This is a genomic window from Sporosarcina obsidiansis (assembly GCF_009651005.1).
GTDB classification, from domain to species: Bacteria; Bacillota; Bacilli; order Bacillales_A; family Planococcaceae; genus Sporosarcina; species Sporosarcina obsidiansis.
In genome coordinates this window covers 57,672-115,342 of sequence record NZ_WHVW01000007.1, presented here as the reverse complement: position 1 = coordinate 115,342, position 57,671 = coordinate 57,672, and the positions used below count along the sequence as shown (strand labels likewise).

Sequence of the window (57,671 nt, the reverse complement as noted above, 5' to 3'; positions counted from 1 at the left end):
AGACGGAATGCGTCATTCATGGAATTGGTGATGCTTCCAAGATGGCTCTATTGCGAAACTCTCCTGAAAAAGAACAGCGGATTCTTGTGGATCGGCAGGCTAAAGGAGAAGCATTCGGCTTTTATTTTAATCGGAATGGTGAAATTGTTCATCGGATCCGTACGGTAGGCATACAAATCGAGCAATTGCAAAATGTTCCACTAATATTTGCGGTTGCAGGTGGAGAGAGTAAGGCGGAGGCATTGCTGTCCTATTTAGCGAGCGCGCCAGAACAAACCATTTTGATGACAGATGAAGGGGCGGCCAAAAAAATGCTGTCACTGATGTGAATTACGGCTATGCAACGCTCAGTAAATGAGCAAAAATATAAAAACTACTTTTTGGAGGCGATTTATTATGACAGTGAAATTAGCGATTAATGGATTTGGACGAATTGGACGAGTGGTATTGCGTGAAACGTTGAAAACAGATGACGTGGAAGTAGTTGCGATCAACGACTTGACGGATGCAGCGATGCTTGCACATCTCTTAAAGTATGATTCAGTACATGGTATTTTAGATGCAGAAGTACAATCAGATGAATCTACATTACTTATTAACGACAAAAAAGTAAAAGTGTTTGCGGAAAAAGATCCAGCTAATCTTCCGTGGGGCGACCTTGGAGTAGATATTGTTATTGATTCGACTGGGGTATTCCGTGATACGGAAAAATTACAAAAACATATTGATGCAGGTGCCAAAAAAGTTATTTTATCTGCTCCGGCAAAAGGTGAAATGACGACACTTGTAATGGGTGTAAATGAAGATACTTATAATGCGGCAACTGACCATATTGTTTCCAATGCTTCATGTACAACAAACTGTTTAGCGCCTGTTGTGAAAGTGTTGAACGATGAATTCGGTATTAAACGTGGAATGATGACAACTGTTCACTCTTATACGAATGATCAGCGGATCTTGGATTTGCCACATGAAGACTACCGAAGAGCACGTGCAGCAGCAGAATCTATGATCCCCACATCAACTGGTGCAGCTTCAGCGGTAACGAAAGTCATTCCAGAACTAAAAGGTAAACTAGACGGAATGGCAGTACGTGTTCCAACGCCGAATGTATCACTCGTGGACTTTGTAGCAGAAGTGAATGCAGACGTCACAGCAGAACAAGTGAATGCTGCATTGAAACAAGCTTCGGAAAACGAATTAAAAGGTCTGCTGTACTTTAGCGAACTGCCACTTGTTTCTATTGATTATAATGGCAACACAGCTTCGTCTACAGTTGACGGACTATCCACAATGGTGCTAGATGGCAATTTGGTGAAAGTTATTTCTTGGTATGATAATGAATCTGGTTACTCTGCGCGCTGTATCGACTTGGCTCGCTATATGGAAAAACAAGGTCTTTAATTCGAGAAATAAGCGAATCTACTATAAATCATAGCCAATCTACTGGCGACCGATTATAATGAATAAATATGGGTGTGAGGAACGGAGAAACCCGTTCCTCTTTTTATATCTGAATTCAGCAGAATCCAGATAAAATGGCGAAGGAGGATGTAATCCATGAAATTAAAGAAAACGATTAAAGATATCGAGTTGAAAGGCCAGCGCGTCTTTTGCCGTGTGGATTTTAATGTACCAATGGAAGACGGTAAGGTGACGGATGATACACGAATTCGAGCTGCTTTACCGACGATTGAGTATATGACAGGTAAAGGAGCAAAAGTCATTTTAGCGAGCCACTTGGGACGCCCAAAAGGTGAAGTGAAAGAAGACATGAGACTGACGCCCGCTGGCGATAAGTTATCTGAACTTCTTGGCAAACCAGTACGGAAATTGGATACTTCTACAGGAACAGAAGTGGAACAAGCTATCGCAGAAATGAAGGATGGCGAGATCATCTTGTTAGAAAACGTTCGCTTTAATCCTGGTGAAGAGAAGAATGATGCAGACTTAGCAAAACAATTTGCTGATCTTGCGGATGTCTTTGTTAATGATGCATTTGGAACAGCTCACCGTGCACACGCGTCGACTGCTGGAATTGCGCAGTATATACCTGGCGTTCTAGGCTTCTTATTGGAAAAAGAATTGGATGTTCTCGGAAAAGCGTTGTCACAGCCAGAACGACCTTTCACTGCCATTATTGGTGGAGCAAAAGTGAAAGATAAAATCGGTGTGATTGATAACTTATTAGATAAAGTGGATAACTTACTCATTGGTGGAGGTCTATCGTATACGTTCACACGTGCGCAAGGTCATCAAACTGGCGATTCACTAGTAGAAGAAGATAAAGTGGAGCTGGCGAAATCATTCATTCAAAAAGCAAAAGAGAAAAATGTGAATTTGTATTTGCCGACTGACGCTGTCGTAGCGAATGCTTTTTCAGCAGATGCCGAGACGAAAACGGTATCGGTGGAAGAGATTACGGAAGGCTGGATGGGCCTAGATATTGGACCGGAAACAGCAGAGCGATACAAGCAAGTAATCGTAGACTCTAAATTCGTCATTTGGAACGGACCGATGGGTGTATTCGAAATGGAACCATTCGCAAATGGAACGAAAACGGTAGCGGATGCGATGGCTGAAACAAAAGCCTATACTGTGATCGGAGGAGGAGACTCTGCAGCTGCTGTTGAAAAGTTTGAAGTAGCGGAACAAATGGATCACGTATCGACAGGTGGCGGAGCTTCATTGGAATTCATGGAAGGTAAAGAATTGCCAGGAGTTGCCGTATTACAAGATAGAGAATAGGAGGAATTCTTTTGCGGAAACGAATTATTGCAGGTAACTGGAAAATGTATAAATTGACGGATCAAGCTGCAGACTTTGCGGAACAAATCAAAGGTCGCATTACGGGGTCCGATCAGGTGGAAGCGGTTATTTGTCCGCCCGCTCTCTATATTGCGGACTTGCTAAAGCGGTTTGAAACGAGTGCTGTCAAAGTAGGCGCACAAACGATGCATGATACAGACGAAGGTGCTTTTACGGGAGAAATAAGCCCGGCAATGCTAGCTGACATCGGTGTACAGTATGTGATTATCGGACACTCCGAACGTCGACAATACTTCAATGAAACAGATGAGACGGTCAACAAAAAAGTGTTGGCTGCATTCCAACATCAACTTATGCCTATGATTTGTGTGGGTGAAACATTGGAGCAACGAGAAGCAATGGAAACTGTTTCGATCGTCTCTGCACAAGTAGAAAAAGCATTCACTAATGTCACAGCCGAGCAAGCAGCACAATCCGTCATTGCCTATGAGCCAATTTGGGCAATTGGAACAGGAAAAACGGCCACGGCTGAAGATGCGAACGAGGTATGTGGAGCTATTCGTCATAAAATCGAAACGATTTATTCAAAAGAAGTGGCAGACGCGATTCGTATTCAATACGGTGGCAGTGTGAAGCCTGAAAACATCGCTGAATTATTAAGTAAAGAGCATATTGACGGTGCATTAGTGGGTGGAGCGAGCCTCGATCCAGAAGCGTTCTACAAATTAGTGGAGGCTGGAACACATGTCGAATAATCCAGTTGCACTCATTATCTTGGATGGCTTTGGTTTGCGCGATGAAAAATACGGTAATGCTGTCGCACATGCAAACATTCCAAACTTTGATCTACTGTGGAAAAACTTCCCCCATGCTACGTTAACAGCGTGTGGGGAAGCTGTTGGCTTGCCAGAAGGACAAATGGGAAACTCCGAAGTGGGTCATTTGAATATTGGAGCAGGACGCATCGTGTATCAAAGTTTGACCCGGATTGATAAGTCCATTCGAGATGGTGAGTTTTTCGAGAATGCTACTTTGCTAGAAACGATGAACCATGTAAAAACAAAGCAATCAGCACTTCATGTGATGGGACTACTATCTGATGGGGGCGTACATAGCCACTATGAGCATTTATTTGCACTATTGAAAATGGCCAAACAACAAGGCGTCGAACGAGTGTATTTGCATGCATTTCTTGATGGACGAGATGTGGGACCAACAACCGCAATTCCTTACATTAAACGGACAGAAGAAGAAATGAAGAAGATCGGTGTCGGTCAAATCGCGACAGTTTCGGGCAGATATTATGCAATGGACCGAGATAAGAGATGGGATCGTGTGCAGAAAACGTACGATGCGATGGTTTACGGTATCGGCAAACATGTAGAATGTGCAGAAGAAGGAGTTAGCGCTTCTTATATAGAAGAAGTACATGATGAATTTATTGAGCCATTTGTGGTACAACAAGAGGGGAAGCCAGTCGCTACAGTGGAGAATGGAGATGCGGTAATTTTCTTCAATTTCCGTCCTGACCGAGCGATCCAACTTTCACGCGCATTCACACAGCCAGGATTTGATGGGTTCGATACAGGTGTTAAGAAGTTTACGGACTTACATTTTGTCGGCTTCACTCATTATAATGAGGATGTAGTCGCGGATATTGTCTTTCACAATGTAAATTTGACAAAGACAGTCGGTGAAGTGTTGGCGGACCGTGGGAAACGTCAGTTACGGATTGCGGAAACGGAAAAGTATCCGCATGTAACGTTCTTTATGAGTGGGGGACGCGAAGAGGAATTTGAAGGGGAGACCCGGATTCTCATTAACTCACCTAAAGTGGCGACGTACGATTTGCAGCCCGAAATGAGCGCGTATGATGTGACGTCTGCATTAATTAAAGAAATCGAAGCAGAACGTCAAGATGCGATCATTTTAAATTTTGCTAATCCAGATATGGTCGGGCACAGCGGATTACTTGAGCCGACTGTCAAAGCAATTGAAACGGTGGACGAGTGTCTTGGACGAATTATCGATGCGCTCTTTGCCAAAGGCGGATCAGCCATTATTACGGCAGATCACGGCAACGCAGATGAAGTCATCACGATAGGTGGACAACCGATGACAGCTCACACGAAAAACCCAGTTCCAGTGATTATTACACAACCTGATCTAACGCTACGGACAGACGGTATTCTTGCAGACTTGGCACCGACTATGTTAAAAATGTTAGGAATTCCTCAACCGGTTGAAATGACCGGAAAACCATTATTTTAAGGAGAGATCATCATGCCAATCATTACACATATTCAAGCTAGAGAAGTTTTAGACTCACGAGGAAATCCAACTGTAGAAGTAGAAGTATTCACAGAAAGTGGTGCATTTGGGCGTGCGATCGTTCCATCCGGTGCTTCCACGGGTGAATATGAAGCAGTTGAACTACGTGATGGCGATCAAAATCGTTACAATGGAAAAGGTGTTTTGAAAGCTGTTGATCATGTGAATGAAGTGATCTCTGCAGAACTAGAAGAAAACTATTCGGTTCTAGATCAAGTCGTTATTGACAAAGCGTTGATCGAATTAGACGGTACATCAAATAAAGGAAAGCTAGGAGCGAATGCAATTCTAGGTGTTTCCATGGCGGTTGCTCACGCAGCTGCAGATTATTTAGATGTTCCACTGTATCAGTATTTGGGCGGATTTAATGCGAAACAATTACCAGTACCGATGATGAATATCTTAAACGGTGGAGAGCACGCGGATAATAACGTGGATATTCAAGAGTTTATGATCATGCCAGTAGGTGCAGAATCCTTCCGTCATGCATTACGTATGGGCACAGAAATTTTCCATAGCCTAAAATCTGTACTTCATGATAAAGGTTTGAACACAGCTGTTGGTGACGAAGGTGGATTTGCTCCGAATCTAGGATCAAATGAAGAAGCATTAACAACGATTCTTGAAGCCATTGAAAAAGCGGGCTACAAACCAGGTGAAGAAGTGTTGCTTGCAATGGACGTAGCTTCATCTGAATTCTACGATAAAGATCAAAAAAATTACTACTTAGCAGGTGAAGATGTTCGTAAAACATCTGAAGAAATGGTTGCTTGGTATGAAGAGCTTTGTGAAAAATATCCGATCGTTTCAATTGAAGACGGTCTAGATGAAAATGACTGGGCTGGCCACAAGCTATTAACAGAACGCATTGGTAAGAAAGTACAGCTTGTCGGAGACGATTTATTCGTAACAAATACAGATAAACTTTCTCGCGGAATTGAAGAAGGAATCGGTAATTCAATTCTAATCAAAGTAAACCAAATCGGTACATTGACAGAAACATTCGATGCGATTGAAATGGCGAAACGTGCAGGCTATACAGCTGTCATCTCTCACCGTTCTGGTGAATCAGAAGATGTTACCATCGCTGATATTGCAGTAGCTACGAACGCTGGACAAATCAAAACAGGTGCACCGTCTCGTACGGATCGTGTCGCAAAATACAACCAATTGCTTCGTATTGAAGATCAGTTGTTTGAAACGGCTCAATACTTAGGGAAAAACACGTTTTATAACTTGAACAAGTAATAGATGGAATCGATGTCATCTGGCATAATTAGCAACAAAAGGTTGTGCCGATGCAATAGCTTTGTTAAAATAGAAATGTTGTGACTTGCTATTTTGGAGGTGGAAAAACATGCATGCCGTTTTAACAGCATCGCTTGTAGTCGTAGCTATAGCATTAATTGTTGTCGTATTATTGCAATCCGGTAAAAGTGCAGGACTGTCAGGAGCCATCTCCGGAGGGGCAGAACAACTTTTCGGTAAACAAAAAGCACGTGGATTAGACTTAGTTCTTCAACGAACTACGATCGTCCTATCTGTCTTATTTTTTGTCTTAACAATTGCGATTATGAAACTATAAAAAAGCAAGCGCCTGACCTGAACGGTCAGGCGCTTTTCGTAGAAAGGATCGAGAGACAATGCGAATTGCCCAACCCAAACCGTTTTTCTTTGAACACGGCAAACGCGCTGTATTACTATTACATGGCTTTACAGGTACATCCGCAGATGTTCGGATGCTCGGCCGGTTCCTTGAAAAATATAATTATACGTCATTAGCTCCTCATTACAGAGGACACGGTGTACCACCAGAAGAATTGATCGAGACGACTCCAGATCAGTGGTGGGAAGATGTACTTTCTGCATACAACCAGCTGAAAGACGCAGGCTATGAGGAGATCGCGGTGGCGGGACTATCCCTTGGTGGTGTTTTTTCATTGAAACTGGCTGCTGAATTCCCGTTAAAGGGCGTCGTAACGATGTGTGCGCCTATGACGATGAAAACGACAGAAATCATGTATCAAGGTGTGTTGAAATACGCACGTGATTATAAAAAGTTTGCAGGTGAAAGTGACGTGCAGATCGAGCAAGAGATGGCCGACTTACAAACCAAGTCGATGCCGGGTCTGAGTGATTTGCGAGCGATGGTAGAAGGCGTTCGGCAGGAAGTCAATCAAATCTATACGCCACTCCTTGTCATTCAAGCAAGACACGATGAAATTATCGACCCGAATTCTGCTCAAATCATTTATGATGAAGCGGAATCTACGGACAAAGAGATACAGTGGTATGAAGAATCAGGACACGTCATCACACTTGGACCAGAAAAACAGCAACTTCACGAAAATGTACTGCAATTTCTGGAATCCCTTGATTGGCAAGAGTAAAAACAGGGGAAGATACAAATAGTAAGAAATAAAGGAGGAGATGTTTGTTTGGACGCATTTGAAAAAGAGTTACAAGACCGGATTTTGTCTTTATTAAAAGAAGAATCCTACAAGCCGCTCACTGTCCATGAAATTCAAGAGGAGCTTGGAATGGAACAGGCGGCAGAATTTAAAGAACTTGTCAAGATGCTCGTGCAACTTGAACAAAATGGAACCGTAGTTCGCTCACGTACAAACCGCTATGGTGTGCCGGAAAAAATGAATTTGGCCCGTGGGAAATTTATTGGACATGCCAAAGGATTTGGTTTCGTTGTACCAGAAGAAGTGGAAGGGGACGATGTTTTCATCCCGCCACATGAAGTGAATGGGGCCATGAATGGCGATATCGTACTCGTCCGAGTGTCAGGAAGTTCGCAAGGAGATCGCCGAGAAGGAACGATTACGAAAATCGTGGAACGGAAAACAACGAGTGTGGTCGGTACGTATCAAGCGCAAAATAGTTTTGGTTTTGTACTGCCGGATGATAAGAAGTTACCTATGGATATCTTCATCGAAAAAGGTCATTCGCTGGATGCCGTTGATGGTCAAAAAGTGATCGTGGAAATTACGAACTGGCCAAATGAATTAAAATCTGCAACGGGAATTATTAAACAAATTCTGGGTCATAAAAATGATCCGGGTGTAGATATTTTATCTATTATCCATAAGCATGGAATTGTTGTCGATTTTCCGCAAGAAGTGATGGACCATGCGATGCGTGTACCTACGACGGTTCAGGAAGAGGACTTTTTCAAGCGGAAAGACCTTCGCAATGACATGACGATTACGATCGATGGAGCTGATGCGAAAGATTTGGATGATGCGATATCACTTGTCAAAGAAGATGACGGGTCTTACCGTTTATTCGTTCATATTTCAGACGTCAGTTACTATGTAACGGAAAATTCTCCGATGGATGCAGAAGCGGCTGATCGCGGGACGAGTGTCTATTTAACAGACCGTGTGATCCCCATGCTTCCACACCGTTTATCCAATGGCATCTGCTCGCTGAATCCAGGTGAGGATCGCTTGACCCTAACGTGTGAAATGAAAGTGGATTTGAACGGTAAAGTGGTGGAACATGAGATTTATCCAAGTGTCATCAATTCGAATTATCGAATGACCTATACGGATGTGTACGAAATCGTTGACCATCAAGATGAAGAATTATCGAAGAAATATGAAGAGATCGTACCGATGCTACACGATATGGCGAAGCTAGCGGCTATTTTCCGTCAGAAACGACAAGATCGTGGTGCTATTGACTTTGATTTCAAAGAATCTAAAATTCTGGTGGATGAAGAAGGCTGGCCAACAGATGTCGTCATCGTTGAACGAACTGTTTCCGAACGCATGATTGAAGAATTCATGCTCGTTGCGAACGAAACGGTTGCAGAGCACTTCCATTGGCTACAAGTACCGTTCCTCTATCGGATTCACGAAGATCCGAAAGAAGAAAAGTTACAGCGCTTCTTTGAATTTTTGACGAACTTCGGAATTGTTGTCAAAGGAACAGGCAATCAAGTACACCCTCGCGCGTTACAAGAAATCGTAGAGTCGATTGAAGGCTTGCCAGAGCAATCGGTCATCTCCACTATGTTATTACGTTCAATGCAACAAGCGAAATATAATGAAGAGAGCTTAGGACACTTTGGCTTATCGACGGATTTCTATACGCATTTCACAGCCCCGATCCGAAGATACCCAGACTTAATCGTTCATCGCTTGATTCGAACGTATTTGTTTGATAAGGATTTATCTTCGCAAACGATTAGTCACTGGTCTGCACGTTTGCCTGAAATTGCGAAGCACACTTCTGAACGTGAACGTCGTGCGGTAGATGCAGAACGCGACACCAACGCGCTGAAAAAAGCACAGTTTATGGTGGATAAAGTTGGGGAAGAATTTGAAGGAGTCGTTTCATCTGTTACGAACTTCGGAATCTTCGTGGAGTTAGAGAATACCGTAGAAGGACTTGTCCATGTACAAAACATGAACGATGACTATTATCGATTTGATGATCGCCAAATGATGATGATCGGGGAACGGTCAGGTAAACAGTTCCGTATCGGTGACGAAGTGACAGTGCGTGTGATTTCAGTGAAGCCGGAAGAGCAAGCAGTCGACTTTGAAATTGTCGGTATGAAGCAAAATGTCCGAAGCTCCCGAAGAGATGCTCCTAAAGTGATCCAGTCGGGTAGAAGCAAAGGACAAGGACAGAAACAAGGTTCGGGCGGTAGCCGAGGTAAAAAAGATGGCGACAAACGCAACAAGAAGTACGAAAAGCCGAAAAAGAAATTTTATGAAGGCGTTGCGAAGAAATCGAAAAAGAAACCAAAGAGAAAATAAGGCTGGAGATCATTTGCTCCAGTCTTCATCTGGATTCAGCAGAAGACAATTGATGAATCCAGATGCAATCACACCGAGATGTGATTGATAAAAATAGGGAGGAATGAAGTATGGCTAAAGGTTCTGGTAAGGTACTTGCCATCAATAAAAAAGCGAATCATGATTACGCAATTGAAGAGACCATTGAAGCGGGAATTGTGCTAAAAGGTACGGAGATTAAGTCGATTCGAAAAGGAAAAGTACAGTTGCGCGATGCATTTGTGCTCATTCGGAATAACGAAGCATGGATTTCCAACATGCACATCAGCCCATACGAACAAGGAAATATCCACAACCATGATCCATTGCGTGCTCGTAAACTATTACTGCACAAAAAACAGATCAGTACATTGGTTGGGCAAATGAAACAAGATGGGTATTCGATCGTACCGCTGAAAATGTATGTGAAAGACGGTTTTGCGAAAGTGTTGATCGGTGTCGGTAAAGGGAAGAAGCTCTATGATAAGCGCCAAGACTTGAAGGAAAAAGAGCATAAGCGAGATATGCAGCGGGCATTCAAAGCCAAACAACAAGATTGATAAAAGCACAAAATTATTGTATACTATAAGTAGTTTCAAGTACGACCCGCCATTTGAAAGTGACAAATGGAAGTGGGTTCCGAACTTTCCTTCGGGGACGTTACGGATTCGACAGGGGTGGTCTGGGCTTGAGTTGCGCGTCGGAGGGATCGTCTCCGTCAGAAACGACAGTTAATAATAACTGGCAAAACAAACAACAACTTAGCATTCGCAGCGTAAGCTGACTGAATCTACCTTTCGTTTCCATCGCTCATGTGGAGGCGTCAGGTTCACTTATTAGTGAGCTACGCTGACATCTGCCTCCTGAGGCTGTCAGAAGAGATTCCCAGGATAGCGCACAGGACGCCCTGATTGATGGCATAATGCTTGCGCGAAACCAAGTAATCAATCTACACGCGTAGACGCTGAAGTAGCAGAGCCTTTGGACGTGGGTTCGACTCCCACCGTCTCCATAATATGGATTTCATTGAATTTCATTTGATTTCAATGAATCTCAAAACCCTTGGTATTCAAGGGTTTTTCGCTTTTTTAGAGATCCATTTACTTTCATCTAATTTCATTCAATTTCATCCTTAGTTGGTCAAAGGGATGGTCAATTTATGGTCACGATTTTAAGAAGTTGGTGAATAAATTAACCGTTTCTTTTTCAGCATGCGCACTTAGATGCGTGTAGATGTCCATTGTCGTTTTAATATCCGAATGTCCGAGTCGCTGTTGCACCTGTTTCATATTTGCCCCAGCTTCAATAAGCATTGACGTATGGGTATGCCGTAAACCGTGAGTTGTAAGTGGCGGAAGTTTATATTTATCAATTACATAATTGAGCCACTTGCGTGTTTTAGTAGGTTGCAAATAATTGTTTTCTTCATTCGGCATTACTAACTGCTTTTTCTTTTTAAAATTGCGACCTAAAGTTTTTTTAAGATCAATTTGCCACTCTTGTAACAAGTTAATCGTTTCATCATCTAAGCTAATCGTTCGGCTAACACCCGTTTTTGTTGATTTCTCGTACATTGTATTTTCTAATCCGCGTGCAATCGCCTTATTGATTGTCATTTCCTTTTTCTCGAAATCAATATCTTCCCAAGTAAGGGCTAATAATTCACCTTTACGCATCCCTGTGAAAGCCAAAATATGAATTGCAACGTATGCTTTACGATTAGTTTCCTCTTTCATAATAGAAAGGAGTTTATTCAGCTCTTCCTTCGTATAGAAATTGCGTTCCACTCTATTCACGCTCTTTTTAGGGGCACGCTTTTTGGGCATTTCTACTAATTTAAATGGATTTGAATGAATCAGATCACGTTTAACGGCGTAATCTAACACCTTCGAAGCATATGCTTTTACAGCACCAGCCTTCACTAATTTTTCATGAAGCTTATTAACAAATTTTTGACAAATGTCCACATTTAACTGTTCAATGCGGTAGTCACCAATTTCAGGAAGAATATGATGCTCGAAGTATTTTAATGTTTTATTGAGTGTGTTCTCTTCGATATTATTTTTATAGGTTTCTACCCAAGCCTCATACATTTCACGATATGTTTCATATGAACGCTTTTTGTACGTACCTTTACTTACTTCAAGTTTAATCCGAGCTAAAGCGATTTCCGCTTCTTTTTTTGTTTTAAAGTTTCTAATAGTTGTGGTTTTCTTCTTTCCAGTTAAAGGATCTATCCCGAGGTAAGGTTTAATATAGTAATATGTTTTTCTGTTTTTCTTATATGGGTAAATCGAAGCGTTTGATTTTCTTGGCATAGTTAGTATTCCTCCTATAATTACGGGGACAAATTACAAAGGGAATATAACCAGCGTTACTTAATTGAAGTAACACCTTTATTATAAAATTACGGGTTAGAGTTGTCTAAAAATTAGCGTAATTTTCCACCGTAAGTTATTTTTAGTTATGATAATGGGAATTTGATTTAGCAGGATGCTAATGAGAGAGTTGTTTTACAGCGAGGGTTAAAATGAATGTTCAAGAAGGAAGCGATCAATTTCGCTTTTCGATACACGTTTGACGCCATCAATTTCAGAGACTCTTAGTCCCATGAGGCGGAACTTTTTGAAGGTGTTGTAGGAGATATTGATATATTGGCATGCTTCTTCAATGGACATCCATTCTTTTGGTCCATCTTTCTTAGTGTTTATAATTTCCTCCAGTAATTCGGCGAGTGTATTCAAGACAATCGTTTGTGTGGTTGATTGAATATCTAATGCATTTAATTCCATTTAGATTGACCTCCTAATCAATTGGTTAATATGTTAATACTGTTACAAATGTAACTATATAGTGTGTTCCTCCTTTCGCGATATGTAAGTGGTTTCTTTAGCGGAAGGATTATTTAAACAAAATAAAAACTGTCTTATTTAAAGGTACATTCATACTTAGAACACACAATTAGCCTATAAATGGGCACACTTTACCCTTTACTTGCTAAAAAGCATTCTAAATAAAAACATGTACATTCAAATAAACCAGTTAAAAAAATCAAAAAATATTAAACAAAAATCTATATGTTAAATTGCTATATTCAATTTTTGACTCTAATTTACAAAATATTTTATCTGTTGTCAACAATAAAATTCGATTTTCTAAAAAAATATAAGAAGAACAGACGCATCCAGCTTCATTAAATTTAAGCCAATGCGGTTCACGGCGTTAAAAAAATATTACTTTGACGGAAATTGTAGTTATTAAAATCAGACTCGCTTCTAAAATATATAAAAACAAATTAAGGTGTACCATAGCGGTATATGTTAGGAGGGGTTAAGAAGTGAAAGCAGTAAAGGTATTTGATGAAGCATTTGCACAGAAGTTGAAGCGTTTGCGCCAGGCTCGGGGAATGACGTTGCAACAGTTGAGCTCGGCGACAGGGATTAGCCCATCGTATATTTCACGCTTGGAGCGCAGCGAGAAGCAGTGTCCGTCTTTCCCAATTTTAGTGGAACTCGCTCGTGCGTTAAAGGTAGATATATTGACGCTGGCAGAAGAGTTAGCTGAACAGGAAGGAGAAGTAGTAGATCTTTATTCGTTAATGTTCAAGTCGCCGTTGCGCGTTGCGGACAAGATTTTAACTGAGGAGGAAACGAGGCAGGTAATTAATTTAATTGAACGGATTGCGGAGTTAGACTGGAATGAACAAACAATGTGGCGCGAACTTTGCGAGATTGGGAATTTAATAAGTGCTTTCAAGGGAAGGCATGCTGTTGAGCCGAGGACGTAATTGTCCTCGGGCTTTTTTATAGCATAGAACAAGGTACGACATCGGAAGGACTTTTCAAAAAGTTCTTTGTTTGTATAATCATTGTTAAACCAAAAAAAATCTCGCGCATAAGAAAGGAATAATAATAGTTGAGTCGGGATAAAAAAAGTAGTTAAAATCTTATTGTATCAATAGTTAAGATAATCCCGAACTGAAAATATGCTACTATTTTTGCGAAAGGAGAAATCTATATGATTCATACATTTCAAATGAAATTTCCGCTTGTTGAGAAGGATATTGATGTTTTAGAAAATACAATCGATTATAGCTATAAGGCGGTTAATGAATATATACAAAAGAATTACGGAGAATATTTTAATAATGCTTTTACTGTACAAGTAAAGCGAAATAGTGGCAATAATTACTTGTCGTTAGTTGTAGATGCGGTTCTCCTGTTAAAAAAAGCAGACATACGAGAATCGGATTATTATGAAATAGAGTTACGTGTTAAGGAATTGCTTATGATTTTATTTTCACATACGACATTTTACAGCGAGCATATATTAACGCGTATTGATTATCGTTATGATCTGATTTTACCAAATAAACATATGCGCGAGTTATATTTCCATCTAATTACGAAACATGTCGAGCGTTATCGCTTTCAACAAAAATATAGTGGTATGAAAAATGAATCAGGGAAGTTTGAAAAGTATAAAACAACTATTTATCATAGCTCGCGCGCAATTGTAACGACTGCATATGACAAAGAAGCGGAAAGGGAAGCTAAAGAATGCGATATTCAAGATTACGAAAAAGACGTGGTACGTTTTGAAGTGAGATTGATGTATCAACATTTATACTATAAAGCAAGCGAGCGCTGTCCAAAACCGATCCCAATGAAATTGGCAAATTATTTTATTGAAAGTCGCTATTATGATTACCTCCGTCAATATTTAATTCCTATCTATCCCCAAGGAACTTACTATAAGTATTCAGAAGTTGAGCGTATGCTTCAGTGTACGTCGCTAAAATCCTCTGATAAGGCACTTTTAAAAGAATTCCTCCTTAAGACATCTTCGTACAGCTTAAGTACCCCTAAAAAGCATATAACTCCATATAAGTATAAAAAGGCTTTGCGCCTACTAAAAAGCTTGGGAATCAATCCCGTATGTATCCCAAAGAATTATCCAAAAGCGCCTAAACAATTTGAAAACCCATTAAATAATCTCTTCGCAAAATTTGAATAAAACATAATTGTCCACGATTTGAATGCTACAATCCAACTCCAATCTTGCATATGAAAGCTATGCCGACATGATGGCGAAACAAAATATGATATAAATTAGATTGCTGATTATATTAACGAATCTACACCTAATTAGATTAGAGTAACGATTATAATCACAATTCGATTAGAAATTTGCACATAAAGTTGCTGCGCTTCATTGAATTGATTTTGTTGCCTTTGTAACAATATGAAAAAACGAATAAAACATTTTACAAATGTATCTATTTTGTTATATGATGTATTTAACTTTAAAGTTAAATGATGTATTTAACGAAATGGAGGTGTGTTTTTTGCAATTAGGAGATATAGCAGATATACGTGCAGGCATGGTCATTACGCGCAAAAAGGCGATGAATAAGAACGAAGTAAGAGCGACATACAATATGTTTACACTGAAAAATATTGATGCATTAAATGAACCGTTCGAGCAATTTCAAAGTAATGATGTACTAAGTCCGCAACACTTTACAGAAGAAGGAGATATACTGTTCCGTTTAAACTATCCATTTTCTGCGGTGTATATTGATAAAACCAAATCAGGATTGTTAATACCTTCTACATTTGCAGTAATCAAGGTTCAGGTTGATTTCTTTTTACCTGAATTTGTTGCGTGGTATTTAAATACGACTTTTGTAAAGAAAGAGCTGGAAAAAGGACAGTCGGGAACGAAAATTCCAAGTACGAATAAAGCGACATTAAGTTCGATTTTAATTGAGCAAATCGATATTGAAAAGCAACGGAATATGGTGCAATTGTACAAGCTTCATTTACAAGAAAAACAGCTACTAAAAAAGTTAATAGAAGAGAAAGAAAAGTTGTTCCAAGCACAGACAACTAAAGTGCTTCAAGGGATCTAACAGGAGGAAATCACATGACAGAGAAAGTTTCGCAAGATCAAATTAACAGTATATTATGGCAGGCCGCGGACACGTTCCGCGGAAAAATCGACTCAAGTATTTATAAAGACTACATTTTAACAATGATGTTCATTAAATATTTGAGCGATTCATACAAAGAGCATTTACAAGAATATACAGAACGATATAACGGTGACGAACAACGTATTCAACGTGCCTTAACACGTGAGCGCTTTGTATTAGATGAAAAATCAACATTCGATTACCTGTACAGCAAACGTACTGACGCTGAAATAGGCGACATCATTAATAAATTATTAGCGCGTATTGAGGATGAAAATACAGGTAAGCTTCGTGGTGTATTCCGTAACATCGACTTCAATAATGAAGCAGTTTTAGGAAAAACGAAAGAGCGTAATGCGATGCTGCGCACATTATTAGAAGATATGAACAAATTAAACTTAAAGCCGTCAGTCATAGGTAATGAAGATATTATCGGCAACGCCTATCAATATATGATTGAGCAGTTCGCATCTGACGCTGGAAAGAAGGGCGGAGAGTTCTATACGCCAACGATGGCATCCGAATTATTAGCACGTTTAGTGAAGCCACAAGAAAATGACCGCATTTACGACCCAACATGTGGATCAGGTTCATTGTTGATCCGCGTTGCGAAACAAGTACCAAATAATAAAGTAGCAATTTACGGACAAGAGCGTAACGGTGCAACCCATTCTTTAGCATTAATGAATATGTATTTACACGGTATTGATGACGCTTCAATCGAATGGGGGGACACATTAGCAAACCCACTTCATTTAGAGGACGGCAAATTAATGAAGTTCCAAAAAATTGTTGCCAACCCGCCGTTCTCATTAGACAAATGGGCAATGGGCTTTGCAGGTGATAGCAACTCAGACAAGAAGTTTAAAATGGAAGCAAGCTTAGACCAACACCGTCGTTTTGAATGGGGCGTACCACCAACATCTAAAGGTGACTATGCATTTGTACAGCATATGCTTTATTCATTAGCTGAAAATGGTACGATGGCGACAATTTTACCGCACGGCGTTTTATTCCGTGGTGCAAGTGAAGGTAAAATTCGTAAAGAAATCATTGAAATGAATTTACTCGATGCAGTAATCGGTTTGCCAGAAGGATTGTTCTACGGGACAAGCATTCCAGCGTGTGTTCTGGTGTTTAAGAAAAATCGCGGGCGTGAAGATGTACTGTTTATCGATGCATCAGGTGAGGGTAACTACGAAAAAGGTAAAAATCAGAACAAGCTACGCGAAGAGGACTTACAAAAAATCGTTGCTACATATGATAGCCGTGAAACGATTAATAAGTATTCATATAAAGCGACTAAAAAAGAAATCCAAGAAAATGACTATAATTTAAATATACCTCGTTATGTTGATACGTTTGAGGAAGAAGCACCAGTCGATATGGAGGCAGTGAAACAAAATATCGCGGACATTAAAAAGGAATTAGCCGTTGTCGAAGCTGAGATGGAGAAGTATTTGAAAGAGTTAGGGTTGTAACAGTAAGGAATGAGTGAAAGAGACTATTTTCTTGAAGGCAGGAAAATGGTCATCAAGTATAGTAGAGGTGAGAAGATGGATAATAACTCAAATTTTTTAATGTATCAAACTGAAAATGGTGAAACAAAAATCCAAGTGCGATTAGAAGGCGAAACTGTTTGGATGACACAAAAAGCGATGGCTGAGTTATTCCAAACGTCTACACAGAATATTACGTTTCATATAAAAAATGTTTACTCAGAAGGTGAATTATTAGAAGAGGCAACTTGTAAGAATTACTTACAAGTTCAAAATGAAGGTGCACGTGAAGTTAAAAGACAAGCAAAGCACTATAATCTTGAAATGATTATAGCCGTTGGTTACCGTGTACGTTCGCATCGCGGTACACAATTCCGTCAATGGGCGACAGAGCGTTTAAATGAGTTTATGGTTAAAGGCTTTACAATGGATGATGAACGTCTGAAAGAGATGCGTAACATTGGAGCAGATTATTTTGACGAATTACTTGAACGTATTCGCGACATTCGAGCATCAGAAAAACGTTTCTACCAAAAGATTACAGACATCTATGCTACATCGATTGACTACGATCCAAATTCAACGATTGCAAGAGAGTTCTTTGCAACAGTACAAAATAAATTACACTTTGCTATTCATGGACATACTGCCTCTGAATTAATCGTAGAGCGCGCGGACGCAACAAAGCCAAATATGGGACTAACAAGCTGGAAAGGTGATAAAGTCCGTAAAACAGATATAACCGTTGCGAAAAACTATTTAACTCAAGAGGAACTAATCGATTTAAATCGTATTGTGACGATGTATTTAGATTATGCTGAATCGCAGGCGAAAAAGAAGAAACCGATGTATATGAAGGACTGGGCACAAAAGCTGGATGCGTTTTTAGAATTCAATGAACATGATATTCTGACGAACTCAGGTAAAGTGAGAGCAAAGTTAGCAGAACAATTTGCTATTGAACAATATGAAATCTTTCATAAGCAAAGATTGGAAGAGCCAAAGAAGAATGATTTTGATAGGTTTATAGAGAATAAGGATTATGAAAAATAATAAATTAAATGTAGGTGAAGTGAGTGAAGGAAATATATCCAAGAGATTGGAAAGAGTATAAATTTGGTGACGTTTTCGATTTAGGAGGTAGTTTGTCTATATCGAGAGCAAATTTATGTGACGAAGGTATTTGTTATTTGCATTATGGTGATATTCATAAAACTCAAGAAAATTTTATGTCTGTTAATCGCGATTATGATACTTTACCAAAATATAATATCTCTTTAGAAGAAATATCTTCGAAGTACCTATTGAAAGATGGGGACATTGTTTTTGCTGATGCCTCGGAGGATTATGAGGGAATTGGGAAGGCTGTCGCTATTATTAATCCAGAAAACATTCCATTTATTAGCGGATTGCATACTATTGTTGCAAGAGATACTAACGATACTATTTCTTATAACTATAAAAGATATTTTTTGAGTGATTGGAATATTAGGAAGCAATTAATGATATTAGCTACTGGTACTTCTGTATATGGACTAAGTAAACCTAATCTCCAAAATTTAAAGATTGTACTTCCTGATAAAAAAGAACAGGAGAAAATCGGTTCTATCTTGTCAGTTTGGGATAAGACAATTGAATTGAAAAAACAGTTAATTAGACAGAAAAAAGAACACAAAAAGGGTTTAATGCAAAATTTACTTTCAGGGCGTGTTAGATTTCCAGGATATATAACTAAATGGAAGAAAGTGTATTTAGGGGATATTTGTAAGATTTCCACAGGTAATAAAGATACACAAAATAAAGTAGATGATGGAATATATCCATTTTTTGTTAGATCGCAGAATGTGGAAAGAATTAACACCTTTTCTTATGATGGAGAGGCTATCTTAACAGCAGGTGACGGTGTAGGTGTTGGGAAAGTATTTCACTATATTAATGGTAAATTTGATTTTCACCAACGGGTATATAAATTAAGCGATTTTAAAAATGTCGATGGTTACTTTTTATACTGTTATATTAGTCAAAACTTTATGAAGCAAATCAAAAAGTTTAATGCAAAAACGTCAGTAGATTCAGTTCGTAGAGAAATGCTTACTAAAATGTTAATTGATTTACCACCTATGGAAGAGCAAGAACAAATCGGTCGAATTATTAAGAATCAAGAAACCGAAATTCTTTTACTCGAAAAGGAATTAAGCTTATTAATCGATCAGAAAAAATCACTCATGCAACAACTCCTTACAGGAAAAATCAGAGTGAAGGTGTAACTCCCTCGCTCCTTTCCTTCATTTATAGATTGGAGGTGGCGATGTGTCCACTGGGCAACTTTATGATGAAATGACGATAAGTCAAAAACCTGCACTCGAGGTTTTACAACGTCTTGGATATACCTACATCCCGACTGAACAAGCGGAACAAATGCGCGGGAATCTTTATAACGTATTACTGCGCGATGTGCTGGAAGACCAGCTACGCAAAATAAATCGCTATGAATATAAAAATGATTATTACGCCTTCAGTGAAAACAATATTCAGCAAGCCATTCGCGATTTAGACGAGCCGTTAACGAATGGGCTTGTAAAGGCGAATGAAGCAATTTATGAAACAATTATGTTAGGAAGAAGCTATACCGAGTTTCTTCCAGATGGCTCAAAGAAATCATTTACTATACAGTTTATAGACTGGGACAATATCGAAAACAATGTCTTTCATGTCGTAAAAGAATTTTCTGTGGAGCGCGCGGACGGCAAACTTGTGCGTCCAGACATCGTCCTATTTGTAAACGGTATTCCTTTTGCAGTGATTGAATGTAAAAAAGCGTCGATTTCTATGAACCAAGGCATTAGCCAAATGATTCGTAACCAAAAAAATGAATATATCCCACAGTTGTTTAAGTTTGTTCAAATTGTGATGGCGACAAACAAAAATGAAACGCAGTACGCCACGTGCGCTACGCCGAAGAAATTCTGGTCTGTTTGGAAAGAGGAAGAACAACAGTGGTTAGAGCAGTTGTTGCAAAATGCTGTAACAGATCGCTTACCAACGACACAGGACAAAAATATTATTTCCTTGTTCCATCCAGAGCGGTTATTAGAGCTAACGGCATTCTTCACGCTATTTGACAAAGATGTTAAGAAGGTAACGAGATACCAACAATACTTTGCAATCAAACAAATATTGCAAACTATTGAACAGCGTGATGAAAAAGGTAACCGTCAATCAGGCGTTATCTGGCATACACAAGGGTCTGGGAAATCACTAACAATGGTTATGCTGGCACGTTACATTTTGACAGAGCTATCAGATGTGAATCCAAAGGTAGTTGTTGTAACCGATCGTGTAGAACTGGATAAGCAAATTCATAAAACATTTAACCATACGCGCTTAAAAGCAAGCCGTGCAAATTCAGGCAATCATTTAATTGCATTGTTAAATGACGGCAACACCGACATCGTCACAACTTTAGTGCATAAATTCGACACAGCTCAGGCGAAACAACAACTAAACGATTCACGTGACATATTCGTACTTGTAGATGAATCGCATCGTACACAGTATGGCGAGCTTCATAATAAAATGAAAAAGGTATTCCCGAATGCATCATATCTTGGCTTTACAGGTACGCCTTTAATGAAAAAAGAAAAGAGTACGATGATTAAGTTCGGTAAGCTTATTCATAAATATACAATTGCTGACGCGGTTAATGACAAAGCTATCGTTCCACTACTATATGAAGGAAAGATGGTCGATCAAACGGTTAACAAAACAGCTATTGATAACCGCCTAAATATGATTACGCGTCATTTAAATGATACTCAAAAAGAAGAAGTAATGAAAAAGTGGGCGCACTTTGAGCGTATTGCATCTTCAGATCAACGAATTAGCATGATCGCCTTTGACATAAACGAGTATTTCTATCGCAACTATAAAACACAAGGATCGCAGTTTAAGGCGATGCTTGCGACAAATAGCAAGATGGAAGCAATTCGTTATTTAAATTTCTTCGAGGAGTTTGGCGATTTGAATTGCGCTGTCGTTATTTCTCCGCCAGATCAACGTGAGGGGCATGATTCGATTGACGAAGACTCTCAAGATTTAATTCAGCGTTTTTGGAAGAAGATGATGGACCGCTACGGCACACCAGAAGCTTATGAAGACACAATTAAAGACGAATTCATAAACGGTGATGATGAAATTGATATATTAATTGTCGTAGATAAGCTGTTAACAGGTTTTGACGCGCCACGAGCATCATTGCTATACATCGACAAACCGATGAAGGAGCATACACTACTGCAAGCAATCGCCCGCGTTAATCGATTATATGAGGGCAAAGATTATGGTCTTATCATCGACTATCGGGGCTTACTTGAAAAGTTAGATGAAGCATTACAAATGTATTCAGGTGCTGGATTAGAAAACTTCGATCCAGAAGACATTCAAGGTGCGATTTATGACGTCATCACAATTATTGGTGACCTTCGTCAATATCATTCACAACTGTGGGACATCTTTGCACCGATTCGAAATAAATCGGACGTAGAAGAATATGAGGTACTGTTAGAAGATGAAGAACTACGCAATGACTTCTATAATATTTTGAGTAAATTCGCACGCAACCTTGCAATTGCTTTAGAATCTGAGCGTATATATAATGCTTTACAGGAAGAAGAGCTTTCTAAGTACAAGAAAGACTTAAAGTTCTTCCAAGAGCTACGCAAGGCTGTGAAATTACGCTATTCAGACTCGATTGATCACAAGGAATATGAAGCGAAAATGCAAAAGCTGATGGACCAATATATTTCAGCTGAAGATATTATTCGTATTACAAATCCAGTCGATATTTTGAATGAAAAAGGATTCAAGGAAGAGCTTGAACGTCTTGGCTCAAAGCGTGCAAAGGCTGACGCAATTCGTACACGTTTAACGAAAAGTGTCAGCGCTAAGTGGGATGAAAATCCTGCCTATTACAAGAAGTTCTCAGAACGCATTCAGGAAGTAATAGATCAGTATAAAGAAAAACGCATTTCGGAGGCGGATTATTTAAACTCAATGAATGAATTGTTAAATGAATTCCGTCAAGGCGAACCGAAAGAAGATTATCCAGCAATCATCAAAGATAACGGCCACGCACAAGCCTTTTACGGCGTGACAAAAGATCTCTTAACGATTAAGGATGAACAAGTATCATATGGTGATGAAGACTTTGCCAATTTAGCATTAAAGATGGATGCGATTATTAAACAACACCAAAAAGTAGATTGGCATAACAACACGCAAATACACAATCGTATTGCGCAGGACATTGATGATTTATTGTTTGATTTCTCGAATGAAAACAATGCAACATTAGACTTCGACACAATCGATAAAGTAATCGAACAAGTAAAAACAGTAGCCATCAAGCGTTATTAAGGTAGTGAGCAATATGGAAAAACACCAAATTCATTTCGGCAATCAGCCTATTGATTTTTGGATTGAAAGAAAAGACGTCAAAAACGTCAATTTAAACATTAAGCCTGACATGAGTATTAAAGTATCGGCTAATGAGAAAGTACCATTAAATTTTATATATGACTTTGTGAAAAGCAAAGGTTTATGGATTTTAAAAAACGTAAAGCAGTTTGAAGAAGTGCTCCCGCTTAAACAAAGCGAACGCGAGTATGTAAGTGGTGAGTCATTCAAATACTTAGGTAAACAATACCGCCTGCGCGTAGAGCAATCAGCAGATGAAGGCGTCAAATATTTCAGAGGTTTTATATATGTACACGTACAAAATCCATCAGACCGTTCTAAAAAGGCGAAACTTGTAGATGCATGGTACAATGAAAAGGCATACAAAGTATTTGAAGAATCGCTAAATAAGATGTTCGCATTAATGGGGAAGTACGGTGTTGGGAAACCCGAACTCGAAATCCGCGTCATGAAAGCTCGCTGGGGTTCCGCACAAATTAATAACAATACGATTCTCATTAATACGGAGCTTATTAAAGCGCCAAAATACTGCATTGATTATGTCATACTACACGAACTTATACACTTTAAGTACAACAACCATAGTGAAAACTTTTACAATATGTTATTTGCGCTAATGCCAGACTGGGAAAAGCGCAAAAAGATATTGGATGAAGAAATTGTGCGCGACTTATAACATCATGAACAGACATCCAGAATAAGTACGAAAGACAGTTTCTAAGGTTTATTAGAGCTGTCTTTTTTTATACAAAGATTATGCATTTGAAATCTAAATCTGGAGTTGGTCTAATGAAAAAAGTAATTCTTACTGGGAACGGTTTATCGATAGGTTTGAACGGCGCGTTTTCGTTACAAAATATCACACAAACTTTTTATAACAATCTGCCTATTGAACATAAAAAATTCATTGAACATCATATGGATAGAATTCAAAGAGGGCAATATATTCAATTGGATTTTGAAGAAGCTATTGCCAGCATTGAACAAATTCATGATTCGTTAAATAGTTATGTAGAGTTTTTAGAAAATACGGATGAAGGAAAAATATACCTTAAATCTGAAAACTTAAGTGTTGAAGAATTAAGAAGTCATTTAGATGTTATTAAACAGATTATCTTATCTTACTCTGCATCGATTGTAGAAATAATTGACGGCAATGTTCATTGGGAACAAATTGGAGAGAAACTATCAGGATTTATTGATTGGGTACTCACACAAGTTGGTGAAGAGCATCAGGTCGACTTTTTTACATTAAATTTTGACTTGCTGCTTGAAACTATTTTATTAAGGGTTGTCGGCACAGATAGAATTACAGATTTTCATGTGCGTAGAGGATATTTAGATAGCGCAGAAAAGTTTAATTTCAGTCCTCAAGAAAATTTAATTGATTTTGGTTGTAGAAAGGTTAGATTACATCATTTACATGGCTCATTATCATCGTTTAAGCGGTTAGAAGACGGTAGGGTATTTAAGTTAAAAACAGAAGACATTCGGTTAAAGGATTTTTACAGAAAGTTAGATACGTCTAAATATTTTCCTTCTATTATTACGGGGGGGTATAAAAGTGCGAAAATTCAGATGTCGCCATTTAACTACTATTATAATGAGTTTAAAGAGAAGATGATGGATCCAGATAATATTTGTGACGAACTATATATAATTGGATATAGCTTTAGGGACGAACATATTAATGAAGCGATTATTGAGAGATTAAAATTATCAAGAAGTACAGGTGCTAAGTGCCGTCCTTTAAATCGATTTGTAATAGTAGACTTTAAAGCTGATGAAGTAGACAGAATTGAATTTGTTAATTTTGTAAATAAGGTATTAAATTTGAAGTCTGATAGAACAAAATTAAGCATTGAAAAAGGTAACTTTCTGTTTGATGGCGCGGATTCAATTTCTCAAATTAACAGTGAAGTGGTTAAGTAAGAAGCGTGTATATTATAAAATTGTATTAAGGGGGAATTATAAATGAATAATATTTTATATTGTTCGGTGTGTGATCATGACTATGCGCATCTAATCGGAACAATTGAGGTTATTGATAATGATGAAAACCAAGCAGTTGAGTTTATGATTAATAGTAAGTATTCTATTGCAATAAAAACAAAGTATGAATACCGTTCACAAGGCAACATTCATCTTTTATTCAGATGCGAAGAAGGTCATTTTTTCATTAAAAGTTTTGATGGTCATAAAGGGAATATCTTTATGGATGAAAATACTTTAATGGATGAACTTACAAGCTATCTAAATGACGTTTATCAAAATGAGAAGGACCTATTCTTCACACTTAATTATGATCTATTAGGTAATATTGAGAAATTTCTTAAGACGCAGAAAATTTATTAAGAGTGAATAACTAAAGCTAAAGAATGCTCTAAAAATAACCGCCGTTACTCCAAAAGGAATAACAGCGGTTATTTGTATTTGTCACTAAAGTCTAAGAGTAGTTGAGCAATAATGTCTTGTATTTTCAAATGCGGGAATTCTTTTTCGCAAGTAAGGACAAATTGCTGATATAATTCCTCTGGCATACGGAACGTCTTAGTTGAAAGTTTAGAAGCGAATATTTTCTTATCAATTGTGAAGTCATCATTGACTTTGTGCTTCTCAATAATCTTTTTAAGGACGTCTATATTTTCAGTGAGAAATGCTGTTAAGTCGTCCGCAGAATTGTCAATCGGTGAAATAATATTTTCATCGCGCACAAATTTGTAGTATTGATTTTCGCGTTTGATATAAACGTAGTCACCCTCTTGCATAATTTTCGTAAAAGTAGAGTAGTTAACAGACATAAAATCTGCAACTTGGTGTAAATCATAGCCTTTATTTATTAATAAATCATTCACGAATTCAACGCGCTGTTTGCAATCAAGAGCAAGGAATTTGTCTTTATTCATATTTGCATCTCCTTTAAAATTTGATGCTATATTATAGACAAATGCCTTTAAAATATTCTATTTTATTATATAATATGCTTTAAAAAATATGGATTCATCGCATAAGTTACAGAAGTTGATTCAATAACAGGGTCTTTATTTTCTACTAAATTAAACTTAAGACAGTAGAATATCTCAAATGGTGAAGCGTATTTATATTTGGGTGTTGTATTTTTAATATAAAAATTCTTAAGGTTTACTAATCTTTTAATTATGTTTAAGTAGCCCATTTTATCAGGTACTTTATCTAAATGGCGAATAATAGATTTTAGCGAAATGGTATGCGTTAAGCCGTCGCTAACACCTTGAACATCAAGTAGGTACCCAATAATTATTCTATCCGTTTCATCAAAGAATTCTAAAAATAGATTTAAATCAAATGTGTCTTCGTTATAAGTGAAATTTTCTAAACGTATTTTTTCGTCGTAATTAACTAAACAGACATCTGTGTAAAAAAGTGCGATTATTTCATTGAAATTCCCCTGATCAAAATGGTCGATAACGTCGTCTGGTATCAAGTGAAGAGTTTTGTTCGAAGCTATAAAATTCAAACTTAGAAACTCTATATCGTTCTTAATAGCATCTATATAATTTTGAGAAGATAATGAATTTATGAACGGGTAGCGAATGAATAGCGAATTAATATCATTCTGCCAGTTATATAATTTGTCAATTTCTGCTGTTAATAATGTTCGGTAATCTTCCGTGCTATATAAATCGACAAGTATGTTTGAATTAATGCGCGGTAAATTAAAAATGGCTTTTGCTTTGCGGTTTATTTCATAATAAAAGCTATCTTTAGTATCACGTGTATCCTTTAACTCATTGCTTACCCAGAGTTCTTTTAGCTCCTGCCTATAATAGTTTTTCTTTAATTTCTGTACATCGATTACATTTGCATTAATTTCTATGCATGAATTAATTATATCGGAAACGATTGATTCAAAAGGTGGTAAAGTAAGGGCATCGGACTTATTTAAATAATATGGGTAGTATTCTTCGTTTAGCATACTTATAATTTTATAATAGACTAATCGTTTGTGTATCATGCTTATCCAATCCTTTGTATTTATTTCTATTATTATAATACAAGGAAGAAAATTAGTATTATTGAGATTTGTCCCCGTAAATTACCGTTTATGGTCAAAAGTATGGTCAAAATAGTTTGAATGGCTATAAACCCTTGATATAATAGCGTTTCTCGACAACGGGTTAAAGCCCCGCCGTCTCCATATGAGATTACAGGTGAAATAGCAGGAAGTAAGGGATATTGTTATGAGAGGAAACTCTTGTGTGATATTCCTTTTTTCAAAACCATTAAATTGAAATGATGTTTAAATAGTGACGGATAAAACATACTTACACATATACATAATCTGAAAGGGTGTGGTATGTGTGGATGACAAGGAGGAAAAAGAAATGGCGATGATAAAAGACAACCAAATGGATCATATAAAAACACTGTCAGAATCTATAAATGAAGTTGAGCAAATTAGAAAGGGAAAGTTACCCAAGCGTTCATATAAAGATATGATGAATCGAGTGAGAGAGAACTTAAAAGAAGGGGAATAATGGGATATAAAGTACTTGATGTCAAAGCGTTCGAAAAAGATCTTTTAAAAATTGCAAGGAAGCATCCTGTTGTAATTGATTTGGTCGAATCCCTTTTTGTTGAATTAGAAGAAGGAAAGTTCTATGGTGATCGAATTCCCGGGCTCAAAGGAAATGTCGTATATAAAACTAGATAGAGTAATCCAAATGCCAACAAAGGAAAGAGTGGCGGCTTTCGAGTGATATGGTATTTAGTCACTTCCGACTCAGAGATTTACCCTTTGACCATCTACTCCAAAAATGATCAAGAAGATATATGTATAAAGGAGATCAAACGGATTATTGATCGGATATTAGAAGATGATGAAATATATTTGTATGGAGACCTGGTACCTGAAACCGATAGTAACCATTTTCCAGAAGGAAGTGAGTTAGCTATGACGTTGGCAGATCAGTGGAGAGAAGAAGGATTGCAAAAGGGAATCGAAAAGGGAATCGAAAAAGGTATAAAAATCGGTAAAGAGGAAGCGCTGGCGGAAGTTGCGGCTAATCAATTAACCGAGAGATTTGGCAAATTACCGATGGATATTAAAGAAGCAATTATGAAGGCGGACTCGATTGCATTGGGGCTGTTGTTGTCTAATATTTTCCGTTATGAAGATGTCGAAGATGTTTGGAAATATATACGGTAAGGGTTTAGATAATATCCTGATACCTGTGCGTGATTGAATTCCGAATATTGGGTTGTGCCAGTTGTTAAAACTGGCTTATATTTTTTAGAATAGCAGTAGATGAACCTTCTGGCATTAATTTGTTGAAGGGTTTTTTTGTGTTTCTAGACTGAGTTACTTGAAAGTAGAGGTGAGTTCCTAGAATGAGGTACATCTAAAACAATTTTAAATAGTTTGTGGCAAACTAGTATCATCTTAATGAAAGTTATGACTATTAGGCTGTTTTATTTACCAATCATTGTTATAATTGTAACCAAAGCAACAGAAGAAGGTGGGAAAATGTCGGCAATTGAAATACTGACTTGGCCTTTCCAACAGAGCGCCATGAATCAGATCAACAATAAACAGGATTTTTTAAACTATCCTGTCATTTATATTTTGAATGGGAAGAAAGAAGCGTACATAGGCGAGACGGTTTATTTTAAGAAACGCATGCAAGCGCATTTGAAGAGCCGAAAGAATATGAATGAAGTGAACTTAATCAAGCACGAGCAATTCAATCGCTCTGCGACATTTCATTTGGAAACGAAACTGATCAACTACTTTTTAGGCGATGAAAAATACACATTGCAGAATAAAAGTAAAACAGCTAGTGATTTTACGCATAACTACTACAATAAGCCGTTCTATGACCAGGAACTTTTTGAAGAACTTTGGCAGAAGCTGCATGAACAACATTTGGTCGATAATGAGCTTCATGTGATTGAAAATAAGGATATTTTCAAGCTGTCACCATTTAAGGAATTAACGCTTGAGCAAATAGATTTAAAGGATAAGGTGCTAGAGTTTTGTAAAAGGCAGATTGGGACGGAATTAGGTGAATACGGCAGTTTGCTAGTTGTGGAAGGAGAAGCGGGCGTAGGGAAAAGTGTCGTGTTGAGTTCGATCTTCAATACAATTCAAGAACTTGCAACGGAGTCGTCCTCACACTTTTCCGGAACTGAAAACTACTTGGTCGTGAATCACGAAGAAATGTTCAAGACCTACAAAGGCATTGCCAAACAGGTGAAGCACTTAAAAGCGAAAAACTTTGCCAAGCCCACGCCATTGATCAACCGGTTGCAGAAAGAGAACAAGAAGGCAGACATCGTCTTTGTCGATGAAGCCCATCTGCTTCTCACCAAATCAGATACATACAACAACTTTTACGGTGAGAATCAGCTGGAGGAATTACTCAAACTTGCAAAAATCGTTGTCATCATCTATGACCAGGATCAAGTCTTGAAACTGAAGAGCCTATGGGGGGCAGAGTCGCTAGAAACACTGAAGCAGACAAGCGCCTATCACGAAGAATACCAGTTGACCAATCAATTCCGAATGCAGGCAAATGATGACGTGATCGACTGGATCAACAACTTTAAACGCAAGAAGCTGACCCCGCTACCTATAGATGAAGGATATGATTTGAAAGTGTTTGAAACACTTGAAGAAATGCACGAAGCCATCATGGATAAAAACACTGAATTCGGTTTAAGTCGTGTAGTTTCAACATTCGATTTCCTGCACAAAAAAGATGGCCAAACCTACTATGTAAAAGAATCCAACGGTGAATACCAGATGCCCTGGAATACAACAAGCATCAAATACACCTGGGCGGAAAAGCCGGATACCATCAGTGAAGCGGGATCTATTTATACCGTCCAAGGCTTTGATCTGAACTATGTCGGTGTCGTCCTCGGCCCTTCCGTGCAATATGATTCAGTGAAAGATGAGATTGTGATCGATACAGGTAAGTATATGGATAAAGGAGCTTATACGGGGGCGGACGGTATTGATCATGTGGAGGCGGCGAAAGAGAAGATTGTTTTAAATTCGATTAATGTGCTGATGAAGCGGGGGATTAAGGGGCTTTACTTGTATGCTAGTGATGAGGGGTTGAGGGAGAGGTTGTTGGGGCGTTAAGATTTGCTCTAGTAATCTTAAGTTGGGAGTTTATGTATGAAAGATAATTATAGTTGTTTTCACTAGCGTCGCATAAATAGATTCAAAATATTCCGTCTACACTTTTCTGACCACAAGGAAAAAAACGAAGACAGCTGAACAGAGACAGTCAACATCCATTTTTTCACTATACCTTTTGGCTACTGTGACAAAAACGGATTGTCCGCGTTACGGCACGCTTTTACCTTCAATCTTTCGGATCCAAATACGCGCAGACTTCCATAAAGATGCCTTTAGATAGCGGCTAATCTGCAAGTACGTTCGCTTACTTTTTGTCCGTAACTGTGCCAAAACATTCAAGCAGTAGACGATCATCGCCAGATGCACCTGGTTGTGTACACCTTGCTGACTCTGTGCGTAGAATTTCTTGATGTTCAAATGTTGTTTCATCCATTTGAAAAATAGTTCAATGGCCCAGCGAGACTTGTACAGTTCTGCGATTTCGTCTGCAGATAAATCGAAACGGTTCGTGACCAGATTCAGTTGGTTGCCTTTAGAATCGAGCACTTTCAAAAGCCGGAATACATTCTCCGAACGGTTTTGTGTCGTGCCGATCACAACCATTTCGTCCGATAATACAACGGTGTCTTCCGGCAGATTGAAGTGTTCAAGTGTCCGTACAACTGCGTTTTTCCGCAGACGAGAGACGAAGAAATATCCTTCATCTGTCATCAGGTCAAACCGTTCATAATCTAAATAGCCGCGGTCGAACACATACAGGCATTCCTTGTCATCGACCAGTACTTCCAGCTGGCCACGATCGTGTTCCTTGGCGTTTGTCAAAACCGCTTGGTCAGGATAGGAACAACCATTTTCCAAGAACACCAGCCGCAGATGAAGCTTGATACCGGACTTCGTTTTTCGGAATTCTGCCCAGCGATGGTTGTTCAAATTCAAGGGCAATGTGCTGGAATCAATGATTTTTAGTGGAGTTGTCCGTTTGCGTCGCGTCTGAAAATCCGTTGCTTCATGGATCTGGGTCACCAGATCAAGAAAAATAGCCTGGAAGAATTCCGTCGGCACTTGTCGAAGACGCCTGCCCAGCTGCGAGAAGCTAATGGAATTCAAGTTCGTGGCTTCCTGTAGTTCTTCGGAAAAGACGCTGTCACTGACAGCACGTAAACTTTCCGTTTCATGGAGCTGTGCGTACAAGAGTAAGTTCATAAACGAAGCCATATGCAGCTTCTTTGTATAGTGATCGAGGCAATGTAACTGCACCTGTTCCACGAATAATTCATTGGAAATCGGTGCTGCCCATTGCGCAAATGCAGTTTTTCGTGTAATCATGATCCATGAGTGAGTCCTTTATTTTGGATTTGGATGGATTACTGCCACCAACCCATTATAAAGGATTTTTTTATGGAAAAGAGTAAGTAAAGAGTATTCGGAATCAATGCTATTTCTTGTTATTTTAATGCGACGCTAGTGAGTTGTTTTATTAAACGTAAAGTTTTAATTTTTCCATTTTAGAGATGAAGAGTTAAAGTTTTTTATTTATGGTAATATAGATACACATATTATCAAAGTATAAATTATCAATTAAATAGATATGTCTTACAAAAAAAGGAGTAATTAATTGACTAGAGCTGTAGAGGTTAGAAAAATATTATCTTGTAAAATTAATGAAGCTAATTTACATTCCTATTTTATAGACTTTGATTTAGATGATGATGGAAGTTTAACTCAGATGGTTAAACAATTTACTAGTTTATTGACGGAAGAAATTCCTAGTTTTGCTTTAGGATATCATCAAGGGACAATGGTGGCTCAAGAGGATATAGTTCGGGTTCTAATTGAAGCTGCAAATTCCGTTTATAAAATAGACGCTTATGAAAAAGCCGCACAAACATATTTAAATGATGGGTGTTTTGAAGATGACTTAGAGGACAAGTATTTAAAAAGAGGAGAATTTGGTGAGTTAATACTTCATTTTATTTTAAAGTATTTTTTTAATACATTACCCTTAGTAGCAAAAATCTATTTTAAAGATTCTTATGGACATGCAGTGCACGGGTTTGACTCTGTTCATGTCAACACTGATACTAATACTCTTTGGTTGGGAGAATCTAAACTATATACTGATGGTACTAGGGGGGTAGATGCTTTAATTGAAGATTTATTTGAGCATTTTAATAGTGATTACTTTGACAAAGAGTTCACTATTATTTCAAAGAGAATAAAAGATACAGAGAAGACTTTAGAGAAATCAGGCGCAAATCCTAATTATTGGATTGATTTATTGAATACCTATTCAAAACTATCGGAAAAACTTGATAAAATAATTGTTCCGATGTTTTGTGCCTACGAAACAAATGTTTTTTCTAATTATAGCAATACAGCAGAGTTTGAAAAAGATTATATTGAAGAAATAAAGAAGTTAAATGACCGGTTCATTTCTAAAAAATCAAAACACCCATGGAATAAACATTTGAACATTGTGATAATATTAGTTCCATTAGAAAGTAAGAAAAAGTTGATTTCTACACTTCATAATAAATTAAAGATGCTTCAGGCGTTAGGGGGGTAAGAATAGATGGATTGGAATTGGGAGGAAATTTTACAAATAAACACATTAGATTTTGACAAAAGTTTTTCATTAGCTAAATATGTATCCCAACAACATTTAATTAACGAAGAAGAGGCTAACAAAATTATTATAAAAGTGTTAGATATTTGGGAGAATGTAGATCCATCCACTAGAGAACTTTGGATGGACTTAATAGAAAGTTCCGGGTTCTATCCATATCTACTTAATTTGGTCGAATCATCAAATCAGTTAGATACTACATCCGAGATTAGAACTTCATATCATTCTTCCAATAACCTGGATAATATAACTTTTCATAAAGAACAAAAAGTTTTGGCGGGTTTAATAGAAGATGAGCAAAATTTAATAGTAAGTGCTCCTACTAGTTTTGGTAAAAGCTTATTGATTCAGGAAATAATAGCGCTAGACAAGTATGATAATATTCTTATAGTACAACCAACATTGGCTTTAATTAATGAAACAAGAATAAGTTTAAAAAAATTTAGCGGTAAGTATAATATAATTGTTAATACCTCACAGATATTAGGTTTGAAAAATATTTTTATTTTAACTGCTGAAAGGGTCTTAGAATTTGAAGGTCTTCCAAATATAAATTACTGTATTCTAGATGAGTTTTATAAATTAAGTTCCCTAAGAGATGATGAACGATCCGATGTATTGAATATCGCTATGAGAAAAATTTTAAAATCTAATCCTATCTTTTATTTTATAGGACCGAATATTGATCAGATACCTGAAGGGTTTCGAGAAAGATATAATGCAAAATTTTATAAGACCAATTACTCTTTAGTGAATACAGAAATGGTGCAGGTCGATGTAGAATATCAAACTACAGGAGTAAGAAAAAGAGCAAAGGAAAAAGAAGATAAGTTATTTGAATTGCTTTCCAATAACCGTGATGAGCAATCTATTGTATATGTTTCTTCACCGCAAAGAGCTTATACTTTAGCTAATAAATATTATGCTTATTTAAGCGATGAAGGTCTATTAAAAGATACTCAATACTTACCGATATGTGAATGGATTGAAGAGAATTTAAGTAGAGAGTGGGGATTCAACGATCTAATAAAGAACTATATTGGAGTGCATACAGGGATTATTCCTAAACATTTAGTACACTCTATGATTGAGTATTTCAATGAAGGTAAACTAGAAGTTTTATTTTGTACTTCCACAATAATAGAAGGAGTAAATACCTCTGCAAAAAACGTATTTATTTTTGATAATAAAAAAGGTCCAAATAGTTTGGATTTTTTTGATTTCTCCAACATTAAAGGTAGAGCCGGAAGGATGTTGAAACATTATACAGGCAGGGTTTACATATTTGATAGTATTCCAAAACGAGAAGACTTTGATTTAGATATACCTTTTCATGATCAGAAAATTATTAATGACGAAATATTAATTAATTTAGACAGAGAAGAAGTTCATGCGCAACACATAGACAAGTACTATGAGTTAAATGACTACGATGATGATTTTTTAAAGGTAATAAAAAAGAATGCAGTTTCAGTTGTAGGTCAAAAGGAGATTATTAGGGAATTAAAAGTTCAACTAAGTACTAATCCAAGTTTAGTTATATGGGGTAATTTCCCAAATAAATATCAGCTCCAGTTTGTAATTCAATTAGCCTGGGAGCATCTTCTAAAGCCGACTGAAACAACTAGACCAATGACTTTAAATAAGTTGCCTGTAACTATTTGGAAGCATAATACTAAAGAGATTTACACATTAATAATGGAAGAGAAAAACTATCTAGAGGGACGACATTTAAAATGGGATGAACAGAGAATTTTAGATACCGCAATTGAAAATGTTTTCCGAGAAAAAAGACATTGGATTTCATATAAAGTCCCAAAATGGCTAAGTGTGGTTGACTCACTACAGAAGATAGTCTGTCAGAAAGAAGGATTTAATATAGCTGGAGACTACTCATTTTTTGCATCATATTTAGAAAATGAGGGAGTGGCAGAAAGATTCTCTTTATTAATTGATATGGGAGTACCTTCATCGGTAATAAGTAAAATTATTCATATTATTCCTGAAAATTTGATGAATCAGGAATTAATTGAATTTGTTAAGAATATCAAAGAGGACAATGCTTCTTCATTGCTAGAATATGAGATTAATAAGCTTAAACAACTATAATATTTTTAAAATTCAAGTATATGTTCTAGGTGTGTATTATCAAATACATTGCCCCCGCAATCTGTTCTTTTTATTAAATGTAGCAAAAGCGTATTCAAACGTTTTAAAAAACAGCAATAAACCCTTGGAAACACTGGTGTTTCAGCGTTTCTAGGAGTGGTTGATTCGACTCCCAACGTCTCCATAAGACGAAATCAGTGGATTTCAATGAAAGTCAAAACCCTGTATTGAAGTGACCCATAAAAGTTAGATACGATTATTACATCAGGCATCTTGGGTACAATGAGTTCGGTATTGCCCCGGACTCATTTTTATTTATCATTTTATGCGCAGATGAGTAATAGTGAGTGGAGTTCTTGGATAGGGAGATTTAAATTGGAAGCGATATAAGCACTAGGGGGTGTTGGCGGGGAACCTGAAGAAAGATATATCTAACTATACGATAAAGCCCTTCCTTCTTATAGCACCTTTTCACGCATCAAGTGAATTTGAGTTAAGGTACCAGGTCCTCACACAACTAAGGAACGATTCAGAATTATATCGGGATCTGGTACCTGACACTACTGTGATTACTGTTTAAATTATTTGCATGCTTACGAGAAGTTTCCACAAGCGATTTACCGCCTTTTTCATTCACTTGGAATTGATGCGAAAAAAGAGGGGAAGTCACGGAGCTGGGGAAAAATGCGGAAGGGTTGCATCATTATATTGTTTTCTACCATTTTGCAGGAGAGATTGTAAAGGAACCATCTGTTGCGCTTGTGTCTCGCGATTATTACGTAGAAGGATTTTCTGTCAGCTTTACAAATGACTTGGAGCTGCTGCCGGATGATTTCCCTATGCCTGCCGTCCAAGTATTGCTCGACATGCATCTGCCGTGGTTGCTTGGTTTGTAAGGTACCTGTTTGGGAGACCTACATGAATGTCAAAAGCAAGGTATATCGACATACACACGCGAACATTACTAAAGACAGAATAGTTAATTACTAGTTGCCTGCCGCCTACCTTTTGGATATGATGAAGAAAAGGAGGCAGCGTTATGGCTAAAGGTACTGAAGAACTGTTTGGTGAGAAAAAAGAAGTGAAAGAGCGACTCAGCAGAGAGCCGACATCCGCATTTAAAGGCGCATCCTACGCTGCACTGCTGATCGGAATCGGTGCGTACTTGATCGGACTTTTTAACGCCGCAATGGAACTGAACGAAAAAGGCTATTATTTTGCGATTCTCATTTTTGGGCTGTACGCTGCAGTGTCTCTTCAGAAAGCAGTCCGTGACAAAGATGAGGACATTCCGGTAACGGGAATTTACTATGGTATTAGCTGGTTTGCAGTAATTGTTTCCATTGCGCTGATGGCGATCGGGTTGTATAACGCAGGCAGTATAATATTGAGCGAAAAAGGATTTTATGCGATGGCATTTGTGCTGAGTATCTTTGCTGCCATTACGGTGCAGAAGAATGTGCGAGATACGCAGCAGGCGCGAAAAGTGGAATAGATGGATGTGGCCCTTGACTTCGGTTTGAAGTGACCCCTAAAAGTTAGACACGGTTATTACATCAGGCAGCTTGGATAAAATGAGTTCGGTATTGAACCGGACTCATTTTTAATTTTGCCTTTATCCGTTTTGTATTTATATATTTTTCAAGTTCTGTTTTAAAATGCTCTACGCTTTCGGATTCCTTTAAATAGAGTAACTCCGATTTCATAATCACTATAAGCGATAATTGATGTACGACCTATTCATTTAATCTCTATATAGGTATATTCTATTGGAATAATTTGCTGAATAATGGTATAGGTTAATTCAGTTAAGTAAAGATAGAATGGGGGACTTATATTGATGACATACGAAATTCCTGAACTTTTAAAGAAACATGAAAACTTAATTCAAAGCACTTTTAGGTATAGCAACGAAATCCATTTTAAACGTGAAGAAACAAAACCTTGGGATAGTAAATTAGGTGGGTGTCCCTATTTGAAAAGCAGTGAAGACTATCCGACCGATGCAGATAGAAACCCTATGTTGTTTTTAGCGCAAATCAATCTGGCGGATCTTGAAATTATAGATGAATTGCCAGAAAAGGGATTACTGCAATTCTTTGTTGCAAATGATGATCTGTTTGGTTTGGAAGATCCGATTCACGTAAATTACATTGAAGATTACGAAGAAAACGAAGAACATTTAGTAAAGAAACATCCTTATGAAAACGAAGAATATAAGAGGAATCTTCCTTTTTCACACAGCGGTAAAATGTATTTTACATTAAGGGAGATGCCGATGTCTTCCTCATTAAATCTATTTGGAGACATTTTTATGAATAAGCTATCAGAAGTAGAATATGAGAAACTAAGTGATGATTGCTATAGCTGCGATAGTAGAATTGGCGGTTATCCCTATTTTGTTCAGCATGACTATATCGGCTTTGACGAGAGCGATTTTCTATTGTTGCAACTGGACATCGATGAGGAATGTGGCATTATGTTTGGGGATTCGGGGAATTGTGTTTTCTCAATTCCAAAGGACGCCTTGAAAAATAGGGATTTTTCAAAAGTAGTATATGATTGGCAATGTTGCTAGTGAGATGAAAGTAAGATTATGCACTAACCTCTCCTACGCAATGAGTTGTTAACATGTAAAGCAAATCTAATGAATGTAATGAAAGTTTAAACAAACACAATAGATCCTTGTACAGGCATCTTTCACTATTAGATACTATTTAATAAATACGATAGGAGTGAGATAGTCAAATGCAATATGACGCGAAACCTATGAAGAATATATTGAGATGCTGGAAGAGGATTGGCGGAAAGAGAAGCTGCTTGCGATTCGGCAAATGATATTGGCGTATGCACCTGAGTTGGACGAGGAGATTCGCTATAAGATGTTGAATTACGGGAAGGACGATCACTATATCTTTGCTCTGAACGCACAGAAAAATTATGTGAGCCTTTATGTAGGAACTATCGATAAAGTAGAGAACGCTGAAACCCTTTTAACAGGCTATAACTACGGGGAGGGCTGTATTCGTGTGAAAAAGATGATCAAGATGGAAGAGATCGGATTGGAGCAATTTATACATAAAACCATTGATATGTGGCGCGCGGGTGAAGATACGGATTGTTGATTGCGCCAAATTCATGAGTGTCTAATTAAATTGATGAACAGATACAAAGATTTGTCAATACACGATAATTTACTAGAACTGCTGGGCGGAAAACCAGTACGACCTAAATTAAAATATACGCATGCAGGGATCTAATTTATATTGAATTAGATCCTTTTTGGTTGTATGGGGAGCGACCATGGTTATCATCAGTAAAACACGGTATCTGGCAATGTATCTCCATAAACTGGTTAACAGAATATGAAACTTTCGCACAGAGGCATCGTTAACTACATGCTACATTATCCTGCAGCCAGTATGCAGGTTACTTCTTTTCAATAGGCAAAACTTTGAAGAGGTTAGCGCACGGTACCAGGTCCCAAAGCAAATCAGATATAATTCAGAATAGTTTTCAAGTCGTGTGAGAACCTGGTCCCTTTTTTGAGCCATATTTTTTATATGACTCAAGAAGTTTGTCGTGTTATAAAACATACTTCCTAAATGATTAACTTTAAAATTTTTGATTTTCAATAGTTTCGACATTAATTAAAACAGCTTTATTAGAGTGTAGAATCTCGTATCTGAAAAAGTATACTGTATTTTTAAAAAAAGTAAAATCATAATCAGAAGAAACCTCTATATCTGTAATTTCTCCTCCTTCATTTTCTATTGTTATAGAATTTTCATTAATTTCATTCACTCTTGCAAACTCTACAACAAGAGTATTGCCACAACCAGACAAGAAAACTACAAGTAAAATAATTAATAATTTTCTCAAAAGATTACCTCCCTTTACCGTGAACAGAATTTTATAAACGAGCAACCCTCCTATGTTTTGAGGGATATTAAGGGTGAAGAGTTTTTTAATTCTATTTATTGTAGCGTATTTAACTTAATGCAGGAAGATATTATTCATAGTTTATTTTGGTTAAGAGTTTTCTAGTCTGTACTTTTTGCAACTAAAGTACAGTTAAAAAATCAGACTGGATGTTGTTTCGCTAGCGTCTGAAAACGATGAAGATTTAAGTGGATTGAAGATGAAGATTTTACCGAATGACGAGTATTTTGAGAAAAAAAGAGATGCTAAAAAAGTGAATTCTTTCCTTTCTATTATTACAAAGTTAGTTAAGGTACTAGGTCCTCATACAACTCAGGAACAATTCAGAATTATATAGGGACCTGTTACCTGAAATCAATGGAAGCAGGAAAATTTGAGGGTGCCTTGGAGTTGGCTTCGATTTTACTCCAGAAAGATACAGGAAACGTGGAGCTGATTTAAAAGAAAGCAAGTATTTTAAAACGTCTGGAACGGTATGTCGAAGCGATTGATAAATATAGCGAAGCACTTTCCTTACAGCCGAATTACTATACTCTCTGGAATAAAGAGGACGTATATTATTACTATAAAGATGAAGCGGATTGATGTGGCTGACATAACGAATACCCATTGATTAAAATGAATGATGTAATGGAAAATCATGTAGACAATTCCATTCGTTAATACTATGATTGTCTTGCAGAACGAAAGGGGAATCAGTAAAATGTCGAAAAAAATGTTTATTGCATCGTTATCACTTTCTATCGCAGCCGTTGTCGCAATTTCCACTATGCCTGCTCATGCTAACGAGGTTAGAAAAGTTGACTTTAAAGACGTCTCGCCAGAACAGGGAATGTATACTGAAATTATGCAAATGCGAGACGAAGGAATTATCTCCGGTTACCCAGATAACACATTCAGACCTTCACAAGCAATCTCACGGGTCCAGGTTGCTGCACTATTGAATCGCTCACTTGACTTGAAGCCAGTTCGAGAAGGAAAAGAATTCAAAGATGTTCCAAAAACAAGCCCGCATTATGAAAATGTTCAAGCTGTTTACAAGGCTGGAATCTTTGACGGGAATTCAAATGGAACATTCGGAGCTGCTGATCATCTAACACGAGCTCAAATGTCGAAGGTTCTTGTAAATGCATTTAACCTGAAAATTGAAAAAGGATTTATATTCGATGACATTAACGAAAGTCATTGGTACAAGGATTATGTAGCAACTCTTTATTCTAACGGAATTACTGCTGGTGATAATGGTAAATTCTTGCCAAACGATCGTGTGACCCGTGCACAATATGCTGCATTTCTCTTCCGCTCACTCTATCCTGAAAATGCTGTAAAACCTTCTAAGCCACTTCAGCCAACTCCACCTGCTTCAAATTCTAATTTTCCTACTAAAATGAAGGTCTTGAAAAACGATCAATATTACACTACCTACAACTACACTGCAGTCCTTCCTAATAATGTTAAAATCGTTGACGTAGCTCATCAAAAATTTGATAACTCTTTAGTCTTTAGTATTGATAAAGGTATAGGTTACAGTGGAATTTATTACATTGATGAAGATAAGTTAAACTACCACATGGTTAGTAAAAATCCATTGACTGCTGAAGAACAAGCAGAACTATTCAAAGTTCTGCGACATATTGCAAAAATCGAATAACAGTAAAAATCCATTAAAGAAAGTCTGCACTACGAAGTGAGGCTGGGGCAAAACTCAGTAAACTACAAAAGAACGAATCCTAAGGAATGATCCTGGGGATTCGTTCTTTTGTAGTTTAGTGTAGGCTACCAAGTCCTCACACAACTTAGGAACAATTCAGAATTACGTCTGGACCTGGTACCTGTAATTAATCAAAACTACAATAAAATCTTTGAAACTATTTCCGGATTCCTGCGTCTGTACGGTGTTACATAGACAGGAAGGAAGATATGAAATGAAAAAGATGATGATGGCGCTACTGAGTGCAATTGTGTTGGCTTGTGGTCTGCCTTTATCGGCGGGAGCGGCAAGCAGTCAGCCGTTCAAGGATGTTTCGCCGAAGCAGCCATACGCGAAAGCGGTGAACGACTTGGCGGCATGCGATATTATTGGCGGTTATCCGGATGGTACGTTCAAGCCAGGGAATCCGATTACGAGAGGGCAGGCCGCTTCCATTATTGCGAAGATGCTAAAATTGGATACGACGAACGTCAAAAATCCCGGGTTTACAGATGTCTCAACGAAAAATGGCCATTACCCGGCGATTGCAGCGCTGGCTGAAGCGAATGTGATCGGTGGCTATCAAGACGGCCGTTACGGTCCGAATGATCCGGTGAAACGGGGGCAGTTTGCTTCGATCATCGTGAAAGCATTCGATTTGCCGCGATATAATTTCTACGATACGAAAAATCCGTTCAAGGATGTCGTGGAATATCAATCGCATGGTACGAATGTTCTCATCCTGTACCGTCTTGGAATTACTTCGGGTACGTCTCCTGACAGATTCAGCATCAATGCGCAGATCACGCGCAGCCAAGCAGCTGTGTTATTGACGAAAACCGAGAAATCGAAACCGGTAATGGTTACGGTGCGGGCGGATGAACTAGGGTTCGATAGGATAAGTGTTCATTCAGAATGGGGTGGCATCTATCAGGATCTTGATAATAAAAATGAGTTGTTTCAAGCAATCTACACGTATGGAAAAGATCCATCAACAGACGGGCGGGTTCAATTGATTCCACTGAAAGAAGGAAAGGGCACTCTCGCTTTACACGGATGGAAAGGCTCGCAGCAAGAAATTAAAAAGTATTACGTACAAGTGAAAAAAGTGAATGGAGAATTGCGACTGACGCTTGAGAAAACGAATGATTATTTGCCGACTGCAGCGATCTTCGACATGCCTACAGCGGAAAAGATTACTAGTGTCAGCATTTATACAGTGGACGGTGCATTGGTGTCAGATGATGCTACATTCGGGACGTACCAATACCCTACCCGAAAGTATATCGTGATCGACAAGCCAGGTGACTACATTGCGACTGTGCGTTTTGCGAATGGAAAAGATGTGCGGTTCGCAATCGAGGCAAAGATACCGAAAAATGGGTCATTTTATTATGACACTGAGGTGTTGCAAGAACAGCCTTCGCTTACGTATGATGTAGCGGCGTCGTACGATGGATATTATACTTATGACAAAAAAGCCGCAAATAATATAGGGAAGCACACGATACTCACTGAAAACGCCGAAGCTATAGCAACGGTAGAGCGGGAGCCGGGTACGGGAATATTCCATATTACAGCGAAAAGCGTAGGCACAATTGATATGGAATTTGAAAATGGCGTCTACTGGATGCTTGGCCAGCCGGGTGACGCCGTGTCAGGCATAGATAGAGGAAGAACGATCCAGGTAAAAGAAATGCATGGCATAGTGAATGTATCTGTACTCTCTATTTTTGACATAAATCCCGATATGTAACGGGCACGATCGGTGCAATGGATATGACTGATTTTATGTGAAGGTACCTGTGCTAGAAACAAACATGAAAGTTTCGCGCACAGGTACCTATCTTACATAGTAAGCTAGTCATGCAGATATAAAGTGACCATTACCATATCTCCACCACTTTTACCTATTGAGTCTCTTATTTCAAGGTACCAGGTCCTCATACAACTCAAGAACAATTCAGAATTATGTCGGGACCTGGTACCTGTAATAATTATAGAGAGTGATAATACCGCACCATTGCAAATCTCTTCATTTCTGTCCATACTAATAGAAAGAGCGATGTGAGGAGGATAACGAATGAAGATTGGTGTAGCGATCGACGGATCACAAAATGCGTTGCGGGCAGTGGAGCATGCAATAAAGACAGCGGGGCTGTATACGGAGTCCGAATTGAAAATGATCTATGTAGTGGATTTTAACACCGCGAATGATGAGCGCATGAGCAAGGAAGATACGGAAACGATTAGGCAGCGCGTAACTCAGCCGGCGATGGAGCTCGCTCGGCAGGCACATGCTAACACAGAACTGGTCATTTTTGAAGGGGATCCGGCGCAGAAAATTGTTCAGTACGCGGATTCAACTTCACTGGATCACTTAGTTATTGGAAGCCGCGGACTGAATGCCGTGCAGGAAATGATGCTCGGAAGTGTCAGCCATAAAGTGATCAAGGAAGCAAAATGTCCAGTGACAGTTATTAAATAAGCAGATCCTCCGCATGCAGCGGGGGATTTTTTCATTTAGAGAGTAGTGGAGTTGGTGGTGCCTGTGCGCGAAACAATCGTGTTTTTTTTAACATTCGCGAAAGTTTCAACAATCATGAATAAGTGAACTTTCACGTTTGTTTTTCACACAGGCACGGCTTTGAGTACCCGCCACATGCAACTTTCATACAGAAACATCGTCAACTACATGCTGTAATTTTCCTGCTGTTAGCAAGCAGGTTACTTCTTTTCAATATGCTAAACTTTGAAAGGTCGAAGGCAATGATGAAGGTGGAATTTGTATGAGAAGAACGGAATATAAGCAACAACAGAAAAAGAATCATGCCGATAAGAAACGATTAAACTTTAAAAAACCAATTCGCATCGTATTCCTCGGAATGCTCATTGCGGCTATTTGTGGTTTGATCATAATAAATTTATTCATTTCATTGAGTGATGTGAGTAAATTAGAAGAGCCTGTGCCGAGACCGACGTTTGTTTACGATCAAAACGGAAAAGTCGTAAGTGAAATTTCCAATTCAAAAATTGAAGGTGTCTCCCTAGACCATATCCCAAATGAGTTAATTGAAGCAGTCATCTCAGTTGAGGACCAACAATTTTACAAACATCATGGGATAAATTATTTCGGGGTTGGGCGCGCATTATTCCAAAACCTGTTCAAAGGTGAGGTTGTTGCAGGCGGCAGTACAATTACTCAACAGCTTACCAAGAATGTGTTTTTAACGCAGGAGCGCACATATTCCCGGAAGTTTAAAGAATTACTCATTGCAAAGAAGATTGAGAGAACGTATTCAAAAGATGATATTTTGGAGCATTATCTTAATCAAATCTATTTTGGTGATGGTGCGTGGGGTGTTCAACGTGCTGCGCAGATCTATTTTGGTAAAGATGTAAGCGAGTTATCGTTAAGCGAGTGTGCGACAATCGCAGGATTAATTAAAGTACCTTCCCATTTATCTCCTGCTAAGAATATGGAAAAGTCGGTGAAACGGCGCAACGTTGTTTTATCATTAATGAAAAATGAAAAGTATATTAGTCAAGCGGAGTATGATGAAGCAGTCGGACAAGAAGTTGTATTAGCTGATTCCACAAAGCCAAATTATAAAGGGAAATATCCTTATTATATTGACCATGTGATTGAAGAAGCGGTTAACTCGTACCATCTTACAAAAAACGAAGTGCTGTATGGCGGATTACATATTTACACGGAAATAAATCCCGTCATCCAAAATGCTTTGGAGGAAGTGTATAAGGATGATCGGTATTTTCCTGAAAGTACGCCCGATCAACTCATCCAAAGTGCCTCTGTTTTCTTGAATCCTAAAACAGGCGGGATTTCGGCATTGGTTGGGGGCAGAGGGAAGTATACGTATGGACGCTTTAATAATGCGACTGAACTCATCCGGCAACCTGGTTCGGCGTTGAAGCCGCTTGCCGTCTATACTCCGGCGCTAGAGAAAGGTTATCGTATGTCGGATTTGCTTCTCGATGAACCAATAAACATTGACGGCTATTCTCCGAAAAATTTCGATCAGAAAAATAGAGGGCAAGTGACAATGTACGATGCACTTGCGCACTCGTATAACATCCCTCCAGTCTGGCTTTTGGATCAGATCGGAATAAAAAATGGGGTGCGCGCTGTTGAACGGTTCGGTATTTCATTGGAAGAAAACGATCATACGCTTGGTCTCGCCTTAGGAGGATTGGACAAAGGTACTTCACCTTTGCGAATGGCTCAAGCTTTTTCTGCGTTTGCGAATGATGGTGTGATGGTGGATGCACATGCGATTACAGAAATAAAAAATTCTGAAGGGAAAGTCCTTGGTAAGTGGCGTGAAAAGTCTGTAGAAGTAACAAAACCGGAAGTTGCTCAGCAAATGACCTATATGCTGCAAGGTGCTGTAGTAGAAGGTACAGCGAAGAAAGCCCAAATGTCAGGTATTGAAGTGGCGGGAAAAACAGGCACCAACCAACTGCCATTTTCAGAAGTGGATGGCTCAAAGGATCATTGGTTCGTCGGCTATACTCCAGACATCGTAGGTGCGGTTTGGCTCGGCTATGATCAAACGGATTCAGAACATTATTTAACATCAACCAGCAGTTTCACGGCGCCCCCCATTTTTGCGCAAGTCCTATCCAGAACAATGAGTGAGCTGCCAACAAAGAAATTTGATTTACCACTAATCGGGAAAAATATAGAAGCACTGGAGAAACAGAAAGAAAAGTTGAGTAAAAAAGAACGTATGAAAGAAAAAGAGAAAAGAAAACAGGAGAAAAAAGAAGAGAAAGAACGGAAAAAGAGAGAAAAGAAAGAAAAAGTGAAGAAAGAGATAAAGCATGAAATAGAAAACTGGAAACAGAAATGGAAAGAATATATAGGGAACTAGAGAAGTGACAGTGTACAATAAGAGATGAATGATGTTAAGGAAAAGGGTTTCTGCACTTTTTGGACGTGGGTTCGACTCCCATCGTCTCCATATAAAGCCCGCGAGCCTTGTCTTTTTGTGAAAGAGAAAGTGGGGAAAGCAATTGAAAAAATGGGGTATGCTGTTTGCGGCAGTGGTTATGCTGCTGGGCGCCTGTTCCAGTGAGGAACCGGAGGCCTATCAGACGCTTGGAATTGATGCAGTGCAACAACAGAAGGATAACGGGGCGATTGTGCTGGATGTCCGGGAGCCGGAGGAGTTTGCGGAAGGGCATATTATCGGAGCTGTGAATTTGCCGCTGTCCGAATTGGAGCAGGGGAAAGATCCGGGGCTCAGTGAAGAGGAAACGTATGTCGTCATTTGCCGGAGCGGAAACCGTTCGGTCCAGGCAAGTACTATTTTACACGATGCCGGCTACACAGTGATTAACGTATCTGAAGGGATGGTCTCATGGGAAGGTGAGGTGGAATAAATACACTTCAGCCAAACACGGAAGTTCTTTTCGGACTTCCGTGTTTTTGTGCGCACAAATAGCCTAAACTTTCATATGAATGGACCAAAAGATATATACCAAATTGCATATGAATGATAAAATGAGAATACATTTACTAATCATATGGGATGAGTCAGGAGATCCTGTGAATAGCCGAAAAGAAACAAGGAGAAATAAAAGATAAAGGAGTTTATTCATATGGGCTTTAACATAAACTATTATGAAAGCAAAGTAGATTGCAAATTTTGCAAAAAACACTTTACTACATATAAAGTCCGTCCCAACCGCTGCCAGCTAATGAAAGAAGATACGGATTTTATGCCTGTATATGATGGGTTGAACCCGCTGTTATATGAAGTGGCCGTTTGTCCGCATTGCGGATATGCCTATCATAAATCCATGACAAGAACATATGGCCCTTTCATGATGCTCGTCAATGAATTGTATATAAAAGAACTACAAAAACCGGCGGACATTTGCCGGGAACGCACGATCGATGACGCGATTGTCAGCTATCAATTAGCGTATCTTGTAGCGAGGGCATCGATGGAAGAATCCCTTCTCCTGGCCAATCTGGCGCTGAAGATTGCGTGGCTGTACCGCCTAAAACAAGAGGCAGAGCCCGAACTTCGTTATCTTGAATCTGCCCGGGAGTTTTACAGCAAGTCTTATGCGGCGAATCAAGAAGGCACCGAGCGGATTCATTATTTATATTCAGAGCTCAGTCTCCGGCTTGGCGACATGCAGGAAGCCAAAAAAGGTTTTTCTCGCCTGATTTCTGACCGGAAAGTTTCCAACAAATACCGGAAGTTGGCGCGGGACCGCTGGGAAAATTACAGATATGATGAAGCTCCCAAAATCAACGAAAATATTTATTAAATGGCAAGGAGTGACGAATTATGCAGCTGTTCGCCAAAAGACTGGATGTCAAAGAAGAAGACATTTTTTCAGAATTGCTTCATTTTTTGCTGCGGAAAAATAACCGCATGTTAACGAATGATGAAATCATTGAATTGACCGGTGTTTCTCCCGAATTGCTTTATAAATGGGTGAAAATAGGAAAGTTACATCCTGCTACATTCCCGAATATCGGCGCTCCGTGTGAACGGTGCGGACAACTGACGAAAGAAAAAATCTGCATCAGCTGCTCTTCTTCGATTGTCGGCATATTGGAACAGGAAGAGAAAGACCGGATCTGGTTCAATAAAATCCAGCGTCCCGATCGAAGAATTCATACGTATTATCATAAATAATGGATGCGACTCTTGGGTGGCAGACAGTCCTGTTTGTCTTTTGCCTTCCACCATCCTCACAAGAAAGCAGGCACCTATCGTGTAGTCGGAGTAACGGATGCTAAGTAAGAAGGGTTTCAATCATTTCTAAATCAATATGAAAAATATAAGGAATTTTGAGTCCACTTGGAGTGCCCTACAGATAGGTTTGAAATAGTAAATATAAAAAATGTCACCCTTCATCTACTGAATAAGTAAAACAAATTGGAATATAGACGACATTAACAAGTCCCGAAATAATCTCTCATTGTTTCGGGACTTGCTGTGTTATTTCACTATTTCATAATCACGCTCTGAGGATCAGAGGTATGGTCAGTGCCTGTTTGATCCGTCTCATCTTCCTTAAATATCGCAAATCCAGTGATCGCATAGACGATGGCAACCAATGGAGACAGTATCGCGAAAAAAGTATAAGGAAGAGACTCGATCGTTGTTACACCTAATACACCTGTGGCAAAAATTGCTCCTGATGACCAGGGAACGACGAATGTAGTTATGGTTCCGGCGTCTTCCAATGTCCGTGAAAGAACTCTTCTTGAAATTTTCAGTTTTTCATACGCGGAGCGGAACATCTCTCCGGGTATCATAATGGCAACGTACTGGCTTGCTGATAGCATATTCGTGACAAAACAACTCGCAATGGTCGTAAGGATCAGCTTTGTCTGCGTATCCATGAAAGAAGTCATTTTCCCCAATATCACAGAAATAATGCCTGTTCTCTGTAAAATCTCACTCAGGCTGAACACCAGGATGACCAATGTGATGACTGTGAACATCCCCTTGATTCCGCCGCGCTGAAGAAGTTTGTCGATATCTTCAATCCCTGTTTCATATACAAACCCGTCCATGAATGAATTCAATATGGTAGGCACGCCAAATGACGACTGGAAAATGAACGCCGTTACAATAGCTGTGAACGCCCCAATATTTAACGCAATGACAGGCGGTACTTTCTTGACGATCAGAAAGATGGTCAGCAATGGAACTACTAGAAGCACCGGTGTGATCGTAAAGTGTTCTTTCAGTGTGTTGGTGATGAGCGCTGTCTTTTCCAGTTCATAATTGCCGCTGTATTTAAGCCCTAACAGCCAATACAGTATTCCTGAAATAAGTACAGCGGGGACGGTGGTATACAGCATGGAGTGAATATGCCTGAATATATTCACCCCTGCCACGCCCGAAGCCATATTCGTTGTATCGGAGAACGGAGTCATTTTATCTCCGAATATAGCACCGGAGATGACCATTCCTGCAATGATCGGGGAAGGGATACCCATCCCGTAGCCGATCCCGATAAAGGCGATGCCCAGGGTCCCGATGGTGGCATAGGAACTGCCGGTGAAGTACGTTACGATACAGCAAATGATAAAGCCTGTGATCAGGAAGTAAGACGGGCTCAGGATATTCAGGCCGTAAAAAATGATGGAAGGGACATTCCCGGATACGTTCTAGGCTCCTATGATCATCCCGACACTCATGAAAATCATAGATGATCAAGGTGGATTTTTTGGCGCCTTCTATATGCTGATAGGTGTAGGGAATCATCGTCAGAGAAGGGAAGGTCTTTCCGGCATTCAATATGTTTTGAATCAAACTTCGGGGTGAGATGATTGCGACTTTTACTTTCATTTGTTTTTGCCTCCGTGATTTGTATTTCATGCGTGGTGTTTGTATGTATTCTATCAGAGAAAAATCTATTGCCTCTAGCAGTGTCGGTAAAATATAAAAGCGTTTCATTTACCATCCGTTTACTATTCTAAAAGAGTATAGTAAGATCCATTTAACTGAAAAAATAAGTGGACTGAGGTAGTAGAATGGAAGCTATGTATGCCGAACCTGATGATGTAGACGGTAATAACTTACATATCATCGCGGACACGTTTACTGAATTCATTGATATGCTGACAGCAGCGGAATGACCGGGAGGGAAGGAATGTTATGAAACAGGGCGATCACATGGAACGATTGGAATTCGGTCCCTGGACCATTGAAACGGATAAAGGACGAACTGAGGAGTTCTATGCCGGTCACCATCTCATCACACAGGACTGCAGCTGTGAAGATTGTCTGCATTATGTTCAGGCATGTGAGCAATTCCCTGCAGAAATCCGCGATTTATTTTATGTTCTCGGAATTGATCCGTGTAAAGAAGGGGAAGTTTCAGCGTTTGGCAGGAGCGGAGACGGTACGCATCATTATGTGGTGTTTTATCATTTTGCCGGCAGGCTCATTGAAGGGCCTGAGCAGGATGAAACTATGTCGTCATACAAGCTGGCGGGTTTTGACATAAGTTTTACGGAAGAAACAGACTTAGTGCCGGAAAGGTTTCCATCGCCAGTGGTACAAGTTGAATTGGAAATGTATCTGGACTAAAAAACATCATGAACCTACATGAACCAAGAATGCCTATTCCACAGAAAAGGATGATTCAGTATGGACTACTGGGAAATTACCGGGAACCCGACAGGCGCGGTATATGAAAATTTGATGCAAGTACTTTGTGCGCATTCAGACGAATTTTATTTCATAACCCGGAAAGAGTTGACATACGACCGGACGGTACTGGATCAATTTGCACCATACATGAAGAACAGTTATAAAACAAAAACGTTTGCGCAGACGATCACTAAAGGTCCGGCGGCTACAGTATATGTGATCGAGTCATCTCCGGATACTTTGGAATTACTGATCAAGTCGGCCAATTCACTCTATGACTGGGTAGCTCCGCAGCTGCCTGAAGACATGACTTTCCTGAAAAACAATTTTGAATGGTTTTCCTGCACGACACATGAAGAGCAGGCAATCTTTTCACTGCGTTCTGAATACTATAAGCAGCTCGTCAGAAATATTGATGGATTACAAGTACAAGAAGAGTGATTTTATTCAGCAGGCTGACGCGTTCAATCGGGTTATTATGAAGTACAGTTCCTTATATAATTCAAATGTAATTATGAACAGGTGTGAAATTTTTATATAAAGAGACTTGCCAGAATATCCGGCACACTTTCGGCAGGTAGTAGAATTCAATATAATGAAAAATGATGAAGCAGGATCCATTTTTAGAGGGAGGGATACGGGTGAGTGAGGTGCAGTTACAAAATTGCAATTTGAATATTTGGTACTCTCTGCCCGATGAATTGTGGGGTAAGCTAGCTGCTGTATACGAAAGTATGCCAGGATGGATAGGTTTTAAAAATGGAATTCCCTATTGGTTCGGGCAGGAAGATGAGGATGTTTTTATATGTGCCTCTGTGGAACCGAGCGGGTTATCATTTTATGCACAGATGAGCGATGATGAGTGGAGTTCGTGGATAGGGAAATTTAAGTCGGAAGCGACAAGAGCCTTGGGGTTTGAAGTCGGGGAACCTGAAGACGGTTTTCTCTAGATATCAAGTGATTGCTTCTGGTTTTACTTTTACTTATAAAGCAGTTTATAGAGATAGTAGTAAAGATGAGATCATTCTTTTCAGTTTTGAGTTTCACACTTCCTCTTTTGAATATAATTCAATATATTTTAGGAGGCCGGATCGCCTGTCATAAATTCTGAATATGGCTGGAAAGATAGGGGGATATTCCTGTTTTTACAGTCTGTTTTTCTTAGTAAGTGTACTGAAACTCGCTTTATCCCCAAAATAAATTCGCAAACATATGCTAATACATGAGAATAAATTGTGTGCATTACTTACACGGCGAGAGAAGCTACAGGGTAATGGCTACGATACCGCAGAAATTAAAAAAGGCGATACTGTAGGGATTGTCACGCTTGAAAGTCCGTTGGCGGCTAATCGCATTACGGATGGAATTCGGATGTTGCAAAGTATTTTACCGTCATTAAACAAAATCCTAAAATTGTTTCGGGGTACAGCGACATCACGATTTTATTAAATGTGTTGTTTGAATATGCTGACCTCATCGGTTTCCAAAGTTTTTTATTGTTAGACTTTAATCCACAAACCCCTACATATAATTTCGATCAATTTTTTTGCGGCAACATCGACTGCCACTGCGCCTTGGCAAATTACCAACCCACCTGGAGTTCCACTTAACGGAGCAGTTCCCGGAAATCTCATCGGACCGATTGTAGGTGGAAATCTCACGTCATTCGTGGGTACCTTAGGCACATCCTATGAAATCAATACGAAAGGCAGAATTCTTCTCTTGGAAGAAATACATGAACCGATTAATACAGTGTATCGATATTTGAACCACTAAGCGATGGCACGGAAATTTGAAGATTGTGCAAGAATCATTGTGGGACAAATGTACGAACTGTGAACCAGCCTACGGGAAAAGCTAAGCGGATCTGATCAATGAATTTCTAGTTCCACTTGCAAAACCTTTAATGACTAACTTGGCTACAGCACATAGCCACTATATAGTCACCATACCTATGGGAGCCAGTGAGAAAATGGATACGGTGAATTGAACGTTGACGGTGATGGAGCCGTTGGTTAGAGGGTAGTCGAAAATGAGGCCAGTGGAGATTGGAACCAGTATGGTATACAATTAATTAGCCGGTTTTACTGATATATGCAAGGATTGGGAGTATACTAATAAAGTAAGAATGTCTACTTCAATAAAATATGATTTAGAAATTTGTTGTAAAAGTTGACTATAAAGACGACAAGAATAGTAGGTGAATAAAGTGGGGAAATATCAATTAGATTCCAAAGGTCAGGCAGCTGTGGCAAAGTATCATGAAAAAAATAAGCCTGCCCAATTTGATAAAAAGCAGCAACTTGAAAAAATACGCGCGGAGTATTTGAAAAAAAAGCAAAAGCAAGCAGATAAATAATATAAGCTAAAAGGTCCTTACACAGCTCAAGAACAATTCAGAAGTGAGTCTGGACCTGGTATTACAATCAAAGAGTAGACAAGTAAGGGATAACACATGAGAGGAAACTCTGTTGTGATATCCCTTTTTCATTTGTGAGAAGACTTTAAAGGAGAAAATAGATAGAATGATGTCACTTAAAGAAAAAGTGGATCAGTATTCGGTGCGTTGTAATCTAAGGAAGCCGTTAAATTAAGGTACTAAGTTCTGACACAGCTCAGGAACAATTTAGAATTATATCGGGATCTGGTATCTGAAATAATTCGCGTTTTAAAAAACTAGAAGGTCCTCTGGCATCTCACTGCAACAAGCAGCGTAACCTTAATAGGTAAATGATTGAATCGTCTTCTGTAAATCCACAGCCATCTCCGAAAGATAATTCGAAGCTGCCGCCACTTCTTCCATGGCCGCGTTTTGTTCTTCAGAGGACGCCGCCACATTTTGTACATTATCGCTCGATTGAATGGCCACTTCGTTCACATAGTTGATTTCATCACTCAACTGATCGATGTCCTTTTGAATTACATAAATAGCCGCTGTTACATTTTCCATTTGTGTTCTCACATATTGTATCGCATCATCAATACCTATAAATTGGTCTCTGGCAGTATGGACCGTATTTCGGCCTGATAGAACTACCTCGTTATTATTGGAAATATCGGCTTCAATTTGCTCCGTATTGTCGGTAATTTTTGCTACAACATTTTCAATTTCAATAGCAGCTACATGCGATTCATCAGCAAGCTTTCTTACTTCTTCCGCAACTACTGCAAAACCTTTGCCGTGCTCGCCGCTTCGCGCAGCCTCGATAGACGCATTAATCGCCAGCAAGTTCGTCTGCGCTGCGATGTCTTTTATCACGCTGACGGCAGTACCTATGACATGCGTGTTGCTGCTGAGTGTTTGTACACGTTCGCTCAATGTATTCGTATGAGCAGCGATTTCGTCCATTTGACTGAGTGCCTGCGTGATGGAAGTGCGCCCGTCAGCAGCTGCCTGTTTTGTTTCTGCTGTTGCTTGATTGGATTGTTCCATGCTTTTTGTAATGGCATCGATTTTTTCGAGTATATGAGAAGATAAATTCACCACCTCATTCGTTCGTGAATTCTGACTGTCGATACCGCTAGAGATTTCTTGAATCGATATCGTAACGACTTCTGTCGCGTGAGTCACTTCCATGCTGCTCGCCGACAATTGTTCCGCTGTAGCCGCAACTTGTTCGGATGAATCGCCAACTTGTTTCATGGTATCACGAAGTTTCGCTGTCATTGCATTAAATGAACCGGCTAAATCAGCAAATTCGTCATTTGACCGATAAATTAGCTTTCTTTGCAAATCACCCTCCGCAAAGCGGTCCATTTCTTCCACTGTTCTCGTAATTCTTCTGGCAATCGCTTTGCCCTGGAAGTAAGCAATGGAAAAGCTGATTAGGAGCGCAAGAACGACGACCACTATGATCTGCTTCATTCTCGTTTCACTCTTTGCTTTAGTCGATGAAATTAAAGCATTCATGTCCTGTTCTTTTTGAAGGGCCATCGACTTTCCATATGCAACCAATTCCCGTGAGCCTTCGCCTAGAACAGGAAGTGCCAGCTGCTGTGCCTGTTCCATTTCACCGGCTTGTACGAGCGGAATGATTTCTTCATCAATTGGATTTTCCCAGTCTTTTAACTGTTGCAAATAGTGTTCGAACTCTTTGTCCGTCCCTGCCAATGATTGAATGTTTTCAACCGATTGGTGCAGCTGATCGCGAATTTCGTAATGATTTTTGACCATTTCTTCTTTACCATACAAAATATATCCGCGTGCCGCAGCATTCGCCCGTACAGTTTGGAAAGAGGCATCATTGTATAAATTCATTAATTCTGTGTCCCGTTCAATTTCGGCCAGTGTGCCGTTATTGTCATTCATTGAATACAGCGCCATTCCTGCAATTGCTAATAAAAAGAGAAAAACCAATCCAAAAGCAAACTGCAGCTTACGTCCAACTGTAATTTTCATTTCGCTCACCCCGTTAGATCTATTGATGTTATATGGAAATCATACCATAATTTCCATAGGTAAATAGCCTTTTTCAATAAACACTGTGCGTGTTTTTTATACTTTCACAGCACATCCCTATCCTCCAACTTACTCTTCATGCAAACGCTCATCCATGCTGATATGCACCAGTCCCTCACTTGATTGAAGATGCCAGAGTATTGGGGACAGAAAGAGTCAATAGTGCGGAGTTTTGAGCCACTGCATGTGGGCCCTAGAATTAGTAAAAACAGAGGCGAGAGTTACCAAACAGGTAAAGCAATAGAAACTCGTGGTCTATGGCTGTTTGTTTCTAACACAGGAACATCATTTATAATAACTTTAAAATTAAACGAAAGCAGCCCAGTGGATTTTTTCAGGCTGTTTTATTTTTAAAATAGACTTGATTACAGTTTGATAGAAAGACGCTACGGGTATCTTTATGATAACAGGCAATAACTAGCCATATGGTGCTTGCTATATATAACGACTAATTATACCGTGTCCAGTTCTAGCACCAGCATCTGCCTCATAATCATCTAAGTAGACAACCATTAAGGAGAGGTGATTCCAATGAAAAAAATATTTTTCGCAATGATTATCTTATTTCTCGGCTTTTCCTACGCCATGCCCGCCAGTACAGCCTCAGCGGTAGTGAACAGCGGGCTGTCTCCAAACGACGGCTTAATCCTGACTTATTCACCTTCTTTCACCGAGCCCTCAAAAGAAACGTTTCATGTGAAGAAGGAAGAGACCTTTACGTATTTATACAATAAAAAGAGTCAACACTATCCGGAATTGGCCAATTTAGTATATATTGAAGATCACTTTGGATTTTCAGCAAGTGTCGGGCACTCGGATTTTGTTTTTGTAAGTATGCCTTACCCGCTAAAGCAAGGCTCCACTTTCATACAAAGCGATCACTTTGATGATTATAAAGTTCTTGTGGAAAATACGGCTAAGACTGTAAAGGTAAAAGCCGGTACTTTCAAAAACACAGTGATTCTGAAATATCCCGACGGTTCCCGGCTGTATCTCGCTAAAGGAATCGGTATTATTAAAAGCACCAATGCCGCTGGAAACGTGACGACTGAACTCGCTGCTGTAAAAGCAGGGAAGTGATTTTTTTAAGGCAACCACTTTTACTTAGTAATCAACCAGTAAATCATAAACATCTAGACGTTCATATATGCCTAAAACGTATACACCTAAAATAGGCGATGTATATCAAAGTAACAACAGCGATCCGATTATTCTGGCAATGGTTGTGGCTATCCGGGGAAAGTGTTTATGTTTGTTCTTGAATATGTAAATGTAGTGTATTACCGATTCTCTACTGATTTCATTACATTGCCTACACTTTTTCAAACTCAGAACTTCGAAGACTTTGGCGGAAGTATTGCTACTTTACTATAATTTTATAATTTATTGTTATTTATGTATATATTAGCCTTTTTATACATGCGGTTCTCAAAAAAATACAAAAACAAACCAATCGTTTTGGACGAAACAAAGCAACCACCATTATTGCTGTTGCATTAGCCGTTTCTATCATCAACATAGGACAGGCAGAAACTAGCCGTCCGCAACTATTAACGCGGGGTTTTGATAGAAATTATATTGTGAAATATTTAGGAATGTATAACTATTCGATTTATGACTTAGTAGAAACAATGGCAGCCTCATCGCAGCGGGCTTTGGCGGACAATAGTAACATTATAGAAGTGATTGTCTATCAGCATTTAGAATCATTCCAAAACTTTCTGATCGACTACAAATTAAAAAGTAAAGAAGTGACACCATTATTAAATTCATTCACAAAAGATCAGAATACCACGTATTTCGATCACTTCTTCGAACAAACAGGCCAGGGTAAAACTTTTGATGCAGAATGTAGGTTGAAAAATTCGATAGTTGGATTACCGCAAGCATCCGTTTTTTATTACAAAGACCCTATATACGTGCCAGGCGGCTCCTGGCATCTTATAGGATTACGAGTGTACAACGACTATATTTAATGGTAATAATGGGATTTTTCAGGACTTAAATACTGTGTATAAATCATTTGAATTCGATCACTTCTTTGATGCCGGTTATTACGATACAAGTTCATAAAAGATATGGTTGAATATGGTTTGTTGGATAAACCATTCTATGAACAAAATGTAGAGTCTGATGAATGATTGAAAGTTAAGAGTAATATTACGTAAATAAGAGGTATGGAACGAGGGCCTGGCCTTGTTCCATACCTCTTATTTCATGTGGTATAGGGGGGAATGGATCAAGCTTCATACTGCTGCATTTGATAATGTTCAGGCATTTGAAGTTTCCTGTGCAAAAAAATATTTTTTGATTTATATTTCCCTATTTATTTCTTACCCAGGGATCTAATTTGCTTGGGCAGATTGGTGACAGATGATACTGATTGACACAATACAAAGAGAGGATTTGCTGACGGCCCAACGACTGCTAGAGGAGTAGGGGAATCAGAAGCTCTGTCAGTCACACAGGCGTATGCGAATGATATCAAAGGTCTAATCGTATGAGCATCTCATACATACAAAAAAATAATCCTGGTTCACTATTCTTTAGTTTCATCCACTGTTATTGGCACATATTTAAATATTTCTTTTGACTCAAATAGTATGGCTAACCTTCGAATCCAATCGAAGTATTGTAAGGATGCCTCAGAGTCCTCATATAAATCTTGTGCGATTTGTTTCTCTTGTTCTGACGAAGACTCTCCTTCAATAATTTGTGATAGATCTCTTAGTAATCTATTTTCAATATGCACATTTCGTTCAACCAGACTATTCCAATTGTGTACGGAAAGCGTTAAAAAAGTTTGATAATAATCTTGTTCGACAATGTAAGTGTCTTTACGTGAACCGGGCACAAATGTTTTCTCTGCGATATTTAAATTACACATCTGCCGTAACACTTGGCTCATTCTAGTCTTACTCATCCCGGTCTTTTCAGATAATTCATCAAGGTTCATTGGTTTATTCTCGTAATGAATAATAGCTAAAACTTTTCCAATTGTTCCAGCGTAGCCGTATGACTTCATATTTTCAGCCACTTGCTCTATAATTCTATTTTTTATTAAATCAATATTGTTGCTGTTGTCCATATTATCACAATCCATTTTTATAGTAATTTTGATGAAAAAGTTAACTTATATCTAAACGTACTCCTATGCATTTTTCTAGGTTGTATTACATTATAGTATAAAGAAATCAGAAATGAAACATCTTTTAGAATTACAATTTCGTGAAATATGTAAACTTGTAATTGCATAAAGTTTGTGATAATAATATTCATATTGTATCTTTTTTTATATTCTTTAGAAGAATATAATGATTTGGAAATAAGAATTAAAAGGAGTGATGAATATTTATATAGTAAAGCGTATTTTCACGATGTTGTTAACGATTTGGGCGATAGCGACGTTGACATTTATCATTATGAAGTGTATTCCGGGCGATCCATTTGCATCTGACTCCAGAGCGTTACCAGAAGAAGTGTTACAAAATGTTAGAGCTAAATATAACTTAGATAAACCAGTTCCCGTTCAGTACGCTTTATATATGAAAGATATGTTGTCATTTGATCTAGGCGTATCGTTGAACTCTGAAACAAGGACGGTCAATGAAATTATAAAACAAGGAGCACCTGTTTCCGCGATTATTGGTTTACAAGCGATGATTATTGCTGCAATATTTGGAGTTATTTTAGGTAGTGTTTCAGCCTTGAATC

54 protein-coding genes, 1 other RNA gene and 2 pseudogenes (2 of these 57 cut by a window edge) are annotated in these 57,671 nt (G+C 38.7%); 47 read left to right on the top strand and 10 right to left on the bottom strand.

Annotated elements, in window-relative coordinates; translation table 11 throughout:
- The 11 genes from GD002_RS08115 to ssrA form a co-directional block, all read left to right on the top strand.
- Positions 1-329, top strand: the end of a protein-coding gene (locus GD002_RS08115) for a sugar-binding transcriptional regulator (RefSeq protein WP_153731852.1). The gene continues 736 nt to the left of window position 1, outside the view; the window shows 329 of its 1,065 coding nt (coding positions 737-1,065); its start codon lies beyond the left edge, outside the window; it ends in the stop codon at positions 327-329.
- A 67-nt stretch (positions 330-396) separates the two neighbouring features.
- Positions 397-1,404, top strand: coding sequence for a type I glyceraldehyde-3-phosphate dehydrogenase (gap, locus tag GD002_RS08110; protein WP_153731851.1), 1,008 nt, complete (start codon positions 397-399; stop codon positions 1,402-1,404).
- Between the two features lie 156 nt (positions 1,405-1,560).
- Positions 1,561-2,748 (top strand): phosphoglycerate kinase, encoded by a 1,188-nt coding sequence (locus tag GD002_RS08105; RefSeq protein WP_153731850.1) that lies wholly within the window; start codon positions 1,561-1,563, stop codon positions 2,746-2,748.
- A gap of 11 nt (positions 2,749-2,759) precedes the next feature.
- Positions 2,760-3,524 (top strand): triose-phosphate isomerase, encoded by a 765-nt coding sequence (tpiA, locus tag GD002_RS08100; RefSeq protein WP_153731849.1) that lies wholly within the window; start codon positions 2,760-2,762, stop codon positions 3,522-3,524.
- Entirely contained in the window at positions 3,514-5,040 is a 1,527-nt protein-coding gene (gpmI, locus tag GD002_RS08095; RefSeq protein ID WP_153731848.1) for a 2,3-bisphosphoglycerate-independent phosphoglycerate mutase, read from the top strand. The genes tpiA and gpmI overlap by 11 nt, the downstream gene beginning before the upstream one ends.
- A 12-nt stretch (positions 5,041-5,052) precedes the next feature.
- Positions 5,053-6,348 (top strand): phosphopyruvate hydratase, encoded by a 1,296-nt coding sequence (eno, locus tag GD002_RS08090; RefSeq protein ID WP_153731847.1) that lies wholly within the window; start codon positions 5,053-5,055, stop codon positions 6,346-6,348.
- A 109-nt stretch (positions 6,349-6,457) separates the two neighbouring features.
- Entirely contained in the window at positions 6,458-6,685 is a 228-nt protein-coding gene (gene secG, locus GD002_RS08085) for a preprotein translocase subunit SecG (protein ID WP_153731846.1), read from the top strand.
- A gap of 58 nt (positions 6,686-6,743) precedes the next feature.
- Positions 6,744-7,490: an alpha/beta hydrolase gene (locus GD002_RS08080; protein WP_153731845.1), complete on the top strand. Its 747-nt coding sequence runs from the start codon at positions 6,744-6,746 to the stop codon at positions 7,488-7,490.
- Positions 7,491-7,538: 48 nt separating this feature from the next.
- On the top strand, positions 7,539-9,878 hold the full coding sequence (rnr, locus tag GD002_RS08075; protein WP_153731844.1) for a ribonuclease R: 2,340 nt from the start codon (positions 7,539-7,541) through the stop codon (positions 9,876-9,878).
- Between the two features lie 110 nt (positions 9,879-9,988).
- Complete coding sequence (gene smpB / locus GD002_RS08070) at positions 9,989-10,456, top strand: SsrA-binding protein SmpB (protein WP_153731843.1); 468 nt, start codon at positions 9,989-9,991, stop codon at positions 10,454-10,456.
- A gap of 93 nt (positions 10,457-10,549) precedes the next feature.
- Positions 10,550-10,911: a transfer-messenger RNA gene (gene ssrA, locus GD002_RS08065) on the top strand.
- Between the two features lie 148 nt (positions 10,912-11,059).
- Here the strand turns inward: ssrA and GD002_RS08060 are convergent.
- Positions 11,060-12,214 (bottom strand): site-specific integrase, encoded by a 1,155-nt coding sequence (locus GD002_RS08060; RefSeq protein WP_153731842.1) that lies wholly within the window; start codon positions 12,212-12,214, stop codon positions 11,060-11,062.
- A gap of 207 nt (positions 12,215-12,421) precedes the next feature.
- On the bottom strand, positions 12,422-12,688 hold the full coding sequence (locus tag GD002_RS08055) for a helix-turn-helix domain-containing protein (protein WP_153731841.1): 267 nt from the start codon (positions 12,686-12,688) through the stop codon (positions 12,422-12,424).
- Between the two features lie 545 nt (positions 12,689-13,233).
- Here GD002_RS08055 and GD002_RS08050 point away from each other — a divergent pair.
- The 10 genes from GD002_RS08050 to GD002_RS08005 all read left to right on the top strand — a co-directional run bounded on the left by GD002_RS08050 (position 13,234) and on the right by GD002_RS08005 (position 25,202).
- On the top strand, positions 13,234-13,683 hold the full coding sequence (locus GD002_RS08050; protein ID WP_153731840.1) for a helix-turn-helix domain-containing protein: 450 nt from the start codon (positions 13,234-13,236) through the stop codon (positions 13,681-13,683).
- Between the two features lie 230 nt (positions 13,684-13,913).
- Positions 13,914-14,912, top strand: coding sequence for a hypothetical protein (locus tag GD002_RS08045; protein WP_153731839.1), 999 nt, complete (start codon positions 13,914-13,916; stop codon positions 14,910-14,912).
- Positions 14,913-15,243: 331 nt separating this feature from the next.
- On the top strand, positions 15,244-15,810 hold the full coding sequence (locus GD002_RS08040) for a restriction endonuclease subunit S domain-containing protein (protein WP_153731838.1): 567 nt from the start codon (positions 15,244-15,246) through the stop codon (positions 15,808-15,810).
- A 14-nt stretch (positions 15,811-15,824) separates the two neighbouring features.
- Positions 15,825-17,354 (top strand): type I restriction-modification system subunit M, encoded by a 1,530-nt coding sequence (locus GD002_RS08035; RefSeq protein WP_153731837.1) that lies wholly within the window; start codon positions 15,825-15,827, stop codon positions 17,352-17,354.
- A gap of 75 nt (positions 17,355-17,429) precedes the next feature.
- Positions 17,430-18,425 carry a virulence RhuM family protein gene (locus GD002_RS08030; RefSeq protein ID WP_153731836.1) on the top strand — a complete coding sequence of 332 codons (996 nt, stop codon included), beginning with the start codon at positions 17,430-17,432 and terminating at the stop codon, positions 18,423-18,425.
- Between the two features lie 23 nt (positions 18,426-18,448).
- A complete protein-coding gene (locus GD002_RS08025) occupies positions 18,449-19,639 on the top strand; it encodes a restriction endonuclease subunit S (protein ID WP_153731835.1) in 1,191 nt (396 codons plus the stop codon).
- 70 nt (positions 19,640-19,709) lie between these two features.
- Entirely contained in the window at positions 19,710-22,787 is a 3,078-nt protein-coding gene (locus GD002_RS08020) for a type I restriction endonuclease subunit R (protein ID WP_408020086.1), read from the top strand.
- A gap of 13 nt (positions 22,788-22,800) precedes the next feature.
- Positions 22,801-23,523 carry a M48 family metallopeptidase gene (locus GD002_RS08015; protein ID WP_153731833.1) on the top strand — a complete coding sequence of 241 codons (723 nt, stop codon included), beginning with the start codon at positions 22,801-22,803 and terminating at the stop codon, positions 23,521-23,523.
- Positions 23,524-23,636: 113 nt separating this feature from the next.
- Positions 23,637-24,779 (top strand): SIR2 family protein, encoded by a 1,143-nt coding sequence (locus tag GD002_RS08010; RefSeq protein WP_153731832.1) that lies wholly within the window; start codon positions 23,637-23,639, stop codon positions 24,777-24,779.
- Between the two features lie 42 nt (positions 24,780-24,821).
- Positions 24,822-25,202 (top strand): hypothetical protein, encoded by a 381-nt coding sequence (locus GD002_RS08005; protein WP_153731831.1) that lies wholly within the window; start codon positions 24,822-24,824, stop codon positions 25,200-25,202.
- Positions 25,203-25,270: 68 nt separating this feature from the next.
- Here the strand turns inward: GD002_RS08005 and GD002_RS08000 are convergent, their stop codons facing one another.
- Together GD002_RS08000 and GD002_RS07995 are read right to left on the bottom strand one after the other, a co-directional pair.
- Positions 25,271-25,753 carry a hypothetical protein gene (locus tag GD002_RS08000; RefSeq protein ID WP_153731830.1) on the bottom strand — a complete coding sequence of 161 codons (483 nt, stop codon included), beginning with the start codon at positions 25,751-25,753 and terminating at the stop codon, positions 25,271-25,273.
- 65 nt (positions 25,754-25,818) lie between these two features.
- Entirely contained in the window at positions 25,819-26,841 is a 1,023-nt protein-coding gene (locus tag GD002_RS07995) for a hypothetical protein (RefSeq protein WP_153731829.1), read from the bottom strand.
- Between the two features lie 370 nt (positions 26,842-27,211).
- On the opposite strand from GD002_RS07995, the gene GD002_RS07990 reads away from it, so the two are divergent.
- From GD002_RS07990 to GD002_RS07975, 4 genes are all read left to right on the top strand, one after another.
- Entirely contained in the window at positions 27,212-27,364 is a 153-nt protein-coding gene (locus tag GD002_RS07990; RefSeq protein ID WP_153731828.1) for a hypothetical protein, read from the top strand.
- A complete protein-coding gene (locus GD002_RS07985) occupies positions 27,364-27,540 on the top strand; it encodes a hypothetical protein (RefSeq protein WP_153731827.1) in 177 nt (58 codons plus the stop codon). Before GD002_RS07990 ends, GD002_RS07985 begins: the two co-directional genes overlap by 1 nt.
- Positions 27,541-27,582: 42 nt before the next feature.
- On the top strand, positions 27,583-28,035 hold the full coding sequence (locus tag GD002_RS07980; RefSeq protein WP_153731826.1) for a hypothetical protein: 453 nt from the start codon (positions 27,583-27,585) through the stop codon (positions 28,033-28,035).
- A 318-nt stretch (positions 28,036-28,353) separates the two neighbouring features.
- Entirely contained in the window at positions 28,354-29,976 is a 1,623-nt protein-coding gene (locus tag GD002_RS07975; protein WP_194841517.1) for a DUF2075 domain-containing protein, read from the top strand.
- A gap of 207 nt (positions 29,977-30,183) precedes the next feature.
- Here GD002_RS07975 and GD002_RS07970 read toward each other — a convergent pair whose 3' ends face one another.
- Positions 30,184-31,302 (bottom strand): IS4 family transposase, encoded by a 1,119-nt coding sequence (locus GD002_RS07970; RefSeq protein ID WP_153731825.1) that lies wholly within the window; start codon positions 31,300-31,302, stop codon positions 30,184-30,186.
- A gap of 289 nt (positions 31,303-31,591) precedes the next feature.
- Between GD002_RS07970 and GD002_RS07965 the strand changes: the two genes are divergently transcribed.
- The 4 genes from GD002_RS07965 to yiaA all read left to right on the top strand — a co-directional run bounded on the left by GD002_RS07965 (position 31,592) and on the right by yiaA (position 36,206).
- On the top strand, positions 31,592-32,542 hold the full coding sequence (locus GD002_RS07965) for a HamA C-terminal domain-containing protein (protein ID WP_153731824.1): 951 nt from the start codon (positions 31,592-31,594) through the stop codon (positions 32,540-32,542).
- A gap of 6 nt (positions 32,543-32,548) precedes the next feature.
- On the top strand, positions 32,549-34,711 hold the full coding sequence (locus GD002_RS07960; RefSeq protein ID WP_153731823.1) for a DEAD/DEAH box helicase: 2,163 nt from the start codon (positions 32,549-32,551) through the stop codon (positions 34,709-34,711).
- Positions 34,712-35,406: 695 nt separating this feature from the next.
- Positions 35,407-35,607, top strand: coding sequence for a hypothetical protein (locus GD002_RS07955; RefSeq protein WP_153731822.1), 201 nt, complete (start codon positions 35,407-35,409; stop codon positions 35,605-35,607).
- Between the two features lie 143 nt (positions 35,608-35,750).
- The gene (gene yiaA / locus GD002_RS07950; RefSeq protein ID WP_153731821.1) at positions 35,751-36,206 is read left to right on the top strand and encodes an inner membrane protein YiaA; all 456 of its coding nucleotides are present in this window, start codon (positions 35,751-35,753) and stop codon (positions 36,204-36,206) included.
- 61 nt (positions 36,207-36,267) lie between these two features.
- On the opposite strand, the pseudogene GD002_RS07945 reads toward yiaA, so the two are convergent.
- Positions 36,268-36,420 (bottom strand): annotated as a pseudogene (locus tag GD002_RS07945) (IS3 family transposase); the annotation flags it as partial.
- Positions 36,421-36,551: 131 nt separating this feature from the next.
- Here GD002_RS07945 and GD002_RS07940 point away from each other — a divergent pair.
- On the top strand, positions 36,552-37,289 hold the full coding sequence (locus tag GD002_RS07940; protein WP_194841516.1) for a YwqG family protein: 738 nt from the start codon (positions 36,552-36,554) through the stop codon (positions 37,287-37,289).
- A 208-nt stretch (positions 37,290-37,497) separates the two neighbouring features.
- Complete coding sequence (locus GD002_RS07935) at positions 37,498-37,836, top strand: DUF1801 domain-containing protein (RefSeq protein WP_153731819.1); 339 nt, start codon at positions 37,498-37,500, stop codon at positions 37,834-37,836.
- A gap of 490 nt (positions 37,837-38,326) precedes the next feature.
- Here the strand turns inward: GD002_RS07935 and GD002_RS07930 are convergent, their stop codons facing one another.
- Complete coding sequence (locus GD002_RS07930; protein ID WP_153731818.1) at positions 38,327-38,593, bottom strand: hypothetical protein; 267 nt, start codon at positions 38,591-38,593, stop codon at positions 38,327-38,329.
- Positions 38,594-39,356: 763 nt separating this feature from the next.
- On the opposite strand from GD002_RS07930, the gene GD002_RS07925 reads away from it, so the two are divergent.
- From GD002_RS07925 to GD002_RS07895, 7 genes are all read left to right on the top strand, one after another.
- Positions 39,357-40,304 (top strand): S-layer homology domain-containing protein, encoded by a 948-nt coding sequence (locus GD002_RS07925; RefSeq protein WP_194841515.1) that lies wholly within the window; start codon positions 39,357-39,359, stop codon positions 40,302-40,304.
- Between the two features lie 274 nt (positions 40,305-40,578).
- Positions 40,579-42,099: an S-layer homology domain-containing protein gene (locus GD002_RS07920; protein WP_153731816.1), complete on the top strand. Its 1,521-nt coding sequence runs from the start codon at positions 40,579-40,581 to the stop codon at positions 42,097-42,099.
- Positions 42,100-42,426: 327 nt separating this feature from the next.
- Entirely contained in the window at positions 42,427-42,831 is a 405-nt protein-coding gene (locus tag GD002_RS07915; protein ID WP_153731815.1) for a universal stress protein, read from the top strand.
- A 301-nt stretch (positions 42,832-43,132) separates the two neighbouring features.
- On the top strand, positions 43,133-45,238 hold the full coding sequence (locus GD002_RS07910; protein WP_153731814.1) for a transglycosylase domain-containing protein: 2,106 nt from the start codon (positions 43,133-43,135) through the stop codon (positions 45,236-45,238).
- 241 nt (positions 45,239-45,479) lie between these two features.
- Entirely contained in the window at positions 45,480-45,749 is a 270-nt protein-coding gene (locus GD002_RS07905) for a rhodanese-like domain-containing protein (RefSeq protein WP_228548331.1), read from the top strand.
- A gap of 219 nt (positions 45,750-45,968) precedes the next feature.
- Positions 45,969-46,649 (top strand): DUF2225 domain-containing protein, encoded by a 681-nt coding sequence (locus GD002_RS07900; RefSeq protein WP_153731813.1) that lies wholly within the window; start codon positions 45,969-45,971, stop codon positions 46,647-46,649.
- Between the two features lie 20 nt (positions 46,650-46,669).
- Positions 46,670-47,023: a hypothetical protein gene (locus GD002_RS07895; RefSeq protein WP_153731812.1), complete on the top strand. Its 354-nt coding sequence runs from the start codon at positions 46,670-46,672 to the stop codon at positions 47,021-47,023.
- A gap of 314 nt (positions 47,024-47,337) precedes the next feature.
- On the opposite strand, the pseudogene GD002_RS07890 reads toward GD002_RS07895, so the two are convergent.
- Positions 47,338-48,492, bottom strand: a pseudogene (locus GD002_RS07890) (Na+/H+ antiporter NhaC family protein); the annotation flags it as partial.
- 508 nt (positions 48,493-49,000) lie between these two features.
- Here GD002_RS07890 and GD002_RS07885 point away from each other — a divergent pair.
- The 6 genes from GD002_RS07885 to GD002_RS17755 all read left to right on the top strand — a co-directional run bounded on the left by GD002_RS07885 (position 49,001) and on the right by GD002_RS17755 (position 51,857).
- Complete coding sequence (locus tag GD002_RS07885; protein ID WP_153731810.1) at positions 49,001-49,435, top strand: hypothetical protein; 435 nt, start codon at positions 49,001-49,003, stop codon at positions 49,433-49,435.
- 60 nt (positions 49,436-49,495) lie between these two features.
- Complete coding sequence (locus GD002_RS07880; RefSeq protein WP_153731809.1) at positions 49,496-49,939, top strand: hypothetical protein; 444 nt, start codon at positions 49,496-49,498, stop codon at positions 49,937-49,939.
- A gap of 200 nt (positions 49,940-50,139) precedes the next feature.
- The gene (locus GD002_RS07875) at positions 50,140-50,448 is read left to right on the top strand and encodes a hypothetical protein (RefSeq protein WP_228548330.1); all 309 of its coding nucleotides are present in this window, start codon (positions 50,140-50,142) and stop codon (positions 50,446-50,448) included.
- Positions 50,449-50,892: 444 nt separating this feature from the next.
- A complete protein-coding gene (locus GD002_RS18170; RefSeq protein ID WP_408020085.1) occupies positions 50,893-51,108 on the top strand; it encodes an LD-carboxypeptidase in 216 nt (71 codons plus the stop codon).
- Between the two features lie 58 nt (positions 51,109-51,166).
- Positions 51,167-51,274, top strand: a complete 108-nt coding sequence (locus GD002_RS18165; protein ID WP_408020084.1) for a hypothetical protein — start codon at positions 51,167-51,169, stop codon at positions 51,272-51,274.
- Between the two features lie 433 nt (positions 51,275-51,707).
- Positions 51,708-51,857 carry a hypothetical protein gene (locus GD002_RS17755; RefSeq protein WP_194841513.1) on the top strand — a complete coding sequence of 50 codons (150 nt, stop codon included), beginning with the start codon at positions 51,708-51,710 and terminating at the stop codon, positions 51,855-51,857.
- Positions 51,858-52,217: 360 nt separating this feature from the next.
- Here the strand turns inward: GD002_RS17755 and GD002_RS07865 are convergent, their stop codons facing one another.
- Positions 52,218-53,897, bottom strand: coding sequence for a methyl-accepting chemotaxis protein (locus GD002_RS07865; RefSeq protein WP_153731808.1), 1,680 nt, complete (start codon positions 53,895-53,897; stop codon positions 52,218-52,220).
- 591 nt (positions 53,898-54,488) lie between these two features.
- Here GD002_RS07865 and GD002_RS07860 point away from each other — a divergent pair.
- Both GD002_RS07860 and GD002_RS07855 read left to right on the top strand, forming a co-directional pair.
- The gene (locus GD002_RS07860) at positions 54,489-55,037 is read left to right on the top strand and encodes a hypothetical protein (protein ID WP_153731807.1); all 549 of its coding nucleotides are present in this window, start codon (positions 54,489-54,491) and stop codon (positions 55,035-55,037) included.
- A 500-nt stretch (positions 55,038-55,537) separates the two neighbouring features.
- Positions 55,538-55,933 carry a hypothetical protein gene (locus GD002_RS07855; protein ID WP_153731806.1) on the top strand — a complete coding sequence of 132 codons (396 nt, stop codon included), beginning with the start codon at positions 55,538-55,540 and terminating at the stop codon, positions 55,931-55,933.
- A gap of 563 nt (positions 55,934-56,496) precedes the next feature.
- Here GD002_RS07855 and GD002_RS07850 read toward each other — a convergent pair.
- A complete protein-coding gene (locus tag GD002_RS07850; protein ID WP_228548329.1) occupies positions 56,497-57,045 on the bottom strand; it encodes a GbsR/MarR family transcriptional regulator in 549 nt (182 codons plus the stop codon).
- Between the two features lie 262 nt (positions 57,046-57,307).
- Here GD002_RS07850 and GD002_RS07845 point away from each other — a divergent pair, with 262 nt between their 5' ends.
- A protein-coding gene (locus tag GD002_RS07845; RefSeq protein WP_153731904.1) for an ABC transporter permease crosses the window boundary here: on the top strand, positions 57,308-57,671 show its 5' portion. 569 nt of this gene lie beyond the right edge of the window; 364 of the gene's 933 nt are visible here — the first part of the coding sequence; the start codon lies at positions 57,308-57,310; its stop codon lies off the right edge, out of view.

Bases quoted from the DNA above. Each gene is read 5' to 3' on its own strand.
- GD002_RS08030 (WP_153731836.1), top strand. From the start codon at position 17,430: ATGGATAATAACTCAAATTTTTTAATGTATCAAACTGAAAATGGTGAA.
- GD002_RS07995 (WP_153731829.1), bottom strand. From the start codon at position 26,841: ATGATACACAAACGATTAGTCTATTATAAAATTATAAGTATGCTAAAC.
- GD002_RS07935 (WP_153731819.1), top strand. From the start codon at position 37,498: ATGCTGGAAGAGGATTGGCGGAAAGAGAAGCTGCTTGCGATTCGGCAA.
- GD002_RS07920 (WP_153731816.1), top strand. From the start codon at position 40,579: ATGAAAAAGATGATGATGGCGCTACTGAGTGCAATTGTGTTGGCTTGT.
- GD002_RS08000 (WP_153731830.1), bottom strand. From the start codon at position 25,753: ATGAATAAAGACAAATTCCTTGCTCTTGATTGCAAACAGCGCGTTGAA.
- GD002_RS07860 (WP_153731807.1), top strand. From the start codon at position 54,489: ATGAAAAAAATATTTTTCGCAATGATTATCTTATTTCTCGGCTTTTCC.
- smpB (WP_153731843.1), top strand. From the start codon at position 9,989: ATGGCTAAAGGTTCTGGTAAGGTACTTGCCATCAATAAAAAAGCGAAT.
- GD002_RS07990 (WP_153731828.1), top strand. From the start codon at position 27,212: ATGGCGATGATAAAAGACAACCAAATGGATCATATAAAAACACTGTCA.
- gap (WP_153731851.1), top strand. From the start codon at position 397: ATGACAGTGAAATTAGCGATTAATGGATTTGGACGAATTGGACGAGTG.
- GD002_RS07885 (WP_153731810.1), top strand. From the start codon at position 49,001: ATGAAACAGGGCGATCACATGGAACGATTGGAATTCGGTCCCTGGACC.
- GD002_RS08055 (WP_153731841.1), bottom strand. From the start codon at position 12,688: ATGGAATTAAATGCATTAGATATTCAATCAACCACACAAACGATTGTC.
- GD002_RS07900 (WP_153731813.1), top strand. From the start codon at position 45,969: ATGGGCTTTAACATAAACTATTATGAAAGCAAAGTAGATTGCAAATTT.
- eno (WP_153731847.1), top strand. From the start codon at position 5,053: ATGCCAATCATTACACATATTCAAGCTAGAGAAGTTTTAGACTCACGA.
- gpmI (WP_153731848.1), top strand. From the start codon at position 3,514: ATGTCGAATAATCCAGTTGCACTCATTATCTTGGATGGCTTTGGTTTG.
- GD002_RS08105 (WP_153731850.1), top strand. From the start codon at position 1,561: ATGAAATTAAAGAAAACGATTAAAGATATCGAGTTGAAAGGCCAGCGC.
- GD002_RS07865 (WP_153731808.1), bottom strand. From the start codon at position 53,897: ATGAAAATTACAGTTGGACGTAAGCTGCAGTTTGCTTTTGGATTGGTT.
- GD002_RS08045 (WP_153731839.1), top strand. From the start codon at position 13,914: ATGATTCATACATTTCAAATGAAATTTCCGCTTGTTGAGAAGGATATT.
- GD002_RS08080 (WP_153731845.1), top strand. From the start codon at position 6,744: ATGCGAATTGCCCAACCCAAACCGTTTTTCTTTGAACACGGCAAACGC.
- GD002_RS07975 (WP_194841517.1), top strand. From the start codon at position 28,354: ATGTCGGCAATTGAAATACTGACTTGGCCTTTCCAACAGAGCGCCATG.
- GD002_RS07960 (WP_153731823.1), top strand. From the start codon at position 32,549: ATGGATTGGAATTGGGAGGAAATTTTACAAATAAACACATTAGATTTT.
- GD002_RS07910 (WP_153731814.1), top strand. From the start codon at position 43,133: ATGAGAAGAACGGAATATAAGCAACAACAGAAAAAGAATCATGCCGAT.
- GD002_RS08005 (WP_153731831.1), top strand. From the start codon at position 24,822: ATGAATAATATTTTATATTGTTCGGTGTGTGATCATGACTATGCGCAT.
- GD002_RS08060 (WP_153731842.1), bottom strand. From the start codon at position 12,214: ATGCCAAGAAAATCAAACGCTTCGATTTACCCATATAAGAAAAACAGA.
- GD002_RS07925 (WP_194841515.1), top strand. From the start codon at position 39,357: ATGTCGAAAAAAATGTTTATTGCATCGTTATCACTTTCTATCGCAGCC.
- GD002_RS07970 (WP_153731825.1), bottom strand. From the start codon at position 31,302: ATGATTACACGAAAAACTGCATTTGCGCAATGGGCAGCACCGATTTCC.
- GD002_RS08015 (WP_153731833.1), top strand. From the start codon at position 22,801: ATGGAAAAACACCAAATTCATTTCGGCAATCAGCCTATTGATTTTTGG.
- GD002_RS07985 (WP_153731827.1), top strand. From the start codon at position 27,364: ATGGGATATAAAGTACTTGATGTCAAAGCGTTCGAAAAAGATCTTTTA.
- GD002_RS08010 (WP_153731832.1), top strand. From the start codon at position 23,637: ATGAAAAAAGTAATTCTTACTGGGAACGGTTTATCGATAGGTTTGAAC.
- GD002_RS08035 (WP_153731837.1), top strand. From the start codon at position 15,825: ATGACAGAGAAAGTTTCGCAAGATCAAATTAACAGTATATTATGGCAG.
- secG (WP_153731846.1), top strand. From the start codon at position 6,458: ATGCATGCCGTTTTAACAGCATCGCTTGTAGTCGTAGCTATAGCATTA.
- GD002_RS07895 (WP_153731812.1), top strand. From the start codon at position 46,670: ATGCAGCTGTTCGCCAAAAGACTGGATGTCAAAGAAGAAGACATTTTT.
- GD002_RS07940 (WP_194841516.1), top strand. From the start codon at position 36,552: ATGACATACGAAATTCCTGAACTTTTAAAGAAACATGAAAACTTAATT.
- GD002_RS07915 (WP_153731815.1), top strand. From the start codon at position 42,427: ATGAAGATTGGTGTAGCGATCGACGGATCACAAAATGCGTTGCGGGCA.
- GD002_RS08020 (WP_408020086.1), top strand. From the start codon at position 19,710: ATGACGATAAGTCAAAAACCTGCACTCGAGGTTTTACAACGTCTTGGA.
- yiaA (WP_153731821.1), top strand. From the start codon at position 35,751: ATGGCTAAAGGTACTGAAGAACTGTTTGGTGAGAAAAAAGAAGTGAAA.
- GD002_RS07850 (WP_228548329.1), bottom strand. From the start codon at position 57,045: ATGGACAACAGCAACAATATTGATTTAATAAAAAATAGAATTATAGAG.
- GD002_RS07880 (WP_153731809.1), top strand. From the start codon at position 49,496: ATGGACTACTGGGAAATTACCGGGAACCCGACAGGCGCGGTATATGAA.